This window comes from Xanthomonas sp. NCPPB 1325 (genome assembly GCF_041477645.2).
Taxonomy (GTDB): Bacteria; Pseudomonadota; Gammaproteobacteria; order Xanthomonadales; family Xanthomonadaceae; genus Xanthomonas; species Xanthomonas cannabis.
In genome coordinates this window covers 3,609,133-3,666,803 of record NZ_CM192985.1, presented here as the reverse complement: position 1 = coordinate 3,666,803, position 57,671 = coordinate 3,609,133, and the positions used below count along the sequence as shown (strand labels likewise).

Annotated in this window: 43 protein-coding genes and 1 tRNA gene (2 of these 44 only partly in view); 26 read left to right on the top strand and 18 right to left on the bottom strand. The window is 66.0% G+C overall.

The window, feature by feature from the left end; translation table 11 throughout:
- The 3 genes from ACCQ10_RS15625 to ACCQ10_RS15615 all read right to left on the bottom strand — a co-directional run.
- Positions 1-1,228, bottom strand: partial view of a TonB-dependent receptor plug domain-containing protein gene (locus ACCQ10_RS15625; protein ID WP_039405639.1) — the 5' portion only. It extends 1,160 nt beyond the left edge of the window; only the first 1,228 of its 2,388 coding nucleotides appear in the window; it begins with the start codon at positions 1,226-1,228; its stop codon lies beyond the left edge, outside the window.
- Positions 1,229-1,502: 274 nt separating this feature from the next.
- A complete protein-coding gene (locus ACCQ10_RS15620; RefSeq protein ID WP_372361199.1) occupies positions 1,503-1,928 on the bottom strand; it encodes a VOC family protein in 426 nt (141 codons plus the stop codon).
- A 399-nt stretch (positions 1,929-2,327) separates the two neighbouring features.
- Entirely contained in the window at positions 2,328-4,709 is a 2,382-nt protein-coding gene (locus tag ACCQ10_RS15615; protein ID WP_372361198.1) for a TonB-dependent receptor plug domain-containing protein, read from the bottom strand.
- Positions 4,710-4,890: 181 nt separating this feature from the next.
- On the opposite strand from ACCQ10_RS15615, the gene ACCQ10_RS15610 reads away from it, so the two are divergent.
- The gene (locus ACCQ10_RS15610) at positions 4,891-6,810 is read left to right on the top strand and encodes an ABC-F family ATP-binding cassette domain-containing protein (RefSeq protein WP_372361197.1); all 1,920 of its coding nucleotides are present in this window, start codon (positions 4,891-4,893) and stop codon (positions 6,808-6,810) included.
- A gap of 457 nt (positions 6,811-7,267) precedes the next feature.
- Here ACCQ10_RS15610 and ampR read toward each other — a convergent pair whose 3' ends face one another.
- Entirely contained in the window at positions 7,268-8,140 is an 873-nt protein-coding gene (ampR, locus tag ACCQ10_RS15605) for a LysR family transcriptional regulator AmpR (protein WP_104579890.1), read from the bottom strand.
- A gap of 100 nt (positions 8,141-8,240) precedes the next feature.
- Here ampR and bla point away from each other — a divergent pair, with 100 nt between their 5' ends.
- On the top strand, positions 8,241-9,134 hold the full coding sequence (gene bla / locus ACCQ10_RS15600) for a class A beta-lactamase (RefSeq protein ID WP_372361196.1): 894 nt from the start codon (positions 8,241-8,243) through the stop codon (positions 9,132-9,134).
- A gap of 135 nt (positions 9,135-9,269) precedes the next feature.
- On the opposite strand, the gene ACCQ10_RS15595 is transcribed toward bla, so the two are convergent.
- From ACCQ10_RS15595 to ACCQ10_RS15585, 3 genes are all read right to left on the bottom strand, one after another.
- Entirely contained in the window at positions 9,270-11,438 is a 2,169-nt protein-coding gene (locus ACCQ10_RS15595) for a phosphocholine-specific phospholipase C (protein ID WP_372361195.1), read from the bottom strand.
- A 335-nt stretch (positions 11,439-11,773) separates the two neighbouring features.
- Positions 11,774-14,188, bottom strand: a complete 2,415-nt coding sequence (locus ACCQ10_RS15590) for a TonB-dependent receptor domain-containing protein (RefSeq protein WP_372361194.1) — start codon at positions 14,186-14,188, stop codon at positions 11,774-11,776.
- A 1,030-nt stretch (positions 14,189-15,218) separates the two neighbouring features.
- A complete protein-coding gene (locus tag ACCQ10_RS15585) occupies positions 15,219-16,463 on the bottom strand; it encodes an MFS transporter (protein WP_372361193.1) in 1,245 nt (414 codons plus the stop codon).
- A gap of 422 nt (positions 16,464-16,885) precedes the next feature.
- Here ACCQ10_RS15585 and ACCQ10_RS15580 point away from each other — a divergent pair, with 422 nt between their 5' ends.
- Complete coding sequence (locus tag ACCQ10_RS15580) at positions 16,886-17,197, top strand: FmdB family zinc ribbon protein (RefSeq protein ID WP_184439299.1); 312 nt, start codon at positions 16,886-16,888, stop codon at positions 17,195-17,197.
- A gap of 115 nt (positions 17,198-17,312) precedes the next feature.
- Here the strand turns inward: ACCQ10_RS15580 and ACCQ10_RS15575 are convergent, their stop codons facing one another.
- Positions 17,313-18,077 carry a DUF3011 domain-containing protein gene (locus ACCQ10_RS15575; RefSeq protein ID WP_372361192.1) on the bottom strand — a complete coding sequence of 255 codons (765 nt, stop codon included), beginning with the start codon at positions 18,075-18,077 and terminating at the stop codon, positions 17,313-17,315.
- Between the two features lie 157 nt (positions 18,078-18,234).
- Between ACCQ10_RS15575 and aspS the strand changes: the two genes are divergently transcribed.
- The 18 genes from aspS to ACCQ10_RS15485 all read left to right on the top strand — a co-directional run bounded on the left by aspS (position 18,235) and on the right by ACCQ10_RS15485 (position 34,751).
- Positions 18,235-20,001, top strand: coding sequence for an aspartate--tRNA ligase (gene aspS, locus ACCQ10_RS15570; RefSeq protein WP_372361191.1), 1,767 nt, complete (start codon positions 18,235-18,237; stop codon positions 19,999-20,001).
- 193 nt (positions 20,002-20,194) lie between these two features.
- Positions 20,195-20,722: a GNAT family N-acetyltransferase gene (locus tag ACCQ10_RS15565; RefSeq protein ID WP_047695294.1), complete on the top strand. Its 528-nt coding sequence runs from the start codon at positions 20,195-20,197 to the stop codon at positions 20,720-20,722.
- 63 nt (positions 20,723-20,785) lie between these two features.
- The gene (locus tag ACCQ10_RS15560) at positions 20,786-21,463 is read left to right on the top strand and encodes an alpha/beta fold hydrolase (protein ID WP_372361190.1); all 678 of its coding nucleotides are present in this window, start codon (positions 20,786-20,788) and stop codon (positions 21,461-21,463) included.
- An 89-nt stretch (positions 21,464-21,552) separates the two neighbouring features.
- Entirely contained in the window at positions 21,553-22,287 is a 735-nt protein-coding gene (locus tag ACCQ10_RS15555) for a YebC/PmpR family DNA-binding transcriptional regulator (RefSeq protein WP_372361189.1), read from the top strand.
- Between the two features lie 157 nt (positions 22,288-22,444).
- Positions 22,445-22,963 (top strand): crossover junction endodeoxyribonuclease RuvC, encoded by a 519-nt coding sequence (gene ruvC, locus ACCQ10_RS15550; RefSeq protein WP_184439301.1) that lies wholly within the window; start codon positions 22,445-22,447, stop codon positions 22,961-22,963.
- Positions 22,964-23,096: 133 nt separating this feature from the next.
- Complete coding sequence (gene ruvA / locus ACCQ10_RS15545) at positions 23,097-23,681, top strand: Holliday junction branch migration protein RuvA (protein WP_372361188.1); 585 nt, start codon at positions 23,097-23,099, stop codon at positions 23,679-23,681.
- 53 nt (positions 23,682-23,734) lie between these two features.
- A complete protein-coding gene (locus ACCQ10_RS15540) occupies positions 23,735-25,642 on the top strand; it encodes a potassium transporter Kup (protein WP_372361187.1) in 1,908 nt (635 codons plus the stop codon).
- Between the two features lie 163 nt (positions 25,643-25,805).
- Positions 25,806-26,846, top strand: a complete 1,041-nt coding sequence (ruvB, locus tag ACCQ10_RS15535) for a Holliday junction branch migration DNA helicase RuvB (protein ID WP_228314319.1) — start codon at positions 25,806-25,808, stop codon at positions 26,844-26,846.
- Between the two features lie 52 nt (positions 26,847-26,898).
- Complete coding sequence (gene ybgC, locus ACCQ10_RS15530) at positions 26,899-27,357, top strand: tol-pal system-associated acyl-CoA thioesterase (protein WP_372361186.1); 459 nt, start codon at positions 26,899-26,901, stop codon at positions 27,355-27,357.
- Between the two features lie 11 nt (positions 27,358-27,368).
- Positions 27,369-28,148, top strand: a complete 780-nt coding sequence (gene tolQ, locus ACCQ10_RS15525; RefSeq protein ID WP_039415390.1) for a protein TolQ — start codon at positions 27,369-27,371, stop codon at positions 28,146-28,148.
- A gap of 178 nt (positions 28,149-28,326) precedes the next feature.
- Positions 28,327-28,776 (top strand): protein TolR, encoded by a 450-nt coding sequence (gene tolR, locus ACCQ10_RS15520; RefSeq protein ID WP_039415386.1) that lies wholly within the window; start codon positions 28,327-28,329, stop codon positions 28,774-28,776.
- Positions 28,766-29,806: a cell envelope integrity protein TolA gene (tolA, locus tag ACCQ10_RS15515; protein WP_372361185.1), complete on the top strand. Its 1,041-nt coding sequence runs from the start codon at positions 28,766-28,768 to the stop codon at positions 29,804-29,806. The genes tolR and tolA overlap by 11 nt, the downstream gene beginning before the upstream one ends.
- A 269-nt stretch (positions 29,807-30,075) precedes the next feature.
- Positions 30,076-31,395 carry a Tol-Pal system beta propeller repeat protein TolB gene (tolB, locus tag ACCQ10_RS15510; RefSeq protein WP_047695287.1) on the top strand — a complete coding sequence of 440 codons (1,320 nt, stop codon included), beginning with the start codon at positions 30,076-30,078 and terminating at the stop codon, positions 31,393-31,395.
- A gap of 57 nt (positions 31,396-31,452) precedes the next feature.
- A complete protein-coding gene (gene pal, locus ACCQ10_RS15505) occupies positions 31,453-31,971 on the top strand; it encodes a peptidoglycan-associated lipoprotein Pal (RefSeq protein WP_039415542.1) in 519 nt (172 codons plus the stop codon).
- A gap of 6 nt (positions 31,972-31,977) precedes the next feature.
- Positions 31,978-32,796, top strand: coding sequence for a tol-pal system protein YbgF (ybgF, locus tag ACCQ10_RS15500; protein WP_039563636.1), 819 nt, complete (start codon positions 31,978-31,980; stop codon positions 32,794-32,796).
- A 42-nt stretch (positions 32,797-32,838) separates the two neighbouring features.
- Entirely contained in the window at positions 32,839-33,522 is a 684-nt protein-coding gene (gene queE / locus ACCQ10_RS15495; RefSeq protein ID WP_372361184.1) for a 7-carboxy-7-deazaguanine synthase QueE, read from the top strand.
- Between the two features lie 432 nt (positions 33,523-33,954).
- A complete protein-coding gene (queC, locus tag ACCQ10_RS15490; protein WP_166751987.1) occupies positions 33,955-34,629 on the top strand; it encodes a 7-cyano-7-deazaguanine synthase QueC in 675 nt (224 codons plus the stop codon).
- A gap of 46 nt (positions 34,630-34,675) precedes the next feature.
- Positions 34,676-34,751 (top strand) — tRNA-Lys (locus ACCQ10_RS15485).
- A 286-nt stretch (positions 34,752-35,037) separates the two neighbouring features.
- Here the strand turns inward: ACCQ10_RS15485 and ACCQ10_RS15480 are convergent.
- Complete coding sequence (locus ACCQ10_RS15480; RefSeq protein ID WP_372361183.1) at positions 35,038-35,931, bottom strand: NAD(P)/FAD-dependent oxidoreductase; 894 nt, start codon at positions 35,929-35,931, stop codon at positions 35,038-35,040.
- Positions 35,932-36,185: 254 nt separating this feature from the next.
- Here ACCQ10_RS15480 and ACCQ10_RS15475 point away from each other — a divergent pair, with 254 nt between their 5' ends.
- From ACCQ10_RS15475 to ACCQ10_RS15465, 3 genes are all read left to right on the top strand, one after another.
- Positions 36,186-36,875: a TetR/AcrR family transcriptional regulator gene (locus ACCQ10_RS15475; protein ID WP_372361182.1), complete on the top strand. Its 690-nt coding sequence runs from the start codon at positions 36,186-36,188 to the stop codon at positions 36,873-36,875.
- 1,348 nt (positions 36,876-38,223) lie between these two features.
- Positions 38,224-39,231: a sensor histidine kinase gene (locus ACCQ10_RS15470; RefSeq protein ID WP_372361181.1), complete on the top strand. Its 1,008-nt coding sequence runs from the start codon at positions 38,224-38,226 to the stop codon at positions 39,229-39,231.
- Positions 39,228-39,590 carry a response regulator gene (locus ACCQ10_RS15465; RefSeq protein ID WP_039410960.1) on the top strand — a complete coding sequence of 121 codons (363 nt, stop codon included), beginning with the start codon at positions 39,228-39,230 and terminating at the stop codon, positions 39,588-39,590. Before ACCQ10_RS15470 ends, ACCQ10_RS15465 begins: the two co-directional genes overlap by 4 nt.
- Positions 39,591-39,833: 243 nt before the next feature.
- On the opposite strand, the gene ACCQ10_RS15460 is transcribed toward ACCQ10_RS15465, so the two are convergent.
- Together ACCQ10_RS15460 and ACCQ10_RS15455 are read right to left on the bottom strand one after the other, a co-directional pair.
- Entirely contained in the window at positions 39,834-42,002 is a 2,169-nt protein-coding gene (locus ACCQ10_RS15460; protein WP_372361180.1) for a methyl-accepting chemotaxis protein, read from the bottom strand.
- Between the two features lie 469 nt (positions 42,003-42,471).
- Positions 42,472-42,678 carry a hypothetical protein gene (locus ACCQ10_RS15455; RefSeq protein WP_039410964.1) on the bottom strand — a complete coding sequence of 69 codons (207 nt, stop codon included), beginning with the start codon at positions 42,676-42,678 and terminating at the stop codon, positions 42,472-42,474.
- Positions 42,679-42,875: 197 nt separating this feature from the next.
- Here ACCQ10_RS15455 and ACCQ10_RS15450 point away from each other — a divergent pair, with 197 nt between their 5' ends.
- Positions 42,876-43,586: an rRNA pseudouridine synthase gene (locus tag ACCQ10_RS15450; RefSeq protein WP_372361179.1), complete on the top strand. Its 711-nt coding sequence runs from the start codon at positions 42,876-42,878 to the stop codon at positions 43,584-43,586.
- Between the two features lie 1,274 nt (positions 43,587-44,860).
- Here the strand turns inward: ACCQ10_RS15450 and ACCQ10_RS15445 are convergent.
- The 4 genes from ACCQ10_RS15445 to ACCQ10_RS15430 all read right to left on the bottom strand — a co-directional run bounded on the left by ACCQ10_RS15445 (position 44,861) and on the right by ACCQ10_RS15430 (position 48,575).
- Positions 44,861-45,265, bottom strand: a complete 405-nt coding sequence (locus ACCQ10_RS15445) for a response regulator (protein WP_039410969.1) — start codon at positions 45,263-45,265, stop codon at positions 44,861-44,863.
- Between the two features lie 78 nt (positions 45,266-45,343).
- Entirely contained in the window at positions 45,344-45,826 is a 483-nt protein-coding gene (locus ACCQ10_RS15440; protein WP_372361178.1) for a hypothetical protein, read from the bottom strand.
- Between the two features lie 140 nt (positions 45,827-45,966).
- The gene (recQ, locus tag ACCQ10_RS15435; RefSeq protein ID WP_372361177.1) at positions 45,967-47,763 is read right to left on the bottom strand and encodes a DNA helicase RecQ; all 1,797 of its coding nucleotides are present in this window, start codon (positions 47,761-47,763) and stop codon (positions 45,967-45,969) included.
- Positions 47,764-48,026: 263 nt separating this feature from the next.
- Positions 48,027-48,575 carry a Dps family protein gene (locus tag ACCQ10_RS15430; RefSeq protein ID WP_039410975.1) on the bottom strand — a complete coding sequence of 183 codons (549 nt, stop codon included), beginning with the start codon at positions 48,573-48,575 and terminating at the stop codon, positions 48,027-48,029.
- Positions 48,576-48,678: 103 nt separating this feature from the next.
- Between ACCQ10_RS15430 and hrpA the strand changes: the two genes are divergently transcribed.
- On the top strand, positions 48,679-52,794 hold the full coding sequence (gene hrpA / locus ACCQ10_RS15425; protein WP_372361176.1) for an ATP-dependent RNA helicase HrpA: 4,116 nt from the start codon (positions 48,679-48,681) through the stop codon (positions 52,792-52,794).
- A gap of 262 nt (positions 52,795-53,056) precedes the next feature.
- Here the strand turns inward: hrpA and ACCQ10_RS15420 are convergent, their stop codons facing one another.
- The 3 genes from ACCQ10_RS15420 to ACCQ10_RS15410 form a co-directional block, all read right to left on the bottom strand.
- On the bottom strand, positions 53,057-55,693 hold the full coding sequence (locus tag ACCQ10_RS15420) for a TonB-dependent receptor (protein WP_372361175.1): 2,637 nt from the start codon (positions 55,691-55,693) through the stop codon (positions 53,057-53,059).
- Positions 55,694-55,793: 100 nt separating this feature from the next.
- The gene (locus ACCQ10_RS15415; RefSeq protein WP_372361174.1) at positions 55,794-56,825 is read right to left on the bottom strand and encodes a glucokinase family protein; all 1,032 of its coding nucleotides are present in this window, start codon (positions 56,823-56,825) and stop codon (positions 55,794-55,796) included.
- Between the two features lie 461 nt (positions 56,826-57,286).
- Positions 57,287-57,671, bottom strand: the 3' portion of a protein-coding gene (locus ACCQ10_RS15410; RefSeq protein ID WP_372361173.1) for a PhoPQ-activated pathogenicity-related family protein. It continues 1,106 nt past the right edge of the window; 385 of the gene's 1,491 nt are visible here — the last part of the coding sequence; its start codon lies beyond the right edge, outside the window — the gene reads right to left on this strand; its stop codon occupies positions 57,287-57,289.

Genomic DNA, 57,671 nt, shown 5'->3' with positions numbered 1-57,671 from the left:
CCGATGACGCCGCATCGCCCGGCGACTGGTTGAACTTCTCGCCGCGCCATTCCGCACCGAACGCCAGCGTGACCGGGTAGGCCAGGCCCCAATCGAGCGTCTTGGTGAAGTCGGCGTTGAGCACGTTCTGCGTCACTTCCAGCGTACCGGCGTGGAAGTCGGTGGGGCTGGCCAGACCCAAGCTGTTGTTCAAGCTGTTGCGCACATCGAAGGTGAGATTGTTCTGGCCGTAGTTGTAGCTCAGATCGATGTTCAAGCCGCCTTCGGTGGAGGTCTTCAATCCGCCCACCCACGACACGTCCTTGCTGACGTTGTAGATCTGCGGCAGGAAGCCGTCCGGATAGATTTCCGGGCGGTTGCGGTTGTCGCCGGCGAAACGGAAATAGCCGTTGGACAGCACTTCGCGCCGGCTGACCATGCCGAACGAATAGAAGGTGAGGTAATCGGTAGGGCTGTATTCGCCGTTGAACGAGATGGCGCCCTGATCGATCTCGGGGTCGCCGTAGCGCTGCTCCACGCGGCCGCCGAACGGCAGCGCGCGGTTGGTCTGGTCCGAATGCCCGGCCTGCGCGGCCAGGTGCACCTTGCCGGTGCCGGCGAAGCTGAAGCCGGCATCGCCGGACAGCTGGTACTGCTCGCCGTCGCCGGCGCTGTACTTGCCGTAGCGGCCATTGACGCTGCCGCCTTCGCCGCTGCCCTTGAGCACGACATTGATCACGCCGGCAATCGCGTCCGACCCGTATTGCGCCGACGCGCCATCGCGCAGCACTTCGATGCGCTCCACGGCGGCGATCGGAATGGTGTTGAGGTCGGCCGGCGATGACCCGCGGCCCTGGGTGTCGTTGAGGTTGATCAGCGCAGTGCTGTGATAGCGCTTGCCGTTGACCAGCACCAGGACCTGATCCGGCGACAGGCCGCGCAGCTGCGCCGGGCGCACTGCGTCAGAACCGTCGGAGATGGCCGGGCGCGGGAAATTGAGCGAGGGGATCGCGCGTGACAGCGCGGTTGCCAACTCGGTGGTGCCGGTCGATTCCAGTGCCTGTGGCGAGATGATGTCGATCGGCGATGCCGATTCGGCCACGGTGCGGTCGGCCACACGGGTGCCGGTCACGATCAGCGTGTCGAGGGTTTTCTGCGCAGGAGCCTGTGACTGCGCGGCTGCGGTTGAAGCGGAAAACGACAAGGCGACAACGACAGCGACTGCGAGTGGACTGGACTTGCAATTCATGCGGTGACAACTCCGAGTGGGGAACGGATGCAGCGCAGTGGGCCCCCTCCCAGGCCGCGTCCGTGGCGGCAGCTGCGGTGCGTTCCCAACCATTAACCACGTGTAACCGCGTGTCAAATTTTGGTTACGTTGCGCGTGCAACCGTCATCGGAAATATGCGTATGAAAACGGTGCCAGCTTGCACCACGGTGATGCATCGCTTGCACCGGACCTACTGCCCCGCGGGTTTGCTTGCACCATCATGGACATCGATAACAGATATGAAAGTTCTGCATCAGAACGTGATTTGCACCATCTCGGCACTGCGTTGCGCAGGCCCTTGGAAGACTGCTTCGATGTTGTTGCCATCGGGGTCGAGCGCAAACGCCGCGTAATAGCGCGGGTGATAGGGGCGCACGCCCGGCGCACCGTTGTCGCGACCGCCGTGGGCGAGTGCGGCCTGATGGAAGGCGTGCACCATGGCGATGTCGCGGGCCTGGAAGGCCAGATGATGGCGGCCGGTCAGGACGCCTTGTGCGACGGTGTGCCGGTCGGAAACGAACAGTTCGTCGGCCCAGAAGAACCCATCGCCCTCGCCGCCGATCGGGACGCCGAGCGCATCGAGTACGGCCTGATAGAAACGTCGGCTTGCCGGCAGGTCCTGCACCACCAGATGCAGGTGATCGATCAAGCGACCGCGACACACGTTCGATGCGTCCATCTGCATGCTCCGGCAATGACAGGAACACCGCTCATACCACGGCGCAGGCACAGGCGCCGTCATCGTCCCGGCTGGTATGCGGACGGCGCAGCGAGGTGCCGCGTGCTAACGGAAGCGCCGTGTGCACGTCTGCTCGTGCGATGCAGCCCTCAGCCGGCGCCCGTAGCCGCTGACGCGTGCGTCGCAATCGCCTGAACGCACACGCCCCGGACAGGGCCGGGGCGTGTGGTCGAACGACAACGGCGAAGCTGCAGCGCTGACGCCAGCAAATGCGTCAGTCTGCCCGCATCGCAAGGCGTGGTTGGCGTTGCCAGACCCGCTGCGCCACGCGCGGTGCAGGGGCCGTCGTTGCCGCACCTCGCGACGACAGCGGCGCTTGCCGCTGCCTGTGCGCATCGCTTACCAACGGTAGTTGATGCGCCCGTACACGTACGCACCGTTGAAGCCGAACGGCGACAGGTTGCTGTACGGAAACTGCCCGCTGGTGGAGTTGGCGAAGTTGTTCTCGTCCGGGTATTCGTCCAGCAGGTTGTCCGCGCCCAGCGTCAGCGTCCAGCGGTCGACCTTGTAGCTGGCCGAGGCATCCAGCACCCACTTGGCACCGAAGGTCTGGTCGTTGATCGCCGCAGCCGGGCGGGTGCTGTACTTGCCATAGCGCGTCGCGCCCAGCGCCAGCGTCCAGTGCTCGGAGTTCCAGCTGCCGTTGATCAGGAACTTGTCGCGCGGGAAGCCTTCTTCGATACGGCCACGCTCGGTGCGGTCGATACGCTCCAGGCTCAGCCCGTTGGCCGACAACGCCGCCGGGTTGGCCGCCACGCTGCGCACCTCGGTTTCCGAGTAGTTGTAACCGGCGGTCAGGTCCACGCTGCTGGCTGCAAGCTGCCAGCGATAGCTGCCCACCACGTCCACGCCGCGCGTGCGCGTATCCACCGCGTTGGTGAAGTAACGCCCGCCGTTGATGCCGAAGATGCCCTGCGCTTCCAGCAGGCTGCGCACGCCGGCACCGGTGAGGTTGGACGACAGTACGATGCGGTCGTCCACATCGATCTGGTACGCATCCACGGTGAGGTAGAGCGCATCGGTGGGCTGCAGCACCAGGCCCAGGCTGTAGGACAGCGAGGTCTCGGCATCCAGCGGCTCGGCACCGAAGGCGCGCGCCACGTTACTGTCGGCCGGGAAGGTGCGGATCTCGAACGGATTCGGGTTGCCGGCCAGGAAGGTGGTGCTGGTGGACTGGAAATACTGCTGCGCCAGCGACGGTGCACGGAAGCCCGACGACACCGTGCCGCGCAACGCGATCTTGTCCGTGAACGCATAGCGGCCCGACAACTTGCCCGAGGCCTGGCTGCCGAAGTCGTCGTAGTCCTCGTAGCGGCCGGCCAGGCCCGCAGAGAACTTGTCGGTGAAATCGGCTTCGATATCGGCATACAGCGCATAGCTGTTGCGCGAGTACTGGCCCGACACACTCGGCGCGAACCCGCCAAAGCCCTGCGCGCCACCGGCCAACGTGCCCGCCTGGAAATACGAGCCCACTTCGCCCGGCGACTGGTTCCACTTTTCGTTGCGGTATTCGGCACCGAAGGCCACCGTCACCGGATAGGCCAGGCCCCAGTCGAAGCCGCGCTTTATGTCCAGGTTGACGATGTTCTGCGTGGTCTCCAGCGCGCCGTCGTAGAACGACGTGGGCGAGGTCGGCCCCAGGCTCACGTTGAGCGTGTTGCGGGTGTGGAAATCGATGCGGTTGTAGCCGTAGTTGTAGCTGGCATCCCAGTCCCAACCGCCGGCGGTGGAGCCGCGCACGCCGGCGACCAGCGAGCGGTCCTTGGCGTAGCTCTGGATCTCCGGCAAAAAGCCCTGCGGATAGATCGATAGCAGGTTCTGCGAGCTGCCCGGCGCGCGGAAGAACGCGAACGAGGTGATGTCGCGGTTGCTGGCGGTGGCAAACGCATAGCCGGTGATGCTGTCGCTGAACTGGTACTCGGTGTTGAGCGAGGCGGCCTGGGCATTGACGTCCGGGTCGCCGATCTTGAACGCCTTCTGGCCCACGGCCGGCTGCGAGACGCTGGGCGCGCCCGCATAACCGCGTGCACGGTCGGTCGGGTCCTGCTGGTTGAGCTGGGCCGCCACATGCAGCCAGCCGCGGTCGCCGCCATACGCCACGCCGGTGTCGCCGGACAGCTCGTAGTTGTTGCCGTCGCCAGCCGAATACTGGCCGAAGCCGGCCTGCAGGCTGCCGCCTTTCTCCGCTCCCTTGAGCACGATGTTGACCACGCCGGCGATGGCGTCGGAGCCGTACTGCGCCGAGGCGCCGTCGCGCAGCACTTCCACCCGCGCGATCGCCGCCACCGGGATGGTGTTCAGATCCACCGCCGCGGCGCCGCGGCCGATGGTGCCGTTGAGGTTGAGCAGCGAGGAGGTGTGGCGGCGCTTGCCGTTGACCAGCACCAGCACCTGGTCCGGCGACAGGCCGCGCAGCTGCGCAGGGCGGATTGCGCTGGTGCCATCGCTCAGCGCCGGGCGCGGGAAGTTCAGCGAGGGCAGGGCACGCGCCAGCGCGGTGGCCAGCTCCGGGGTGCCGGTGGCCTGCAGCGACTCGGCGCTGATGATGTCGATCGGCGACTGCGATTCGGCCACGGTGCGGTCGGACACGCGGGTGCCGGTGACGATCACCGTGTCCAGGGTGTTGGCGGTTGCCGGGGCGGCGGCGTCCTGCGCCAGGGCCGGCGCGGCAAGCAGTGCAGCGACCACGGCGGTCGCAAGCGAGGAGAGGGGGATGGTCATGACAACTCCAAAAACTGTGGGGCCGTGTGCGGCCGCTAAAGGCTAGGCAGGGGGTGGTCGCGAGCGGGCGAAGACGGCGGCGGCCTACCTGAAGGCGCTAATTATTCGTTAACGCTAGAATGGCGTCGCAGGAATGCTGCTCATCTGCTCATTCCTTTTCGTTCTATCGGACTGTTCATCAATGATTTCCCTGCGCAACTTCTCCATGCGACGCGGCGAGCGTCTGCTGTTGTCCAACGTCGACCTGACCATGCATGCCGGCTACCGCGTCGGCGTGGTGGGCCGGAACGGCACCGGTAAGTCGAGCCTGTTCGCCGCGGTGAAGGGCGAGCTGGAGGCCGACAGGGGCGACGTGGACCTGCCCGGCAAGGTGCGCACCGCCAGCGTTTCGCAGGAAACCCCGTCGCTGCCCGACCCGGCGCTGTCGTTCGTGCTCGGCGGCGATATCGAGGTGTCCGCGGTGCTGCAGGAAGAGGCCGACGCGACCGCGCGCGAAGACTGGGAAGCGGTGGCCAACGCGCACCAGAAGATGGCCGAGCTTGGCGCGTACGACGCCGAGGCGCGCGCCGGCAAACTGCTGCACGGCCTGGGCTTCCCGGCCGATACGCACCACCGCGCGGTCTCGTCGTTCTCCGGCGGCTGGCGCGTGCGGCTGAATCTGGCGCGCGCGCTGATGATGCCCAGCGACCTGCTGCTGCTCGACGAACCGACCAACCACCTGGACATGGACGCGGTGCTATGGCTGGAGCAATGGCTGCTCAAGTACCCGGGCACCTTGTTGCTGATTTCGCATGACCGCGAGTTCCTCGACAACGTCGCCACCCACACCCTGCACCTGCACGGCGGCACCGCCAAGCTGTATGTCGGCGGCTATACCGATTTCGAACGCCAGCGCATCGAACACCTGCGCCAGCAGCAGATCGCCCACGACAAGGAACAGGCAGAACGCGCGCATCTGCAGAGCTTCATCGACCGCTTCAAGGCGCAGGCCAGCAAGGCCACCCAGGCGCAGAGCCGCATGAAGCGTTTGGCCAAGATGGCCGGTACCGAAGCGGTGCGCGCCGAGCGCGAGTTCCGCATCCAGTTCGCGCAGCCCAATCGGCTGCCGTTTTCGTTGATCCGCTTGAATCATGTGCAGGCCGGCTATCCGGCTCCGACCTCCCTTCCCCCGCGTGCGGGGGAAGGGGCCCGAAGGGCGGATGGGGGCGAGGCTGCCACGGTCATCCTGCACGACGTCGGCTTCGGCCTGGAGGCGGGCGACCGCATCGGGTTGCTGGGGCCCAATGGCGCGGGTAAGTCGACGCTGGTCAAGACCTTGGTGGGTGAGTTGGCGCCGTTGGCGGGGGAGCGCAGCGCGCATCCGGACCTGCGTATCGGTTACTTCGCCCAGCACACGGTGGAGTCGCTGCATGAAGGCCAGTCGCCGATGGATCACTTCCGCGACCTGTCGCCGGATGGTTCCAACCAGGCGTTCCGCGATTTCCTGGGTAAATGGAATTTCGCCGGCGACCGCGCGTTCGAGGTGGTGGATGGTTTCTCCGGCGGCGAGCGCGCGCGTCTGGCGCTGGCGCTGATCGCCTGGCAGCAGCCCAACGTGCTGTTGCTGGACGAACCGACCAACCACTTGGACCTGGAAATGCGCGAGGCGCTGGCAGAAGCGTTGAGCGACTTCGAAGGCGCCATCGTGATGGTCTCGCACGACCGCCATCTGATCGGCCTGGTCTGCGACAGTTTCTGGCGCGTGGCCGATGGCGTGGTCGAGCCATTCGCCGGCGATCTGGACGAATACGCCGCCTGGCTGCGTAGCCGCCCGGCGGCGCAGGGCACCAAGCAGAAGATGGCCGAAGTGGCACCGACCCCGCCACCGCCGACCAAGCCGTTGCCGCCGAAGAAGGCCGTCAACCCGCACAAGCTGGCCAGCGCCGAAAAGCGCGTCGGCGAGCTGGAGGCGGCGCTGGCCGCGCTGGATCGTGAGCTTGCTAACCCGGGCAACTATGCCGACAGCGACAAGATGGCGGTGCTGGGGCGCGACCGCGAAACAACCGCCCAGCAGCTGGCCGCCGCCGAAGCGGCGTGGATGGAGCTGATCGACGGCGCGTAAGGCGGGACGAGATGATGCTGCTGCGTGTTGATCGTGCTGATCGATCGCGCTTGCCGTAGGTGGTTTTCAGCGGTGCACGGCTTTGATGTTCTGCATCATGCGTCGACGGAGCAGTGTCTGGACCGAGCATGTGTGCTGCTCATCGGGTGTGTCTGGAGCTCGGATGGGTAGGGCAGTCGCCGCAGAATGCGTTGCGTTGCGTTGCGCTCGCACCCTCATCTGGCGCTACGCGCCACCTTCTCCCCATGAAGGAGGACAATGTCCCGGCGGGAGAAGGGCGCAAGCCGTAGCTCTGGTGATGAAAAGCCCCGCTCCCTGCGGGAGAGGGGTTGGGGTGAGGGTACGGCGGAACACAGCCATCTTGATGGAGGGGCCAGATAAGGTGCGGCCCAGCCATCGCATGCGGGCAAGGCTGTGTTGCGCATACGCACGCAGTCAACACACCACGCATCCAACGTCACCCCAGCCTTTGCTCCACCAGCAACCACGCAAGCAACCTCCTCCCAGCCTCACTCTCAGGCCGCGAACGTAGCCGCGTCAGCCAGTAGCGTCCCGCATCGATCGTGATCGGGAACGGGCAGACCAGGCGCCCGGCATCCAGGTCCTGGCGAAACATCGGCAATGGCAACAACGCCACACCGGCGCCGGCCGCCGCGGCGCTGGCCAGCGTCAACGACGAATCGAACATCGCCCCACGTGCGGGCACGCTCGCTGCTCCCGCGGCACGAAACCACTGCGGCCACTCATCCAGCCGATACGAGCGCAGTAACGGCGCCCGCGCCAGATCGGCCGGCGTGTGCAGGCCGCGCGCCATGCTAGGCGCGCATACCGGCGCAAACGGTGCCTCCATCAGCGCATGCGCGATCTGGCCCTGCCAGTCGCCATCGCCGAAACGGATCGCCAGATCCAGCCCTTCGCCGGCCAGATCGACCCGGTTGTTGTGGGTGGACAGGCGCAATTCGATATCCGGATGCGCGGCATGAAAGGTCGGCAATCGCGGCAGCAGCCAGCCGGTGGCGAAGGTGCCCACCACGCCCACGCTGAGCACCTCGCGATAGCGCCCATCGGCGAAGCGCTCCAGGGTGGCGGCGATGCGGTCGAAGGCCTCGCCCAGCACCGGCGCCAGCGCCGCGCCCTCGTCGGTCAGCGCCACCCCGCGTGGCAGGCGGTGGAACAGGCTGGTGCCCAGCTGTTGCTCCAGCGCCTTGATCTGGTGGCTGAGCGCGGCCTGGCTCACACACAGCTCGTTTGCCGCACGGGTCAGATTTTGATGGCGTGCGGCGGCTTCGAACGCGCGCAGGGCATTGAGTGGGAGGCGGGGGCGGGGCATCGGAAGAGATTAGTTCAATTCATGCCTGGGATCGAAACATCGCGATGGTCGGCTGCGCCATGCGCATCGATACTGCGGGCTCCCTCAAGGAGGCAGACGCATGTTGAATCGGCGAGAGTTCTTGTACGCAACTGGCGCGGGCATGCTGTTTGCGGCGTCCAGGCCCGCACTGGCGCTCAGTCCGGCGGTGAATATGGATGACATGCTGCGGGCACAATGGGCGGACATCGAACGTGGCACCGGTGGTCGCCTGGGCATCAGTCTGCTCGGCAGCGCCCCCGGCTGGCGCCTCGGGCAGCGCGAGAACGAGCGCTTTCCGATGTGCAGTACCTTCAAATTTGTATTGGCTGCCGCGGTGCTGCAGCGTGTGGATCAGGGAAAGCTCACGCTGGCGCAACCGGTCAAGATCCGTACCGCGGACATGCTTGAGCATGCTCCGGTCACCGAGCGGCATGTCGGCGGCACGCTGAGTGTCGGCGAACTGTGCCGTGCCACGATGATCCACAGCGACAACCCGGCCGCCAACCTGTTGTTCCCGCTGGTCGGCGACCCGGCCGGATTGACCGCTTTCCTGCGCAGCATCGGCGATGCCAAGACCCGCAGCGACCGCTACGAGCCGGAGATGAACGGGTTCGCCCCCGGCGAGCCGCGCGACACCACCACGCCTGCTGCGATGGCGTCCACGCTGCGCACGCTACTGCTTGGCGATGCGCTGCAGCCTGCCTCGCGCAAGCAGTTGACCGACTGGATGATCGACAACCGCACCGGCGACGATTGCCTGCGCGCGGGGCTCACGGCCGACTGGAAGATCGGCGACAAGACCGGTAGCAACGGCACCGATACCCGCAACGACATCGCCATCCTCTGGCCGCCGAAGGGCCAGCCGCCGCTGCTGCTGACGACATACTTGAACGGAGCCAAGGTCGACGCTGCTGCACGCGATGCGGCGCTGAAGGCAGTCGCGGTCGCGGTGCGGGAATGGTTTGCAAGGTGAGCCTGCCGACGCGACACGTGGCGATGGCGGCGCATGTCGATTCGGCAGGCATAATTGCGGCGAGGGAGGTTGCGACGTTCCTCCACGCAGCAGCGGTGATGCGGAGCGATGGTTGCCGCTGGCCAGCGGCAACATTCAACCTGGCACGGCCACTCGGCCCAGCGCATCGATCGCGACAGCTCTTTCCTGCTGCAACCGCGCCGGTCCACCCATGGCGGGATCGCTGACGCTGTCGGCGCCGGTTTCGATGCGACCTGCCAGGCGCTGGGCCGCGCCGTCGTGGTGCACCCACAGGTCGTACCAGCCGCCGGTTGCTGCCGCTTTCCAACGGCGCTGCTTGGTTGCGCCGGGCGCAATGCTGAGGCGTTCGTGCGGCTGCGCGGCTGCATACGCGCCTGGTTGTAGCTCCACCTGCACGGCAGCGCTGCCGCCATTGCGCAGCGATAGCAACACGGATGTGGCGTCGTCCGGATCTTGGCTGATCTCGGTCATCAGCAACGGGGCGCTCAGGTCGCCGCGATAGTGGCGATGGAATCCGTTGGGGCCGATCAGCCACAGATCGTAGCGGCCATCGTAGGTGCTCCAGTCGCCTTCCAGGATGGCGCCGGTGCCCACCGTGTTGCGGCGCGGCACCGCCGCCAGGTCGTAGCGGTCGTAGACCTGCAGTACCACCGTTGCACCGCTGTTGCCCATGCGTAGCCGCACCTCGCCGCGCTCTTGTGCATGTGCCAGTTGCACGCTCGGGCGATACGGCACGGCGCGCGAGCGGCGCACGCCGAACGCTTGCACAGGCACCTGCAAGGTGGCCGGGAGCGGCGGCAGCGTGTGCTCGCGCAGGGCCGCTGCACGCGCTGCGGCATCGCTCACATCGGGCAGCGCCGCGGCGAATGGGCGTGCATCGGCGTTGCGGAAGTCGAACGCGTTGGTCAGATCGCCACACACCGCACGCCGCCACGGCGTGATCCCCGCTGCGGGCACGCCGAAGCGGCGTTCCAGCAAACGCAGCACCGAGGTGTGGTCGTACACCTGCGAGTCCACCCAGCCACCACGGCTCCATGGCGAGATCACATACATCGGCACGCGCGGCCCCAGCCCGTACGGGCGCCCGCGCAGCTCGGGCAGATCCACCTTCTGTTCGCCTGGCGCCGGGTGACGGTGGTAGTCGTCGTCGGTGGCGATGCTGGATGCGCCGGCAAATCCACCGGCGGTGCGCGCATCCGGCGACGGCGGTGCGGGCGGCGGCATATGGTCGAAAAAGCCGTCGTTCTCATCGAACATAAGCAGCAAGGCCGTGCGGCTCCATACCGCCGGATCGGCGGTGAGTGCATCCAGCACGCCTGCGGTGTAGGCCGCGCCTTGGGCGGGGCTGGACGGATCGGGGTGCTCGCTGCCGGCCGCATCGGCGATGACAAAGCTTACCGACGGCAGCCGGCCGTCCAACACGTCTGCGCGTAGCTGCTGCACACCACGCGTGCTGATGCCACGCGCACGCAACTGCGCGTCGTGACCAGGGCTGTTGCGGTACGCCTGCCGGAACGCGTCGAAGCCGGCCAGCGGGTTGTCGGTGAAGTTGTCGGCCATGTCCTGGTAGATCTGCCAGGACACACCCGCGCGCTGCAGCTGTTCGACATAGGTGGCCCAGCGATACGGCTCGGCAAAGCCGCCCAGTTCCGGAAAGTTGTCGTGCGAATTGCCGATCACCGGGCCGCCTGCGCGCGCCTGCGGATCGTTGCCGCCGGTCCACAGGAACACGCGGTTGGAATTGGTGCCGGTCTGGATCGAAGCGTGGTACGCATCGCAAATGGTGAAGGCATCGGCAAGCGCGTACTGGAAGGGAATATCCGCGCGCCCGTAATAGCCCAGCGCATGGTCGTGCTTGGCGGCGGCCCAATGTCCGAGCCGGCCATGGTCCCAGGCCTGTTGTGCATCCGGCCAGCTATGCGGTGTGCCCTTGACACGCATGAAGCCGAACTGCGCGGCGGTATCCAGTGCAAACGGCGTCAGCCATTGCTTGCCGTCCTCGCTGGGTTGCAGCCACACCGTCCGCGAAGACGCACCCGGCAACGGCGGGGCCGGAATCGGAAAGCGATCGCCGAACCCGCGCACGCCGGGCAGCGCACCGAAGTAATGATCGAACGCGCGGTTTTCCTGCATCAGGATCACCACGTGCTGCAGGTCGTTGAGCGTGCCGCTGCGACGGTCCGGTGCGATGGCGGCCGCCCGCGCGATGCTGGGAGGCAGTAGCGCGGCAGCGGCTCCGGCAAGCCCGGCCTGCAGAACGCGGCGGCGGGGAAGATCGATCATCGTGTCACCTGATTGGCTGAACCCTCACGAGTCCCTTCCACCGCCTGCGGGGGAAGGTGCCCGAACGGCGGATGGGGCACGGTCGGCAAGCAGCGAGTTGCAGGCGTAGGCGCGGGCTTTCTGGACCCCTGGTGTCTATGCCCCGCCGGCCCCGCCCTCATCCGGCGCTACGCGCCACCTTCTCCCGCCAGCGGGAGAAGGGAAGCGCTGCCTTCCACCGCCTGCGGGGGAAGGTGCCCGCAGGGCGGATGGGGGCGCAGTACCCGCACCTAAAAATCTCTGACTAGCGTAAGTCAGTAGCAGCGCCCGTGCACCACGCACCGGTCGATCCGCCGTTACAGATCCAGCGTCAGCGTCAAACCGACCGTGCGCGGCGCCGCGATGAACGCGCTGTCGCTGCCGTCTACGCCTTCCAGGAAGCGTTTGTCGGTGAGGTTGCTGACATTGAGTGCCAGCAGCAGGCCGGTGAGCTGCGACGATAGCTGCGACAGCTCCACCCCCAGGTTCGCATTGAAGGTCGTCACACCATCGAGCGCGGCGCGGTTGGACGCGTCCAGATAGCGCTTGCCCAGGTAGCGTCCGGACACGCCGAATCGCCAGGCCTGGCCGCGCCAGTCCGCCGACATCACCAAGGTGTTGCGCGGCTGGCCGATCACCTGCGCACCGGGGGTGATCTCCAATGCGGTATCGCGCGCGGCATCGCCGCTGCCCAGATAATCGGCCTTGTTGTAGGTGTAGGCACCGTTGATGCGCCAACCGTTGTCCCAGCCGTAGCCCAGCGCTGCTTCCACGCCGCGTGCATGCACGCCGCCGAAGTTTTCGTACACGCCATCGGTTTCGCCCAGGTAGTCGATGCCGCTGACGAAGTTGGCCGGCACATACACGATGCGGTTGTCGAAACGGATGTCGTACAAGGTCACGCTGCCGGTCAGCGGCCAGCGGCTGATGCGCAGGCCAAGTTCGACGTTGTCGGCAGTTTCCGGTTTGACCCGGCTCAGTGCGATCGGGTCGGTTTCGCCCAGCACCCCGGAGGGGATGGCGGCAAAATTCTGCGAGTAACCGGCAAAGGCTTCCAGGCCCTGCAGCGGCGTGGTCCAGGTCAGGCCGGCGGACAGCAGCGGGTCCGAATGCGCATCCGATTCCACATGCTGCGCCTCGCCAATGCGGCGGTCGCGGCTCTGGTCCAGGAAGAACTGCTTCACGCCCACGCGCCAGGCAAACGCGCCGTAACGCATCACATCTTCCACGTAGTACATCTGTTCGTCGGTCTGGTAGTTGTCCTTGAACTGCACCCAGTACGGCTGGTGATCGAAGCTGATGTTGGTGCCGACATTGAGCAGGCGGTGCCAGTCGCGGGTGACGCTGCGCTCAAAGCGCTCCAGCCAGGCACCGGCGCGCACGGTGTTGTCGATGGCGCCGAGATCGGCACGCCATTCCACATCGGCCATCGCGCCGGCGCGGCGGTTGTCGTAGTGGCTGTGGCGGTACGACTGCACCGGTACCGAGCCGGCCGGGTAGCAGGCTGGATTGGATTCGGCCGGCACCGCATCGCTACCCGCGCAACCGGCCAGCATCGTCGCGGCCGCGCCGCCGGGGGTGAGGTAATACAGCTTGCCCAGGTCGCTGCCGGCATACACGGTGTTGCCACCGCGCGCTTCGGATTCCGCTGCGCCGGCGCCGTCGTTGGTGACGTCCACCAGATACGGCGGAATCCAGTCGCCGCGGCCTTGCATGCGGTGCGCGTAGCCGGTCAATGTGGTCTTGAAGCCGTTGCCGCCATCGAAGGCGCCGCGCAGGTAACCGAAGGTGTTCTTGCGTGATGCGCGCGAGCCGGAGCGGTAGTTCTGGTCCAGATACGGAATGCCGGTGAGCGTGCCGGTCAACAGATCGTGCTCGGGGTCGCGTGCGAACTGTTCGGGTGTCACGCTGGTGTATTCGGATTCGTCGGCATCGTCGTAGGACGCGTAGCCGCTGAGCGTCCACTTGTTCAATGCGCTGACGAATTTGCCGGCCAGGTGATCGCGGCTGGTGTGGCCGCTACCGTCGATCCAGTCGTCGTTACGCGCCGACGAGCCGCTGATCCAGCCACGCGTGGTGCCGCCGAGCAGCCCGGTGTCGTAACGGGCGTAATACTTGCGCGCCTGGTTGTCGCCGATGCCGCCGATCACCCGCACACGCTGGGTGTCCAGCGGTTCGCCGGTGAGGTAATTCAAGGTGCCGCCCAACGCTTCGTTGGAGCGCGATGCGATGTCGGCGGTGCCCTGGCTCACTTCCACCGTTTCCAGATCCGGCATGTCGATGAAGCGATTGGCCTTGGAGCCGCCGCCATAGGCCGAGCCGCCATTGGGCACGCCGTCGATGGTGGTGCCGATCTGCTGGGTATCGCGATTGCTGACGAAGCCACGCATGCTGATCTGGGTGCCCCAATCCGACGAGCCGAATGCATCGGCCTCGGTCACCACCACGCCAGGCAGTTCGTTGAGCGCATCGTTGACGCTGCCCAGCACGAACTGGCGGTCCAGCATTTCCTTGCTGACGGAGGTCTTGGAATACGTCATCGCCTGGCCCACCACCTGCACCTGATCCAACGTGGACACTTGCTCGCCAGTGCCGGTCGGTGCGTCGCTGGCAACCCGGCCTGACGTTGCGCCGTCAGGAGCTTGCTGCGCATAAGCGGGCACGGCGAGTGGAACCAGCAGTAACGCAAGCGTGGCCGGCTGGCGCACGCGCGAGGAGGACGTCGAATCCATTGCAATCCAGCAAGCGGGGGGTGTTCAAAGACTGCCGCGCTTGCGTTGCGTGATGATGACCGCGCTAGGGATGGGGCTGCGATCACGCATAGCGGTGCGTCGAGTCGCAGCGACAGGATGATGTCTAGTGGACGCTGGTGTTCCCAGCCTTCCGGTGAGATCTCCGATACGAGACGACGTCATCTGTCGTCGGAGGTCTGTTCAAAGCCGAGCCGGCAAGCGGTGAGGACACCATGCCAAACCGTTAGCTGGGGGGTTGTTGAAAAGCGAAAATGTCGCGACGCTGGCCGCTCTGAAAACTCTGCGTACCGACCAACTCGACTGGTCCTTGCCCGCCCGCCGTCGCGGGACCCTTGGCGGCATGGATGCCGCCACGGAGCTACATGGACGTACTTGCAGCGTGTCCTGCGACGGTGGGCGGGCAAGGGCCCTGCAGCAACGGCGCAGATGATCCGCTTTCCGCCTGATCTACCAGTAGTGAGCAATCAGGTAGCGACGACTGCGTCGTGCGTATCGCGATCACTTGGCGATCTTCAAGCTTCACGTCTGGTCGAGGGCGCGGTGCACTCACCGCTCGCGGGACACGCCGCAAGTACGTCCTTGTAGGCTCGGTAGCGGCATCCATGCCGCCACACGGTCCCGCAATCGGCGAGGGCACCACGCCAGATAGTTGGTTGGTGGTTTTGTTGAAAAGCAAAGGTCACCGCATCACCAGCCTGCTCGTCGCTGGTTCATATCCATGCGCACCGACCGTCTCGACTGGTCCTTGCCCGCCCACCGTCGCGGGACCTCGAGCGGCATGGATGCCGCGCCAGCGCCTGCATGGACGTACTTGCGGCGTGTCCTGCGATGGTGGGCGGGGCAAGAGCCCTGCGATCAAGCAGCAGATCGAGTGCTCCACCGCTGATACCCACCAGGTCGTCTACCAACTGCTCTGCCTTGCGGGCACCTCTCGCGCTGGTGAGCAGGCAAAGTCATACAGCAAAGGACAGCTCACTCGCACTGCAGATAACGACAGCGAAGAGCTGTGTCAGCCGCCCTTGATGTGCGGTGATGCTTCGGCCTGCTGCGTTTCCGGCATCAGCTCCAGCGCCGATGGTGTGGTACGCAGCATCGGGCGGAAGGAGATGGGATGGGTGCGGCGGCGGGTGAAGCGCAGCAGCCGCGACAGCGTGAATCCGGCCAGCGCCAGCAGCATCACCGCGAAATACACCGGCAAGGCCGCCGGGCCGAACTTCTGCATTGCACCGCCGGCCAGCGCCGGGCCGATCGCCGCACCCACACCGTGTACCAGCAACAGACTGCTGCAACCGGACAGCAGGTCCTCGCGCGGCAGGTAATCGAGCATGTGCGCAACCGCAAACGGGTACAGCGAAAACGCCAACCCGCCGTAAACGAAAAACAGCACGAACAACACGGTGGTCTGCGTCTGCACCATCGGCATGGCGGCAGCGATGGCGATACCGGCGGCCAGTACGCTCACCGTGACCAGGCCGATGCGCCGGTCATGCCCGTCGCTGATGCGCCCGATCGGCCACTGCAGCACCGCACCGCCCACGATGGCAGCGAGCATGAACATCGCCACGCCGTCGGCATCCAGCGCGATGCGGCTGGCGTACACCGGCAACAGACCCCAGAACGCACCCATCGCCAGTCCGGAAAGGCCGGCACCAACCGTCGCCACCGGCGCCAAGGCGTACAGTGTTTTCAGTCGCAGGCGCGAGACATGCGGTACCTCGGGCGGGATCAGCCGCGTGGTCATCACCGGCATTACCGCCGCGCAGATCAGGATCGCCGTCAGCGTAAACATCGCCGGTGCACCTGCATCGCCGATGCTGAGCAGGATCTGGCCCAGCGCCAGCGCCGATAGGTTGATCGCCATGTACACCGAAAATACCCGGCTGCGCCGACGCGCATCCGGCTCGGCGTTGAGCCAGCTTTCGATCACGGTGTACAGGCCGACCAGCGCCGCGCCGGTGACCAGGCGCAACACGCCCCAGCCCCAGGGATCGAGCCAGATCGGATGCAGCAGCACCGCAATCGCCGCAAGCGATGCGTAGAACGCGAATGCACGGATATGTCCGATGCGGCGGATCAACGGCGGCGCGAAGAAGGTGCCGAGGAAGAAACCGGCGAAGTAGCCGGACATGATCAGGCCCAGCGCACGCGCATCGAAGCCGGCCTGGCCACCGCGCACGGCGAGCAAGGTGCCAAGCAGCCCACTGCCGGTCAGCAGCAGGGCAACGCCGAGCAATAAGGCAGTCAGCCGCAGCATGGATGCGGCCCTCGTGGGGGGAAAGGCGCGTCGATCACGTGTTCGAGTGTAGCAGCCCGGGCAATGCGGCTCAGTCCGGATCTCGCCGCGCGCAGCCTGCAGCGACGGTCGCCCGCACCGGCGCAGGTCCACGAACTGCATCGCATGTGGGTGCGGATGGGCGACCCGCGCACGCGATGCCTGTGTTGCCACGGAGCAGTCGGACCGGATGATCGCGTGGCGGCTCGTACTTGCCGGCGTGCCTGTCTCAAGCGGCTGGCCACTGCGGCATCGCACCGCGTCGCCGGCGTCTCCGCGCATCACGCAGTGCGACGTGCCAACGCATCAGGCCCCATCTTCGAGCGCACCGGTTGGTCATTGCGCCGACGCACCCGCATCCGTCTAGAATCTGCGCCCCTGCATCGTCTTCCTCATCTTCTGCCATGCCCATCTACGCGTTCCAGTGCACCACCTGTGGCCATTCGTTTGACCGCCTGCAGAAGATGGCCGACCCCGATCCGCAAAGCTGCCCGGCCTGCGCCGCGGCCACGATCAAGCGCCAGGTCACCGCGCCGTCGTTCCGGTTGTCCGGCAGCGGCTGGTACGAGACCGATTTCAAGTCGGCTGGCGAAAAGAAGAAGAACCTCACGGACAGCAGCGCAGGCGGAGAGGCCAAGCCGGCCGCGGCCAGCGACAGCAAGCCAGCGGCTGCGCCGGCCGCAGCAGCGGCGAAGCCGGCATCCGGCGCGGCGTGACCGCGACGCCTGCCAGGCGGCGACGCCTGCACGACTTGCGCGACGAAAACGACACAGGCCGGTCCACGCCGGACCGACCTGTGGATTCCCGCCTGCAACGGCCCCCGTTCAACCCTCAGCGGGCATCGAACCGCGCGCGGCAGCCATCGTTGACCCAGACCGTCGAGCGGCGCGAGTCGTAGCCCCAGGTGCGGCCTTCCTCGCAGCGCGTGTCCGACAGCTGCCGGGTCAGCATCGGGCGGCCGGCGTCCGCGTCCCAGTTGCAGGTGCGCAGGCGGCGGTCGTCGCTGTTGCAGGTCACCGAGTAATCGCCGCGAGGGCCGCCGCCGCGGTCATCCCGATCCCAGCCGCCGCCACGGGCCTGCGCAAAATCGGCCCGGCAGCCGTCGTCCACCCAGATGCGGCCTTGTTCCTGATGCCAGTTGCGTCCCTCCACGCAGGGGGTGCCGGAGAGCTGGCGCACGATCATTGCGCGCCGCCAACCGGTATTGCAGACCGCCTGGCGCTGGTCGCGGCTCTCGCAGCGCACCGTGCCGGCTGCGGCGTTGCCGGGGCGATCGTCGCCGCCATTCCAGCCACCACCGCCCCAGCCGCCGCGGGCCTCGGCAAAGCGGCCGCGACAGCCGTTGTCCACCCAGATCCGGCCGCGGTCGCTGCCCCAGTTGCGCCCTTCGATGCAGCGCGTGCCGGAAATGTTTTCCACCAGCGCCGCGCGGCCACGGAACGGGGTGTCGCATTCGCGGCGGCGGTTGTCGTTGCTGGAACAGGTGACGGTCTGGCCGTTCCAGCCACGGTCCTGCGCGGCGGCGGGACGGCTGGCCAGCGCGCCACCGAAGGCGAGGAGGCTGAAGCCGGAGATCAGCAGGGCGGTGCGCAGCATCGTGGCGTCCTTGGTGCGGGAGGGGCGTGGCGCCTATTCAGCCGGGCGCCGACTTAAGCGCCGGTGACCGCCGCCGCATTTGCTCCTGCCGCCCGCCGGCCCCAGAATATCCGGCTTTCCGGCGCTGTCCTGCGTCGGGTTTTCAGCGGAGCTTTCGATGCGTACCCACTTCTGCGGCCTGGTCGACGAGACCATGATCGGCCAAACCGTCACTCTCGCCGGCTGGACCGACGTGGCCCGCAATCTGGGCGGGGTGTGCTTCATCGACCTGCGCGACCACGAAGGCATCGTGCAGGTGACGGTGGAGCCGGTGGCTGGCGACGACGCCAGCGCAGAGCTGTTCAAGGTGGCCGCCAGCCTCGGCTACGAGGACGTGCTGCAGGTCGAAGGTGTGGTGCGTGCGCGCCATGCGGTCAACGACAAGCTGCGCACCGGCAAGGTGGAAGTGATCGCCACGCGCATCAGCATCCTCAACAAGGCCGCGCCGCTGCCGTTCCACGCTCACGAGAACCCCGGCGAAGACACCCGCCTGAAATACCGCTATCTGGACCTGCGCCGTCCGGAAATGCAGCGCATGCAGCGCACCCGCATCAAGTTGGTGCAGGCGCTGCGCCGGCACCTGGATGCGCGCGATTTTCAGGACATCGAAACCCCGATCCTGACCAAGGCCACCCCGGAAGGCGCGCGCGACTTCCTTGTGCCGGCGCGCATGCATCCGGGCGAGTTCTACGCATTGCCGCAGAGCCCGCAGCTGTTCAAGCAGATCCTGATGGTGGCCGGCTTCGACCGCTACTACCAGATCGCACGCTGCTTCCGCGACGAAGCGCTGCGCGCCGATCGCCAGCTGGAATTCACCCAGCTCGACATGGAGTTCGCCTTCGTGCGCGAACGCGACGTGCAGGATTTCGTCGAGGACATGATCCGCGCCATCTTCAAGGAAGTGGTGGACGTCGAGCTGGCCGCGCAGTTCCCGCGCATGACCTGGGCCGAGGCGATGCGTCGCTATGGCTCGGACAAGCCGGACCTGCGCATCGATCTGGAATTGGTCGATGTGGCCGAGCTGGTCAAGTCCAGTGAATTCCCGGTGTTCACCGCCGCCGCCAATGATGCCGACGGTCGCGTTGCCGCGCTGCGCATCCCCGGTGGCGCCAGCCTGTCGCGCAAGCAGATCGACGAATATGCCGCGCATGCCGCCAAGTACGGCGCCAAGGGCCTTGCCTACATCAAGCTCTCGGAGACCGGCGAGGTCAGCTCGCCGATCGCCAAGTTCTTCTCCGAAGACGCCTTTGCCGCGCTGCTCAAGCACGTGGGTGCAGGCAATGGCGACATCGTGTTCTTCGGTGCCGGCGGCTACAACACCGTGTCCGATTTCATGGGCGCGCTGCGCCTGAAGGCCGGCAAGGAGTTCAACCTGGTCGCCGATGGTTGGGCGCCGCTGTGGGTCACCGATTTCCCGATGTTCGAATGGGACGAGGAAGCGCAGCGTTACGTCGCCTTGCATCACCCCTTCACCGCGCCGGCGGTGGACGATATCGCCGACCTGCGCGCCAATGCCCGCACCGCGGTGTCGCGCGGCTACGACATGGTGCTCAACGGCAATGAAATCGGCGGCGGCTCCATCCGTATCCACCGCCCGGACATGCAGAGCGCGGTGTTCGAGCTGCTCGGCATCGGCGCCGAAGAAGCGCGCGCCAAGTTCGGCTTCCTGCTGGATGCCCTGAACTACGGCGCACCGCCGCACGGCGGCATCGCCTTCGGTATCGACCGCATCGCTGCGCTGATGGCCGGTACCGAATCCATCCGCGACGTGATCCCGTTCCCCAAGACCACGGGCGCGCAGGATCTGATGACCGACGCCCCGTCGCCGATCGCCGCCGAACAGCTGGCCGAGGTGCACGTGCAGGTGCGCCCCAAGCAGGTCTGACCTGCGCGCAAGCACGGCCACGCCCGCGCGTGGCCGTGTTGACCTGCCAGGCGCCAACGACCTTGGCGAAGTAGTGGCGAGCCATCCGTGCGCCGCGCTCAGGCGCCGCATTTGCCGATTCCCGATTCCCCACTTGCAGCAGCGCCGCCGCATGCGAGAAGCTGCCACGTCCCATCCGGTACGAGAGGCCCGCATGACCCGCATCCGCCGCGCCACACCGGACGATGCCGAAGCGCTGTCGCTGTTGGCCGCACAGACCTTTACCGAAACCTTCGGGCATTTGTATCCAGAAGAAGACCTGCGTGGTTTTCTTGAAGAAACGTATGCGGTCGAGCGCGCGCGCATCGTGCTGGCGCATCCGGACTACGCGATCTGGTTGCTGGAGATGGACAACCTGTTGGTTGGTCATGCCGCCGCCGGCCCCTGCGGGCTGCCGCACGCAGACGTACGCCCAGCCGATGGAGAACTCAAGCGGCTGTATCTGCTGAAGGACTACCAGAACAGCGGTTGGGGCAGCCGGCTGTTCGAAACCGCACTGGAGTGGCTGGAGCGCGACGGCCCGCGCACCCTGTGGATCGGCGTGTGGTCGGAGAACTTCGGCGCGCAGCGGTTCTATGCGCGCTACGGTTTCGAGAAAGTGGGCGAGTACGACTTCCCGGTGGGCAAAGTTGTCGATCGCGAACACATCCTGCGTCGCAGGCCGCTGATTGCGGCCGATTGACGGCATGCCGGCACCGTCCGCACTTGCCCGGCGATTGCGCGCCACCTGCAGGCGGCCGCACTGATGCCCGGCGCGGCCGCTGCATTTCCAGGTGCAGCCAGGCGCGCCTCGCGCAAGCCGGCGACCACCGCCACCGCCGAGGTGCTGCTGGTCCACGGCATCTGGAACACCGCGCACTGGCTGCTGCCGCTGGCCCGGCGGCTGCGGGGCGAGGGATTGGCGCCTGCAGTGTTCGGCTATGCCAGCGTGTTCGGCGGTCCGGCGCAGGCAGTGCCGCAATTGATCGCGCGGCTGCGCGCCAGCCGTGCACAACTGTTGATCTGCCATAGCCTCGGCGGCCTGGTGGCCCTGCAGGCGTTGCAGGACGCGCCCGATCTGCCGGTGCGTCGGGTGGTCTGCCTTGGCTCGCCGCTGCGCGGCAGTGCCGCCGCGCGCAGCCTGGCCCGGCGTGGTGGCGTATGGGCCATGGGCCGCAGCGCCGCGCTGTTGCAGCACGGGTTTACCCGTTGGGACGGGCCGGCCGAGATCGGCCAGGTGGCCGGCTGCGTGCCACGCGGCGTCGGCCGCTGGCTGGCGCCACTGGACGCCGGCTCCGACGGCACCGTTGCGCTGGCCGAGACCCGCCTGCCCGGCCTGCGCGACCATTGCGTGGTGGAGGCCAGCCACAGCGGCTTGTTGCGCTCGCCCGAGGCGGCCCGGCAAGCCCTGGCCTTCCTGCGCTACGGCCACTTTGCGCCTTGAACATCCGCTGGCGCATGTCGGCGCCCCGGTGCGGGCGAGCAATCAGGTAAAATCCGCGCCCTGTCATCCAAGCCAGTCTGGAACCACCCATGGGTAGAGGCCCCTCGATCGAAGGCCGCAAGAACGCCTCCGACGCCAAACGCGGCAAGATGTTCACCAAGATCATCCGCGAGATCAGCGTGGCCGCCCGAGCCGGCGGCGGCGACCCGTCCAATAATCCGCGCCTGCGCACCGCCATGGACAAGGGCCTGTCGGCGAACATGTCCAAGGACGTGATCGAGCGCGCCATCAAGAAGTCCACCGGCGAGCTGGAAGGGGTGGAATACGAAGAAGTGCGCTACGAGGGCTATGCGCCCGGCGGCGTGGCGGTGATCGTGGACTGCCTGACCGACAACCGCGTGCGCACCGTGGCCGACGTGCGCCACGCCTTCAGCAAGTGCGGCGGCAACATGGGCACCGACGGCTCGGTGGCTTTCATGTTCAAGCGCCTGGGCGTGCTGAGCTTTGCCGCCGGCGCCGACGAGGACACCCTCACCGACGCCGCCATCGAGGCCGGCGCCGACGACGTGGTGGTGTACCCGGAAGACGGCGCCATCGACGTGCTGACCGCCCCGGACGCCTTTGCCCAGGTCAAGGACGCCCTGGTCGCTGCCGGGCTGGAACCGGCGCATGCCGAAATCACCTTCCGCGCCGACAACGACATCGCCGTGGACGGCGACACCGCGCTGCAGGTCCGCAAGCTGCTCGACATGCTCGAAGACCTGGACGACGTCCAGGACGTGTATTCGAACGTCGATCAAGCGGCGCTGAGTGGCGGGGGCTGATCTTATGAAGGCCGGGTCCCGGGGCCCGGGGCCCGGGTCGCGCAACGGCAGTTCACTGACGCCGGAGGCTGCACATGCGCATGCCGCACCCAGTCGCGGCGGCCGGGCTGTCATTGCTTCTTCGGGTCCCGGGTCCCGGGTCCCGGGTCCCGGCCCCATCCGCATCCTGGGCATCGATCCCGGCTCGCAGCGCACCGGCATCGGCATCATCGATATCGACGAGGGCGGGCGCAGCCGGCATGTCTACCACGCCCCGCTGGTGTTGCTGGGCGAGGGCGACTTCGCGCAGCGGCTCAAGCGCCTGCTGCACGGGCTGGGCGAGCTGATCGAGACCTACCGGCCGGACGAGGTAGCGATCGAGAAGGTGTTCATGGGCAAGAGCGCCGATTCGGCGCTCAAGCTTGGCCATGCACGTGGCGCGGCGATCTGCGCGGTCGTCATGCGCGACCTGCCGGTGCACGAGTACGCTGCCACCGAAATCAAGCTGGCGCTGGTCGGCAAGGGCGGCGCGGACAAGGTGCAGGTGCAGCACATGGTCGGCATCATGCTCAACCTGAAAGGCAAGCTGCAGCCCGACGCCGCCGACGCACTGGCGGTCGCCATCACTCACGCCCACGTCCGCGCCACCGCGCAACGTCTGGGCGTCAATACCCAACAGGCCTGGAGCCGCAAATGATCATGAAGATGTCGGGAAAGGCCGGGACTCGGGGCCCGGGACCCGGGACCCGAACAGCATCGAGCGACGAAGGCGCGGCAATGATCGCTCTTGCGAGTCCCGGGTCCCGGGTCCCGGGTCCCGGAGCTTTCCAATGATCGGCCGTCTGCGCGGGATCCTGGCCTACAAGCAGCCGCCGTGGCTGGTGATCGACGTGGGCGGGGTGGGTTACGAGCTGGAGGCGCCGATGAGCACCTTCTATGACCTGCCCGACGTCGGTCGCGACGTCATCCTGTTTACCCATTACGCGCAGAAGGAAGACAGCGTGGCGCTGTACGGTTTCCTGCGCGAGGGCGAGCGGCGGCTGTTCCGCGACGTGCAGAAGGTCACCGGCATCGGCGCCAAGATCGCACTGGCGGTGCTGTCCGGCGTCAGCGTGGACGAGTTCGCCCGCCTGATCACCAGCGGCGACATCACCGCACTCACGCGCATCCCCGGCATCGGCAAGAAGACCGCCGAGCGCATGGTGGTGGAGCTGCGCGACCGCGCCGCCGACTTCAGCAGCGGCGCGCCGATTACCGGCCAGCTCGGCCCGGATGCGGTGTCCGAAGCCACGGTGGCCTTGCAGCAGCTGGGTTACAAGCCGGCCGAGGCCACACGCATGGCACGCGAGGCCGGGGCAGAAGGCGACGACGTCGCCACAGTCATTCGCAAGGCCCTGCAGGCCGCGCTGCGGTAAGCAGCCTCGACCTTTCCCATTCTTCACGCCCTTCGGCGATACCCTGCCAACCCATGTCACAGACCTCCACTCCTGCAGCGGGCCACGGCCACGCGCCCGCCAACAGCCATATGGCCTTGGTCATCGGCGCCATCGGCGTCGTGTTCGGCGATATCGGCACCAGCCCGCTGTACACCCTGAAGGAGGCGTTTTCGCCGCACTACGGGCTGAGCAGCGACCACGACACGGTGCTGGGGGTGCTGTCGCTGGCGTTCTGGGCACTGATGATCACGGTGACGCTCAAGTACGTCACCATCATCATGCGCGCCGACAACGAGGGCGAGGGCGGCATCATGGCGTTGATGGCGCTGACCCAGCGCACCCTCAAGCAGGGTTCGCGTTCGGCGTATGTGGTGGGCATCCTCGGCATCTTCGGCGCCTCGCTGTTCTTCGGTGACGGCGTGATCACCCCGGCCATCTCGGTGATGGGCGCGGTGGAAGGCCTGGAAATCGCCGCGCCCAGCCTGCATCCCTTCATCGTGCCGATCACCGTGGTAGTGCTGCTGATCGTGTTCATGGTGCAGCGTTTCGGCACCGAGACCGTGGGCAAGGTGTTCGGCCCGATCACCTGCCTGTGGTTCATGTCGCTGGGCGCGATCGGCGCCTGGAACATCGTCGATGCACCGGAGGTGATGAAGGCCTTCAACCCGTGGTGGGCGATCCGCTTCTTCATCGAGCACGGTTGGCACGGGGTGTTCATCCTGGGCGCGGTGGTGCTGGCGGTGACCGGCGGCGAGGCGCTGTACGCGGACATGGGGCACTTCGGCGCAAAGCCGATCCGCCACGGCTGGTATTTCTTCGTGCTGCCGATGCTGCTGCTCAATTACCTGGGCCAGGGCGCGCTGGTGCTCAATCACCCGTCCGCGCTGAAGAACCCGTTCTTCGAAGCGGTGCCCGGCTGGGCGTTGTACCCGATGATCATCCTGGCCACGCTGGCGGCGGTGATCGCCTCGCAGGCGGTGATCACCGGCGCCTACTCGGTGGCCCGTCAGGCCATGCAGCTGGGTTACATCCCGCGCATGCTGATCAAGCACACCTCGCGCGACACCATCGGCCAGATCTACGTGCCCGGCATCAACTGGCTGCTGATGGTGATGGTGATCGCGCTGGTGCTGATCTTCCGCAGCTCCACCAACCTGGCGGTGGCCTACGGCATCTCGGTGTCGATGACCATGCTGATCGACACCCTGCTGCTGGCCCTGGTCGCCCGCGCGCTGTGGCCGCGCTGGCGCAACTGGGTGCTGCCGCTGTGCGTGGTGTTCTTCATCATCGAACTGGCCTTCGTGATCGCCAACGGCGCCAAGCTGCTGCAGGGTGCCTGGTTCCCGCTGGCGCTGGGCATCGTGGTGTTCACCCTGATGCGTACCTGGCGCCGCGGCCGCGCGCTGCTGCGCGAGGAAATCCGCAAGGACGGTATCCGCATCGACAGCTTCCTGCCGGGCCTGATGCTGGCCCCGCCGGCGCGCGTGCCGGGCATGGCAGTGTTCCTGACTGCCGACCCGATGGTGGTGCCGCACGCACTCATGCATAACCTCAAGCACAACAAGGTGCTGCACGAGCGCAACATCTTCCTCAACGTCGATACCCTGCCGATTCCGTATGCGCCGGTAGACAAGCGCCTGCAGATCGAATCGATCGGCGACGAGTTCTACCGCGTCTACGTGCGCTTCGGCTTCATGGAGACGCCCGACGTGCCGCTGGCATTGATGCGCTCCTGCGACCAGGGCGGTATCCATTTCGATCCGATGGACACCACCTTCTTCGCCAGCCGCGAGACCATCGTGGCCAGCGCCAACCGCGGCATGCCGATCTGGCGCGACAAGCTGTTCGCGCTGATGCATCGCAATGCCGCGCCGGCCACCGGCTTCTTCCGCATCCCGGGCAATCGCCTTGTGGAGCTCGGCGCGCAGGTGGAGATTTAAATGCCGGTACCCGGGACCCGGGGCCGGGGACGGGGACCCGGTAAAAGCGGGCTGCAGTCTTCTACAATTGCCGGATCATGATTTCTTTCCTGCCCTCCGCTGCCCCGCCTGCAATCGCACGCCATGCGCTTGCCGGGTCCCCGGTCCCCGGTCCCGGGTCCCGCTGATGGACCAGCGCATCATCGCCAGCAGCTCCACCCGCGAGGACGAAGCCGCCGATGCGAGCATCCGTCCCAAGCGCCTGGCCGACTATCTCGGCCAGCAGCCGGTGCGCGAACAGATGGAGATCTACATCCAGGCGGCCAAGGCGCGCGGCGAGGCCATGGACCATGTGCTGATCTTCGGCCCGCCCGGGCTCGGCAAGACCACGCTCAGCCATGTGATCGCCAATGAGCTGGGCGTGAGCCTGCGGGTGACATCCGGCCCGGTGATCGAGAAGGCCGGCGATCTTGCTGCGCTGCTGACCAACCTGCAGCCGCACGATGTGTTGTTCATCGACGAGATCCATCGCCTGTCGCCGGTGGTGGAAGAAGTGCTGTACCCGGCGATGGAAGATTTCCAGATCGACATCATGATCGGCGACGGCCCGGCTGCGCGCTCGATCAAGATCGACCTGCCGCCGTTTACCCTGATCGGCGCCACCACGCGTGCCGGCCTGCTGACCGCGCCGCTGCGCGACCGCTTCGGCATCGTGCAGCGCCTGGAGTTTTATTCGCCCCAGGAGCTGACCCGCATCGTGATCCGCTCGGCCGCGATCCTGGGCATCGACTGCACACCCGAGGGCGCCGCCGAAATCGCGCGCCGCGCCCGCGGCACCCCGCGGATCGCCAACCGCCTGCTGCGCCGGGTGCGCGACTACGCCCAGGTCAAGGCGGCCGGCCACATCGATCTGCCGGTGGCGCAGGCCGCCATGCAGATGCTGAAAGTGGACCCGGAAGGCTTCGATGAGCTCGACCGCCGCATGCTGCGCACCATCGTCGAGCATTTCGATGGCGGCCCGGTGGGCGTGGAATCGCTGGCCGCCTCGCTCTCGGAAGAGCGCGGCACGCTGGAAGACGTGATCGAGCCCTACCTGATCCAGCAGGGCTTCCTGATCCGCACCGCGCGCGGCCGCATGGTCACCACCAAGGCTTACCTGCATCTGGGCCTGAAGCCGCCACGCGACCGCGCCGCAGGCATCGGCGAACCGGGAGACCTGTTTTGATGGCGCTCCATTGGTCGCCCGCCCGGGCCGTCCCGACCGACATTCCGTGCCCATGACCACCGAATCACGATTCCCGACTCCCCAATCCCCGCCTGTATTCAGTTGGCCGACACGCGTCTACTGGGAAGATACCGACGCCGGCGGGGTGGTCTACCACGCGCGCTACGTCGCCTTCCTGGAACGTGCGCGCACCGAGTGGATGCGCGCGGCCGGTTACGGGCAGGACCTGATGCGCCAGGACCACGGTCTGGTGTTTGCGGTCCGCTCGATGCAACTGGATTTCCTCAAGCCGGCCCGGCTCGACGACGCGCTGTCAGTGTCGGTGGTGTTGTTGAAATGCAGACGGGCCAGCCTGCAGTTTGCGCAGTCGGTCCGCCGCGAAGGCGAAGTGCTGCTGACGGCCGAGGTGCGGATTGCCGCACTCGCTGCCAGCGACTTCCGCCCGCGCGGCATGGACGATGCGGTATACGACGTGTTGAAAGCTCTAGAAACCACAGAATCCGATTACTGAGGAACGAACGGATGTCGATTGCATTGCTCCTGGCCCTGCAGGACACGGTAGTGGAAGCACTACCGCAGGACGTCACCGCGGCCGCGGCGCAAACCGCCACGGCGGCGCACAACAGCAGCATCAACTACGTGGATCTGATCCTGCGGGCCAGTATCCCGGTGAAGATCATCGTGCTGTTGCTGTTGATCGGCTCGTTCATCAGCTGGGTCATCATTTTTCGCAAGGCGCGCGCGTTCAAGCAGGCCAACCGCGAGGCCGACGAATTTGAAAACCGCTTCTGGTCCGGCGCCGATCTGGCCAAGCTGTACGCGTCGGCGACCGACCGCAACCGCACTGTCGGCGGCCTGGAATCGATGTTCGAGAGCGGCTTCCGCGAGTTCTCGCGGTTGCGCGACCGCCGCCGCCTGGACGCACGCGTGCAGCTGGAAGGCGCACAGCGCGCCATGCGCACCGCCTTCACCCGTGAGGTCGACCAGCTCGAGCGCAATCTCGAACTGCTGGCCAACATCGGTTCCACCGCGCCCTACGTCGGCCTGGTCGGCACCGTGTTCGGCATCATGGTGACCATGCACGACATGGTCAGCAGCGGCGAGCAGGCCGGTATCGCAGCGGTGGCACCGGGCATCTCCGAAGCCCTGTTCGCCACCGCCATCGGCCTGTTCGTGGCGATCCCGGCCGTGTGGGCCTACAACCGCTTCACCACGCGCGTGGAACGGCTGTCGGTGCGCTACGAGACCTTCGCCGACGAGTTCAGCTCCATCCTGCAGCGCCAGGCCGGCGCGGACGAGTAATGCGTGCGCCTTGCAAGCCCGTGACGGTTCGCGCATCCGGCCATGGGCGCCGCGCCGCAGTGGGTGGAGCCCGCCGCGCGCAAGCCGGCGCACGGACGTGCGCATCGGCCTGCACAGGCGAGCCACTCGCGACAGATCGCACATGCATGTGCGAGGGATTAATTAGGAACGTTTCGCGATGATCTCCGGTATTTCCCGCCGTAAGAAGCGCAAGCTCAAATCCGACATCAACGTCGTGCCGTACATCGACGTGATGCTGGTGTTGCTGATCATCTTCATGGTGACCGCACCGCTGTTGACCCTGAGTACCGATGTCAGCCTGCCGAGCTCGCGCGCCAAAGCGCTGGAGAGCAAGCAGGACCCGATCGTGGTGGTGGTCGCCGCCGATGGCCAGCTGGCATTGCAGCTGCCCAAGGGCAAGCCGCAGGCGATGGACGTCGCTGCCCTGCAGGCGCAGCTGGCCGCCATCGTGGCGCAGGACAAGGACGCGCGCGTGGTCGTGGCCGGCGATCGCGCCGCGCCGTACCAGAAGATCATGGACGCCATCGACGTGCTCAAGCAGGCCAAGGTCGAGAAGGTCGGCCTGATCTCCGACTCCGGCGGCACTGCAGGCAGCGATGCACGCTGACGCACTCCCGACCCAAGGCACGCGTGAGGATGGCTGGCTGCGACCGGTCATGCTGGCCCTGGTCGTGCACATCCTGGTCGCGCTGGTGTTCATTGCCGGCTGGCTGTGGTCGCCCGAACGCTCGGTCGAGCCGGCCGCGGGCGACCCCAGCATGGAAGCTTCGCTGGATGTCTCCGCCGCGGAGGCGCGCGTCGCGCGCCAGGCGCTGAAGGCCACGCCGGTGGAAGCGCCGCCTCCGCCGGCACCATTGCCCGAGCCCGCGCCGGAAGACACCGTGCCGCCACCGCAGCCGATCCCCGAGCCACGCCCGCAGGATGCGCCCACGCCGCAGCAGGCGCAGGCGCAGGAACGCGTGGCCCAGCCGGACAAGGTGGATCAGGAGAAGGTCGACGCCTTGGCCATTTCCGCCGAGAAGGCCAAGCAGGAGCAGGAAGCCAAGCGGCGCCAGGAGCAGATCGACCTGACCGAGCGCAAGCGCCAGGAAGAGGCCGAGCAGAAATTGCGCCTGGCCAAGCAGCAGGAAGAGGCCGACGCCAAGAAGAAGCAGGCCGCCGCGCAGCAGGCGGCCGCCGATGCCGAGCGCGAAAAGAAGATTGCCGACATCCGCCGGCAGCGCGAGCAGGCCACCAAGGAAGCGGCACTGGCCGAACAGAAGCTGCGCCAGGTGGCTGCCGCGCGCGCCCAGCAGGCGTCCGCGGCCGCGGCGTCCAGCGCGCAGCCGACCGCGGGGCAGGGCGGCACCAGTACCGATCTGTCGGCCAAGTACGCCGCGGCGATCCAGCAGAAGGTGCTGGCGCAGTGGGTGCGCCCGCCGTCGGTGCCGCCGGGTCAGAAGTGCACCATCAACATCCGCCAGTTGCCCGGTGGCAGCGTGATGGAGGCCAAGGTCGCGCCGGGCTGCCCGTATGACGAGGCCGGCCAGCGTTCGATCGAAGCCGCGGTATTGAGTGCGCAGCCGCTGCCGTACCGTGGTTTCGAATCGGTGTTCCAGCGCAATCTGACCTTCGTGTTCACCGCGCAGGACCAGTAACCGGCGTCGGTGGTAACTGGCCGGGCCGCGGCTGCCTGCGCGCGCTGCAGCCCGGCGGCGACGGCAGGGCCATCGGAGCCGGTGTATGCGTGACGGCCGCCGCCAGGCAGTGGCGCAGTCGCTGCGCACCGGCGATTGGCCGGCAGTGCCATCCAATTCGCTACATGATCAATCGCTCCATTTTCACGTTGTCTCGTTCACGATTGCGAGTATGTTCACTCGCTGATTGGTATCCCTTGCCCACTTTTCCTGCCCGATCCGAGCCGTCCATGAAAAAACCGCTGCGTTGGCTAGCTGCCCTGACCGCCCTGTTGTTGCCGCTGAGCGCGCTCGCGCAGCAGCAGGGTCTTACCATCGACATCGTGGGCGGTAGCGCCTCGGCCACGCCGATCGCGGTCATCCCCATGCCGTATCAGGGCTCCGGCGCTGCGCCGCAGACCGACGTGTCCGCCGTGGTCGGTGCCGACCTGGATCGCTCCGGCCAGTTCCGCACCTTGCCGGCTGCCCAGATCGTCGAAAAGCCGACCCGCGGGACCGAGGTGCAGTTCCCGACCTGGCGCACCCTCAAGCAGAACTACATCGTCGTCGGCCGCGTGATGGACGCAGGCGAGGGCGCGTATCGCGTCGAATACGAACTGTTCGACGTGGCCAAGGGCGAGCGCCTGCTCGGCCTGGCGATGACCGCGCGCGCCAACGCGATGCGCGATGTTTCGCACCAGATGGCCGATGCGATCTACGAAAAGATCACCGGCGTGCGCGGCGCGTTCTGGACCCGCATCGCCTACGTCACCGCCAGCGGCAAGGGTGGCGCCATGCGCTATGCGCTGATGGTGGCCGATTCGGACGGCTACAACCCGCAGACCATCGTGCGCTCGGCCGAACCGCTGCTGTCGCCGAACTGGAGCCCGGACGGCAAGAAGCTTGCGTACGTGAGCTTCGAGCGCGGCAATTCGTCGATCTATCTGCAGGACATCGCCACCGGTGCCCGTGAGCTGGTGTCCAGCTTCCGCGGCATCAACGGCGCGCCGGCGTTCTCACCCGACGGCCGTCGCCTGGCGCTGGCCCTGTCGCGCAGTGGCAACCCTGAGATCTATGTGATGGATCTGGGCAGCAAGCAGCTGACTCAGCTGACCAATCACTTCGGCATCGACACCGAACCGACCTGGGCGCCGGATGGCGGCAGCATCTATTTCACCTCCGATCGCGGCGGTCGCCCGCAGATCTACCAGGTGGCCGCCAGCGGCGGCAGCGCCAACCGCGTGACCTTCCAGGGCAACTACAACGCGACTGCCAGCGTGTCGTTCGACGGCAAGAAGATCGCCGTGGCGCAGGGCAGCGGCAACAGCTACCGCATTGCCATGATGGACCGCAGCCTGGGTTCGCCCAGCTGGAGCACGCTCTCACCGGGGTCGCTGGACGAGTCGCCGAGCTTTGCGCCGAACGCCAGCATGGTGTTGTATGCGGCACGTGAGGGTGGTCGTGGCGTCCTTTATGCGGTGTCCGCCGACGCTCGGGTCCGCCAGCGCCTGGTTCTGGCCGACGGTGATGTGAGAGAACCTGCTTGGGGGCCTTACCGAACCGCGCATTAATGTTAATATTTCGCTGCGTTAAACCACTCATTGGCCCAGAGCCTCCATAGGTATCCCATGAACAAGTCCACCCGCGTCTTGCTTGTCTCCCTGCTGTCCGTTGCCGTGCTGGCTGGTTGCTCGAAGAAGGTGAAGGAAACTCCGCCTGCTCCGACCGACACCACCGCTGGTTCCTCCGTTCCGACCGGCCCGGCCACCTCTGGCCTGTACGGTCCGGGCGACCTGGATACCGATGCCTGCCTGCGTCAGCGCGTTGTGTACTTCGATCTGGATCAGGACTCCCTGAAGCCGGAATTCCAGGCCATCATGGCGTGCCACGCCAAGTACCTGCGTGACCGTCCCTCCTCGCGCATCACCCTGCAGGGCAATGCCGACGAGCGCGGTTCGCGCGAGTACAACATGGGCCTGGGCGAGCGCCGCGGCAATGCCGTGTCCTCCGCACTGCAGGCTGCCGGTGGTTCGGCCAGCCAGCTGACCGTCGTCAGCTACGGCGAAGAGCGTCCGGTCTGCACCGAAACCAGCGAAAGCTGCTGGTCGCAGAACCGTCGCGTCGAAATCGTGTACACGGCTCAGTAAGAAGCGATGCGCTTTCGAGTGACATCCCTGTTCGTCGCGGCGGCCCTTGTGGTCGCCGCGCCGGCTCACGCCCAGCGAGCAAGTCTCGCTGATCGTGTGGCGGTGCTCGAGCAGCAGCAGGCCAACAGTCAGGCCAACAACGATTTGCTCAATCAACTGCAGCAGGCGCGTTCCGACCTGCAGGCGTTGCGTGCGACCGTTGAACAGCTGCAGCACGACAACGAGCAACTCAAGCAGCAGTCCAAGGACCAGTATCTGGACCTGGACGGACGTCTGAACCGGCTGGAAGGTGCAGGTGGCGCAACGCCCCCACTGCCTCCTGCCACCGGCAGCGTCACCCCAGCCCCGGCTCCGGCCGCGCGGCCTGCAACGGCGGCTACCTCCGAGAAGCCGCCGAGCGTGCATGGCGACCCAGGCACCCTGGCCGTCAGTAATGACGAGCGCACGGCCTATAACGTGGCGTTCGATGCACTGAAGAACGGCAAGTACGACGATGCGTCGCAGCTGTTCCTGAGCTTCCTGGAGCTCTATCCCAATGGCGTCTACACCCCCAATGCCTTGTACTGGCTGGGTGAAAGTTACTACGCCACCCGCAATTTCCAGCTGGCCGAGGCGCAGTTTCGCGATCTCGTCAGCCGCTATCCCACGCATGACAAGGCCGCCGGCGGTCTGTTGAAGCTCGGCCTGTCGCAATATGGCGAAGGCAAGAACAACGAAGCCCAGCAGACCCTGCAACAGGTCGTCGCGCAGTATCCCGGTTCCGATGCCGCGCGCGTCGCGCAGGAACGTCTGCAATCCATCCGTCTCGGCCAGCAGCTGCGCTGAGCCCACGCGTCGTTGCCGGTTGGCGCGGCGCATACCTTGCCCATGAACGCCGCCGCCGTCCCCAGCGAGATCGTCCAATCGCCATTGCCGCGATTGAAGATCACCGAAATCTTCCTGTCCCTGCAGGGCGAAGCCAAGACGGCTGGCTGGCCGACCGTGTTCGTACGCCTGACCGGCTGTCCGTTGCGCTGCCAGTATTGCGACACGGCCTACGCCTTCCATGGCGGGCAGTGGCATGACATCGACGCGATCATTGCCGACGTTGCAAGCCACGGCGTTCGCCACGTCTGCGTCACCGGCGGCGAGCCGCTGGCGCAGAAGCGCTGCCTGGTGCTGCTGCAGAAGCTCTGCGATGCCGGCTTTGATGTCTCGCTGGAAACCTCCGGTGCGCTGGATGTGTCCGAGGTCGATGCACGCGTTTCCCGGGTGGTGGACATCAAGACGCCGGCATCCGGTGAGGCGCATCGCAACCGCTGGGACAACCTGGCCTTACTGACGGCGCGCGACCAGATCAAGTTCGTGATCTGCAGCCGCGCCGACTACGACTGGTCGCGCGAGATCGTGGCGGCCCATGCGCTGGATCGCCGCTGCACGGTGTGGTTTTCGCCCAGCAAGAGCGAGGTGACGCCACGCCAGCTGGCCGACTGGATCGTGGCCGATCGGGTGCCGGTGCGCTTCCAGATGCAGTTGCACAAGATTCTCTGGAACGACGAGCCGGGGCGCTGATGCCCGATCACGCAGCGAGGGTCGGGAGCATCGGTTCCTGACCCTCACCGTTCACATGGCTCTTGGGTCCGGATGATCGAGTCCGCATGACCGTCGCGGATCATGGCGTGTGCAGGTCTGGCCTTTGCGGGATGGGGCGGACAGCATCTACTGCATCGTCGCGGCGCTTGCTGGATCGGCGCGTCCTTTACCGAGCCTTCTGGCAGCTGGCCATGGCGTTGCCTCTCGATGCCGCTGCACTCCTGCGTGGGCGCGGGATCGCGTGGTAAGCGTTGTCGCTACCAGTCGGTTCGATGCGTCTGGATGGTCGCGACGGGATGGGGCCGCGTCATCGACCAGACGGTCAAACCTCGTCGGCGCCATCGGCTGCGTTAACCCATCGCGGACCGAGCCTGCTAGCCTTCCCTTTCTGTTGTCATCGTCTGATTGGTCATGAAAAAAGCTGTCGTGTTGTTGTCCGGAGGCATGGATTCTGCCGCCGTCATTGCGCTCGCGCAGGAGCAGGGCTTTGCCGTCTACGCGCTGAGCGTGCGCTACGGTCAGCGCCATACCTCCGAGCTGGATGCGGCCGCGCGGGTGGCGGCGGCGCAGGGCGTGGCGGCGCACAAGGTGGTCGATGTGGACCTGCGCAGCATCGGCGGCTCGGCGCTGACCGACGACATCGAGGTGCCCGATGCAGGCGGCGAGGGGATTCCGGTCACCTACGTGCCCGCACGCAACACCATCATGCTGTCGCTGGCGCTTGGCTGGGCCGAAGTGGTGGGTGCCAACGACCTGTTCTGCGGCGTCAATGCCGTGGACTACTCCGGCTATCCGGACTGCCGGCCCGAGTTCGTCCGCGCCTTCGAAGTGCTCGCCAATCTGGCCACCAAGGCCGGTGTGGAAGGTGCAGGCTTGCGCGTCCACGCCCCGCTGCAGTTCCTCAGCAAGGCCGACATCGTGCGCGAAGGCGTGCGCCTGGGCGTGGATTTCGGGCTGACCGTGTCCTGCTACCGCGCCGATGCCGACGGACATGCCTGCGGCCACTGCGACGCCTGCCGCCTGCGCGCGGCCGGCTTCGCCGATGCGGGAGTTCAGGATCCCACGCACTACGCGATTTCGTCTTGACGCCGGTGTAGGGTAGAATGCGCACCCCGACGCACAGTCGGGCAATGGGCCGTTAGCTCAGTCGGTAGAGCAGAAGACTTTTAATCTTTTGGTCGATGGTTCGAATCCATCACGGCCCACCATTCGAATCACCAGCTTGAAAGGCGCCTTGGGCGCCTTTTTGTGCCCCGCGAAATCTTGCCGCAAGGGCTCCGCGACGAAGCGAGTGGAGCAACGCCATGGCCACTCGTTGCGCCGGGGTCGCTCCGCCACTGGCACACGTTGCGAAGGCCGATGCGTCATCGACGTTCCCGATCAAGCTGCACCGCAGTTTGATCCTTGTTTTTGTACGAGAAACTGAAAGCCGCGTCGCCCTGCGCGACTGCAGGAAGCGTGTTGCGTGGATGGCGCACGTGCCAGGGCTCGGGCTTACACCAGCATCGACTGCTGGGCAGAGATGCCCGCTGTCGCGCCATGCGCGACTGCCAGGGTGACCGAGGCCATTGCGGGATTTGCAAGATCGCCCGCGGCGTAGATGCCGGGCGTGCTGGTTTCGCGGCGCTCGTCGACCTTGATGGCGATGCCTAGCGGGGTCGTGAGCGTGTCCAGCCCGAGTGGCTCATGCAGGCTCGCGGACGGCGTGTTGCGCGGATGCGCGAACAGGATGTCGACCGGGACGACAGCGCCGGTATCGACGTTGACGGCAGCGTTGTGGCCCCCCTGATGAGCGATCTCGGTGATTCGGCCATCGACGACGGGTCGCTTGCGGCGCGCCAGGTCCGCCCGGACCTCGCCTGGAATGTCGTGACCATCGGCGAAGACCGTCAGCGTGTCAGTCCAGTCGCGGTACAGGCGGACATGATTCAGCGACTGCGGACCGGACCAGATGAGGCCCCAATGCCTGTCGGCGACCTCATAGCCATCGCAATAGGGGCAGGGCACGATGGACTTGCCCCAGCCTTCAGCAAAGCCCGGAATATCCGGCATCTGATCGGCGACGCCATAGCTCAGGATCAGGCGGCGCGCGGTGAGACGGCCTTCCTCACCAACACGCACGGAGAAATCGTCGATGGCGCCGGAGATGCTGTCGGCCCGGGCATTGACCAGCCTGATCGTGGGATAGCGCTCCAGCTGTTTGCGTGCTTCCGCCAGGATGTCCGACGGCGGCTTGTGATCGTGGCCGAGCAGGCCATGCGAGTGGCCGGCGAAGCGGTTGCGCTGCATGCCGGTATCCAACACCGTGACCGCCCGGCGGGCACGACCCAGTTGCAGCGCGGCGGCGAGACCGGCGAAGCTGCCGCCGATGATGATGACGTCATCCATAGAGAGTTCCGTGTTGCAGCGGGAGGGAAGTGAGTTGGCACATGATCGTTGGCTGCTGCTTGCCCAGACGGCGATGGCAAGACCTGGTGATCCGGGCAGAGACGTCCGCCGATACCCTACGAGGTCGCCTTTGATGCCGCACGACGGTTCAGTAGCGAATTCGAGGCCAGCATCGATCCACCGCAAGACGTCCAGATTTAAGAAACTGCGTGGTATCCTAATTACGGAATTCGGATACTGTCAAGGACTCAATTGTGGCGAACAACAGCGCTCAGCCCCGGCGTGGCCGACCCGCCAACGCGGCGCTCGGCCAGACGATTGCCGACGCGGCGTTCGACCTCTTCATGGAATTGGGTTTCGAAGCGGCGACCTTGGACAAGGTGGCCCAGCGCGCGAAGATCTCCAAGCTCAGCATCTATCGGCACTTCGAGAACAAGGAAGCGCTGTTCAGCGCAGCCATCGCCGCCCGCTGCCATCAGCTCGTACCTCAGGGGCTGTTTGAATGCACCGACGGCTCAGCCGAGGATCAGCTCGTGGCGGCGGGATCATTGTTGCTTCGCACATTGATGCGCGCGGACGTGCGCGGTGTCGAGGCCATGGTCATGGCGGACAAGACCAATCAACGGGAATTGAGCAAGCTGCATTACGCCGCGGGCGCCGGCCATGTCATCGCCAGCATCGAGACGCTGTTGCGGCAGCTGCACGCGAAGGCGGCCCTGCACGTGCCCGATCCTGCCCGGTCCGCCCGCTTGTTTGCGGCGCTCATCAAAGGATCCGATCTTTTGATGATCGCGCGTTTCGATGAGGCAAGGGCGCAGGACGCTACCGAAATCCACAGCTATTGTCAGTCGGCCGTGGCCATGTTTATCGCCGCGCATGGTGGCAACGGCGATACGCGCGACCAGCCTGCCGCCGTGCGAATGTGCAGTGATCCTGTCGGGTAGAGCATCGTGCCGCCGATGGATGCATGGCGCTTCATCATGAGACGGAAAACGCTGGCCACGGTCGTGGCATGCGTGACGCCCGACGGCGATTGCGGATCGGGCCGTGCTTGCAGGTCATGTGATTCGATGCCCGCGGCCCCACGCGCTGACACTCACTGGACGGGTGCGCGGCGGCCGCTGCGCTGTGCTGCGTCTGCAGGCACAGCACAAGCGCCGGGGGCGATTGCATCACCAGGGCATGCATCAGCTCGACGGGCAGGGCCACCGACTGCCGAGCGATCAACCCCTGCAGATCCACTTTCCGGTGACCTGGAACGTTCTTGCATTGATCGCGCGGCTGTCGACCCGGCCCAGCTGCACCGATGTGGTCTGCGGAAAGGACGCACGGCATTGCGCTGCGCCTTCTGCCCATTGTTGATGGAAGACTTCGGATCTGCTCGGCCCGCCGGTTTTGAATGACCTCATCTGATCGGTACGGGAAACGGCATGCAACGATGTCGCAGAGGCCGCGGTGGCCAACGTAGCGGACATCAGGACGCCGAACAGCATGGCGTTCTGAAAGAAGTTTCTGGACGAACACGCGCATGTTTTCATCTGGGCGACCCTGCTGAGTGGGTGGAGACACTGAATCCGGGCGCGAGGCTACGGCGCGGACAAGTCGCTCATATGACGATAGCTTTGCCTTGGATAATGGGTTATTCGGGCATTCAGAGCACGGCTGCTTTGGCGTCGGCAGAGGCGATAAAACTGCGGATTAGGCGGTCGCTGGCCAAGCCCGATCGACATCTCACGCTGAAGGCTGCATGCCGGCGATGCGATTATCTGGCGCAACGATGTAGCGAGAAACGGCGCGTCGCTGATTCGCACATCGCAACACCCTATCTGTCGCGAGGATGTGTTTGAGGCAGAAAAAAACAGGCTAGCACCGATAATTGCATTCGATGAAGCAGGCGGATGCGGTTGGTAAGTCGTCAGGTTGAGTGACTAACCGGAGCCCTCCCGGCGTGGATCGGGTCACGTCGATGAACCGGCGCCGCGTTGGCTCCCTATGCTGGGTCAAACGTGTGCATGCCGCGTATCTGGCGTCCATGGCTGAGCGAGGTTGCGCGCACGGTGCGACAAGGCGTCATGCCGCTACAGAGTGTCGTGCACAGATGCCGCGTAGCATGGACCAAACCCATTTGTTGAGTCCGCTTCATTCGGAGCGAACCGCATTGGTATAAGTATAAAAGCATATTAGTCAGGATAAGGCCTGGCGCGTTGGCCAATTCTGATGCCGATATAGGCATGATCGTGCGTTCACGGCAATCGCATTATTGTGCCGTCCAACTTCAGGACCACGACGTAAATGGCCGAGCATCAGGAAGACGCCGCAAAGTCTCGTATCTACGAGGCCTTGTTGCAGGCAACGCCGGATCTTTTATATGTGTTCGACACCCAGCACCGTTTCGTCTACGCCAATCAGGCATTGTTGACGATGTGGGGCATGCGCTGGGAAGAGGCATGTGGAAAGACCTGCCTGGAGATCGGGTATGAGCCCTGGCATGCCGCGATGCACGACGAAGAAATCGAGCGCGTCATCGCAACCGGCCAGCCGCTGCGTGGCGAAGTGCCATTTCCGCATGCGGTCAAGGGATTGCGGATTTACGATTACATTTTTACGCCGGTCTTCGGGCCCGATGGCGAGGTGGAGGCCATTGCCGGCGCCACGCGCGACATCACCGAACACAAACAGCACGAGCAACACCTGCAGCTGTTGATAAACGAGCTCAATCATCGGGTCAAGAATTCGCTGGTGATGGTGCAGTCGCTGGCGCGGCAGTCATTCAACAATGCCGACAGCCTGGCCGATGCGCAGGAGAAGATCGATGCGCGCCTGCTGGCGCTGTCGCGTGCGCACGATACGCTGACGCGGGAAAACTGGGTCAGCGCCGATATCCTGGAGCTCACCCGCGATGCGGCGACGCTCTACGAATCGCGCGACAGCCAGCGCTTCACCCTGCAGGGCGAGTCCTGCCGTCTCGATCCGCGGCGCGCACTGGCCTTGTCGATGGCGCTGCACGAGCTGTGCACCAACGCGCTGAAGTACGGTGCGCTGTCCTCGTCCGATGGTGCGGTGCGGATCGTGTGGGAGCGCCACGTCCGTGATGGACAGGCGCTGCTTGAGCTGGTCTGGCAGGAGTCCGGCGGGCCGCTCGTGCAACCGCCGACGCGCAAGGGCTTCGGCTCGCGGCTGTTGGAGCGCGGCTTGAAGCATGATCTCAAGGGCGAAGTGGAGCTGTCGTTCGACCGTGCCGGCGTGTGCTTCCGCGTATCGATCCCATTGCCGGTCGAGCTTGCCGAGGTGCAGCCGTGACCATGCGCGTGTTGCTGGTCGAAGACGAATCGCTGGTTGCGATGCTGCTGGAAGATTGTCTGGCCGAGCTGGGCTACGAAGTCGCAGCGACCGTCGGTGACGTCGATACGGCACTGGCGGTCGTGCAGCAAGGCCACCTGGATCTGGCGGTGCTGGACGTCAACCTGGGCGGAACGCTGTCGTTTCCCATCGCAGAAGAACTGGATGCGCGCGGCGTGCCGTATATCTTCGTGACCGGCTATGCGCAGAGCGGAATCCCGGAGAAATTCCGGCACCGGCATGGGCTGCAGAAGCCGTTCCAGTTCCGTGACCTGCAACAGGCGTTGTCGCTGCTGGAGCAGGGCGTCAAAGTCGGGTGATCGCCGTGCACGCACGTCAAGACCGTGCGCGCACTGGCCCGGTAGAGAATCAGAGCGACTCAGGCGCCGGCGCGTGAGCCCGTTCCCAGCGCGCGCATCACCGCTGGCAGCTGCGTCTGCCCCCGATCATGCGCTGAGTGCAGATGGAAAGGCGCTTGGACACCGGTGTGTTGTCGACGCCCGCAGCTGGCAGCGATGTCGGCCAGCGCCGACATCGCTGCAAGCCAACGTAGCGCCGCGGCGCTAGGCGCTGCGGACCCTGCTCAACAGCTGCGCGACCGGTGTGGCTGCGCGCGGGTCGGCTTGCCGTATTGCGGCTGTTTCGATCCGGAAGATGGCCACCGCATCGGTGAGCTGGACGGCCTGTTCTTCCATGGCGCGTGCGGCGGCAGTGGCTTCTTCCACCAGCGCCGCATTTTGCTGCGTGGTTTCGTCCATGTGGGTGATGGTCTGGTTGACCTGCTCGATGCCGGCAGACTGTTCCTGCGAGGCTGCGGAAATTTCGCCCATGATGTCGGTCACGCGTTGCACGCTTGCGACCACATCGCCCATGGTCTTGCCGGCGCTGTGCACCAGCGCCGAGCCTTCGGCCACGCGCTGCACCGAATCGTCGATCAGGTCCTTGATCTGCTTGGCCGCGCCGGAGGAGCGCTGCGCCAGCGTGCGGACTTCCGATGCCACCACCGCAAAGCCGCGGCCTTGCTCACCCGCACGTGCGGCTTCCACCGCAGCGTTCAACGCCAGGATGTTGGTCTGGAACGCGATGCCGTCGATGACGGAGATGATGTCGGAAATCTTCTTGGACGAGGCTTCGATGCCGCTCATGGTCTCGACGACCTTGCCTACCACATCGCCGCCCTGTGAGGCCACGCGTGCGGCGCCGATGGCCAGCTGGTTGGCCTGGCGCGCGCTCTCGGCGTTCTGTCTGACCGTGGAGGTCAGCTCTTCCATCGAGGCAGCGGTTTCTTCGAGGTTTGCGGCCTGCTGTTCGGTGCGTTGCGAAAGATCCTGATTGCCCGCCGCGATCTCGCTGGCCGCCGCATTGATCGACACCGCCGATTGCTGGATGTTGCCGACGATCTGCGCCAGCTGGCTGGCGGTGGCATTGGCATCGTCACGCATCTGCGCGAAGACGCCGCGGAATTCGCCGCTCATGCGTGCAGTGAGGTCGCCGGCGGCGATTGCCTGCAGCAGCGACGACAAGGACTGCAGGTTGCCGTCTGCGGTGGACATCAGGTGGTTGAGGCTTTCGACCATGATGCGGAAGTCGAACTGGAAACGCTCGACATCGCCGCGTGCGCTGAAGTCGCCATTGGCCGCGGCCTGCGCCAGATGCTTGATCTCGTGATTCATGGCCGACAGGTTGAGTTTGACCTGCGACATGGTGTCGCTGAACACGGCTTTTTCGCCTGGCAAGGGCTGCATGTCTTCGGACAGCTCGCCCACCGCGTAGCGGCCCATGATGCGTGCCAGGTCGGTCTGCACGGCGACGTGCGAGGCCACCAACAGGTTGGTGTCGTTGGCCATGCGGCCGTAGTCGCCTGGAAATGCGCTGGCGTCGATGCGGAAGCTGATCTGGCCGGCGTCATGGCGCCTGGCCATGTCGGTCTGTGCGGTGATCAGGTTGCGCAGCTGCAGCTGCATCTTGTCCATCGCCTGCAGCAGACGGCCGGTTTCATCGTTGGCGGTGGTGTGGACGTCGTTGTGCAGGTTGCCGGCGGCGATGGCTTCGGCAGTGCGGGTGGCCTGGCTCAGTGGCCTGGTGAGGCTGCGGGTGATCAGCCATGCCAGCAAGGTGCTGATGACCAGCGCCGCGATGCCGCCGCTTGCCAGGATGACCTTGCCACGATGCATCGATGCGACTGCCACTGCATAGGCGTCCTTGCTGAGGCGTCGTTCCAGCGCGGCATTGGCACCAATGGCCGCCTGCTGTTCGTTCATTGCGGTGGCGGCAGCGCCCTGCAACAGCGCCTGTGCCTGCTGATTCTGGTCGTGAATGCCGTAGTCCAGGATCTGGTTGTTGAATTTGACCGAGACGTCGCGCTTGTCCTGCACCAGCTTGAGCGCATCCTTTTCCCGAGCGTTGCTGGGCATGGCCGCCAACGCATCGTGGGCCTGGCGGTAGCGCGTGCGATTGTCTTCGATCATCTGCATGGCGCGGCGATTGGCCGCCTCGCCGGAGACCATCACGATGTCGCGCAGACCGATCGCCACATTGGTATTGGCATCGAGCATGTCGGAAGAAAGTCGGATCCGCTCCATGTTGTTGTTGACGATGGTGTCCAGCTCATAGCGGGCGTTGGACATGGTGATCAGGCCGGCGGCCACGAGCAGGCCAGAGAGCAGGATCAGGATGCCGAAGGCCGCGCCCAGGCGACGGCCGACGTTGAGGCGTTGCAGATAATCGTTCATTTCCACATCCAGTTAGTGCAGCTTCGCCTGGCGGATGCGGGGTGCGTCCGCTCTGGCGTCTTGCCCAGCTAGCGGCAGAATCTGGACGAGCTAAAGCTTCCGTTCTGAAAATAGTTAGAGCGGATTCACCCCGCGCAAGACATTCCCCGACAGCTGTCCAGCTGGCCCTGACAGCGCCTGATCCGGCAGGCGCGTTCGATGTGTTTGCATGGGCCGTAGCGTGCCAACTGCAGAACGATGGACAGCTTGCTGCTGCCCCAGAACAGAGCTTTTTGTTGCACCCACGGGCGACAACAGCATCAGACGGCGCCGCATTGCACAACGCGCGTCAGGACAGCGGGCGAACGCATTTCACCGAGCAGCGTGCGGCCCTGCTGCGACAGGACGAAACCTCCTCTCCATGCAGCGCGATGCTGGCGCTGATCTGCAGCGCCCGCCGGCGCGCGCGATGCGGTGTGGTGCCGGCAGGTCAGCCTTCCAGCGCCTTCAACACGTCGGCGTGGAGCTGCTGTGCACCGGCTTCGCTGTTGAAACGTGCAAAGACCTCTTCGCCGGAGATCAGGCCGACCCGCACCGAGTGGCAGTACGAGCCGAAGTTCTCGCCTGCGTTGAACGGATCGCTGATGACGGAAATATGGTTGAGGCGGACCCGGGTGGTGCCGAACTGGATGAACATCTGCGATCTCCTGTGTGAGCGCCGAGTTTCCCATTTTGGCGTGCATGGAAGAAGCATGCACCGGCATGCGCGCCAGGCAGGCAGGGGCGGTACGCGAGCGGCGTTCGCCATTGCCATGGCGGGCGCTGCAGACCGTTGCCTCACGCATCCGCAGAGCCAGCACGTACACTGCCGTGCCCTGATGCTGAGCTCGCCCGATGTCCGCTCCGATCCGTCTCGACAAATGCGTGGCTGCGCGCTACGGCTGCTCGCGTGGCGAGGCGCAGCAGTACATCGAAGGCGGCTGGGTCAGTGTGGATGGCGTGGTGGTCGAAGAGCCGCAGGCGTTGGCGACGGCGGAGCAGGTGACTTTGGCCGCCGACGCTGTGCTGGCACCGGCGGAGCCTGCCACCTTGTTGCTGCACAAGCCGGCCGGCATGCCCGCCGACGCCGCGGTGGCCTTGGCGAGCCCGCAGTCGCGTAGCGAGCTGGACCACTCTGCGACGCGCGTACTCAGGCGCCACTTCCTGCGCCTCACTACGCCGTTGCCGCTGGAGGACGAGGCAAGCGGCCTGCTGGTGCTGACTCAGGACGGCCGCGTGCTGCGCAGGTTGAGTGCCGATGCCAGCGCGATCGAGCAGGAATTCCTGGTGGAAGTGCGTGGCGCCTTGCGTCCCTACGGCATGGCCAGGCTGGCGCAGGGGTTGGTCTATCAGCAACGGACCCTGCCGCCGTGCAAGGTGAGCTGGCAGAACGAAGAGCGGCTGCGCTTTGCCATCAAGCACGTGCAGCCCGGCCAGCTGCGTTTCATGTGCGGCGAGGTGGGGCTGGAGGTGGTGAGCATCCGCCGCCTGCGCGTGGGGCGTGTTTCGTTGGGCAAGCTGGCCATCGGCCAGTGGCGCTATCTGCCTGCAGGCGAGCGCTTTTGAGCAAGCGCGGCGGAGGTTGCATCCGGTCTGCGCAGACGGCGTCGACGCTGTTCGCTGCCTCGGCCGTGTTGCCGGCTTCAACAGGCTGGCCGTGCCGGCAGACAAGTTGTCGCCGCTAACCGCGACGCTGCTGCCGTGCTGGAAGTGGCCAGACCAAGGCCGACTCCCGCCGATTAATGCCTGACCGGCCGCGCGTTGCATGCACGGCGGCATGCGTTGCGGGCCGGTGTCCGAACGCTTACTTCTTGTTGCGCTTTTTCTTGGCGCGGGTCACCAGCCAGAACACGACGGCGATGATGCCGATCACCAGGATGACGAAAGCCGGTGATAGAAACGAATTGTCGCCCATGAGGATCTCCTGAAAGTCGTCTGCAGCGAAGCACTGCACTGGCGTTAGCCTAGCGAGCGGCCTGCTTGATAGCGTGAAATACGCTGCAGGTGCAGATCGACGCGCTGCGTTGGCGCGACGTAGTGGCAAGGCTGGACGCACTCCAGCGAGGCCATCCGCCCATGGGTGACGGAGCGGTGCGTGCAATCACGCATGCGGGATGACCCGCTGCCTGCGTCGCGTACGGCGCGTCGGCACCCATCGTCCGCAGCTGCTCAGATCCGCTCGGATCGCCTGCGTGAGGCGTCGCTGCGCTGCACACGGCGCGACAGGTCGGCGGATCGATGCGATCGGCCTGTCCGACAGGCGATCGAGAGATGAGTCGAGGGAGCAGCATGCTCGCCGCATCACGCGCGCGCTAGCGACAGCGTCCGCACGCTGCCTGCATTGGCTGGCATGGGGACTGAAAGTGCAACGCTCACGTGGCGACAGACATGCGTTGCCTGGCGTCGGCGCAAGAAAGACGACATGGCGCTGGCACTGCCATGGCAGTGTCCCGGCAGGGGCGTGCTCGGCGCCTCGCGAGTTGAGCGGCCCAACAGGCCTCGCGTCCGGTCGCTGCAGTTTAAATGCGAGCTGCGTCACGTAAATCGGGAAGGCGCCGACAGCCTATCGGGGCGATCCCTACGATGGACTTCCCTCGCCACGTCGGCCCTGGGTGCGACCATTGCGGGTCATTGCAGGATCGAAGTGCAGCAGAGTCCGTAGCAATCGATCTGGACAGTGCCGCGCCATGGCAGGACGCAGTGAAGCTGTCATCGGCGAGCTGCAGTGGCCCACGCAGCCTTGGCACAGCGTTTCGTGCTCAATCCGGTCGCCGCCGCATCGCGCGACGTTGAGGCGTCATGCCGGAAGCGCGGGCCGCGGTCCGGCCGGGCCCGACGCGTCAGGCGCTTGGCGTCGCCAGCACGCGGCGCTTGGCCATCACGCTTCGGATCGCGGTCAACAATTGCTCGGGGGTGTAGGGCTTTTCGAGAAAGGCTACGCCGTCGGGCAGGATCTCTTCGACATATTCCACTGCCAGGCCGGACGTCAGCAGCACCGGCAGGTTGTACGGTGCATGCGCCGTCTTCAGCGCCAGATCCACACCGGTCAGGCCACCGGGAAAATGGATGTCCGAGAACAGCACGTCTACGCGCGGGTCGCTTTCGATCAGGGTCAGCGCTTCCTCGACCGAGCCGGCACTGCGGCAGGTAAAGCCATAGCTTTCCAGGACAAGGCAGCTGAGTTGTCGGGTGCCGTCGCCGTCCTCGACAACGAATACAACCGGCCGTTCCTTGTTCTGTGACATGAGCACGTCTCGTAAGGCAGACCACATTCTCAGCGATGCGGCAGTGAACCCCTCGTCAACGCAGACGGAGCCGTATGGTTACCAGCCAAACGGGCCCGGACCATAGCCGCCGGGGGCGTAACGTGGGCCGAAGACCAGGCCTTCGCCGCGCCCGACGCTGATGCTGACGCCGATCTGGTGCGCCTTGCCGTCATCGTCGTAATAGGTCTTGCAGGAATTCAGATTGGCGGCCTGCCAGTTGCTGTTGCCGCCGCGACTGGAGTAGCCCATGCCGGTCTCCACAGCGCCATGCAGCTTGCCCTGGCATTGCTCGGCGCGTTCGGCGGCGATCGATGCCGCACTCGGGCGCGCCAGGGCAGGCCGTGGCCCGCTCTTGTCGCCGTAGTAGGTGCCCGGCGGGTCGGTGCTGTATTCCGGGTCGGACCGATACTGCACCGGGGCTTGCGGAACGCTCAGGTCGAGCGAGCGCGCACTGGCGGGCTCGGCGCTGCCGTCGCCAGTCTGGGCGAGCGCGCTGCCGGCAGCAAACAGAATGGCCAGGAGAAGCAGGCTGCGTTTCATCGGGTGGACTCTCATCAAGAGGGACTGACAGCGCGTGCTGGATCGCCTTGTGAAACTAGCAATGGCCGATTGAATGCGCGCTGTCGATTCCGTGGATTTTTTGCGCCGGCGCCGCCACCGTAATGACGCGCGCTGTTGCATCAACCCTGCTCGCGCACGATTTCTATCAGTTGCGCGCCATAACGCGCCAGTTTGCCGCCGCCGATACCGCCGACGCGCGACAGTGCGTCGATGCTGGTAGGCCGTTGTTCGGCGATATTGCGCAGGGTGCTGTCGTGGAAGATCACGAAGGCCGGCACGTTCTGCTCCTTGGCCAGTTCTGCGCGCAGGCCGCGCAGGGCATTGAACAGCACCAGGTCCTGCGGTTGCACCGGCAGTCCGGTGCGCTGCGCGCTGCGCTCGCGCCCGGCGGCCGGGTTCTCGCGCCGCATCATCACCTGACGCTCGCCCTTGAGCACCTGACGGCTGGCATCGGTCAGGCGCAGGCCGCCATGGCCTTCGCTGTCGACCTCCAGCAGGCTGGCCGCCACCAGTTGGCGGAACACGCCGCGCCAGGTGCGTTCGTCCAGATCGCGGCCAATGCCATACGTGCTCAGCTGGTCATGGCCGAGCTGCTTGATACGCTCGTTCTCGCTGCCGCGCAGGATGTCGATCAGATGGCCCACGCCGAAGCGCTGGCCGCTGCGATACACGCAGCTGAGCGCCTTCTGTGAGGCAACGGTGGCGTCCCAGGCGGCGGCCGGGGTCAGGCAGTTGTCGCAGTTGCCGCAGGGCTTGGGGTAGGTCTCGCCGAAGCCGGCCAGCAGCACCTGGCGGCGGCACTGCATGGATTCGCAATAGCCGAGCAGGTGGTCGAGCTTGGCGCGCTCCAGGCGCTTGCGCTCCTCGGCCGCTTCGCCCTGTTCGATCATCTGCTTGAGCAGCACCACATCGCCCAGGCCGTAGCAGAGCCAGGCCTCGGCCGGGTCGCCGTCGCGGCCGGCGCGGCCGGTTTCCTGGTAGTAGCCTTCCAGCGACTTGGGCAGGTCCACGTGCGCCACGAAGCGCACGTCCGGCTTGTCGATGCCCATGCCGAACGCGATCGTGGCGGCCATGATGATGCCGTCCTCGCGCAGGAAACGGCGCTGGTTTTCGGCACGGACCTCGGCCGGCAGGCCGGCGTGGTAGGGCAGGGCATTGAAGCCCTGCGCGCACAGCTGCTGGGCGGTCTCTTCGACCTTGCGCCGCGACATCGCGTAGACAATGCCGGCCGAGCCACGATGGCGGTTGAGGAATTCCTGCAGCTGTTTGCGCGCGTTGTCCTTCTGCACCACGGTGTAGCGGATGTTGGGGCGGTCGAAGGAGCTGACGAAGTGGCGCGCCTCGACCAGATCCAGGCGCTCGGCGATTTCGCGCTGGGTCGGCGGGTCGGCGGTGGCGGTCAGCGCCATGCGCGGGATATGCGGCCAGCGCTCGTGCAGCACGGTGAGCTGGCGGTATTCGGGGCGGAAATCGTGTCCCCACTGCGATACGCAGTGCGCTTCGTCGATGGCGAACAGCGCGATGCGGCTGCGTTCCAGCAAGGACAGGAAGCGCTGGGTCAGCAGGCGCTCGGGTGCGACGTAGAGCAGGTCCAGATCGCCGGACAACAAGGCACGCTCCACCCGCTGCGCGTTTTCTGCATCCAGCGTGGAGTTGAGGAACTCGGCGCGCACGCCGAGCTGGCGCAGGGCTTCGACCTGATCCTGCATCAGCGCGATCAGCGGCGAGACCACGATGCCGATGCCATCGCGCAGCAGTGCCGGCACCTGGTAGCACAGCGACTTGCCGCCGCCGGTGGGCATCAGCACCAGGGCGTCGTTGCCGGCAGCGACGTGTTCGACAATGGCCTGCTGCGGGCCGCGGAAGTCGTCGTAACCGAAGACGCGGCTGAGCAGTTCGTGAGCGGGGGAAGACATCCGCTTAGGATACCGTGCGGGTCAAGCCCTGGTGGCTGTCATGCCTGCAGTGTTGCGGACTGGCGGGTCGGGGAACGCCGCGATGCGATGGTGTGCGCCCAACACTGTCTGGAAGAGGCGTCCGGCGTTGCGTTGTTCTGGTGGCACAGGAGAGTTCAGGTAGGCGTTGCCTCTGAAACGACCCTGGCTCCCGCCGTACCCTCACCCCAACCCCTCTCCCGGCGGGAGAGGGGCTCAAACCCGAAGGGCGAAGCCCCAAGGGTTTACTGCAGCAGCGAGCGCAGCATCCAGGCGTACTTTTCGTGGGTCTGCAGGCGCTGGGTCAGCAGGTCCACGGTCGGATCGTCGCCGGCGTCGTCGGCGGTGCCCAGCACCTTGCGGGCGGTGCGGCAGACCGCTTCATTGCCGCTGACCAGCTGGCGCACCATTTCGCGCCAGTCGGCGCTGTCGCTCAGGCCCGGTTCTTCCGGGATCGAGGTCAACGCGACGAATTCGCGATACGAGCCCGGCGCGTTGTAGCCCAGGGCGCGGATGCGCTCGGCCACTTCGTCCAGCGCGCCCCACTGCTCGGTGTACTGGGTCTCGAACATGGTGTGCAGCGAGTTGAACATCGACCCGGTGACATTCCAGTGGAAGTTGTGGGTCTTCAGATACAGGGTGAAGGCGTCAGCCATGTAGCGGGCCAGACCGTCGGAGATCTGCTTGCGATCGGTGTCCTTGATCCCGATATCGATATGCGGCGCCGAGGCGGCTGCAACCGGCAGGGCATCGTTGACGATGACGGGCTTGTTGGCGTTCTTTTTCTTGGACATGGAATGGTCCCTCTGAGGATTGGTGTCTGACAGAACAGTTATGGCGTCACAATAGACAGGCTAAAGGATCAAACGTCATTCAATCTTTCACATTTTCCGATCAATGAGCGCTATCGATACCGACCTTGCCAATACCTTGCGCGAGCGCCGCCGTGCCGTGGATGGCGCGATGAGCCGCGACCGTGGCCGTTTGCTGGGCCTATGGTCGCGCTGGCAGGGCAGGCCCGGCAATGTGCAGGTGCGCGAGGCGTTCGAGCAAGCCCTGGCGGCATCGCAGGCGCAGCGCCAGGCGCGCGCCGAGCAACTGCCCGCCATCACGCTGGACGAGCAGCTGCCGATTGCGCGCGAGGCCGAACGCATCATTGCGCTGATCCGCGACCACCAGGTGGTGGTCATTGCCGGCGAGACCGGCTCGGGCAAGACCACCCAGTTGCCCAAGCTGTGTCTGGCGGCCGGGCGCGGCGCGGCCGGCATGATCGGCTGTACCCAGCCGCGCCGGATTGCCGCGCGTGCGGTGGCGGCACGCGTGGCCGACGAGTTGAAGACCCCATTGGGCACCACGGTGGGCTTCCAGGTGCGCTTCACCGACCGGGTGAGCGAGCAGTCGCGCATCAAGTTCATGACCGACGGCATCCTGCTGGCTGAAATCGCCAGCGACCGTTGGCTGTCGTCCTACGACACCATCATCGTGGACGAGGCGCACGAGCGCAGCCTCAACATCGATTTCCTGCTGGGCTATCTCAAGCAATTGCTGAGCAAGCGCCCCGATCTGAAGCTGATCGTCACCTCGGCCACCATCGATACCGAGCGCTTCGCCCAGCACTTCAACAATGCGCCGGTGATCAGCGTGGAAGGGCGCACCTTCCCGGTGGAAGTGCGCTACCGCCCGTTGGAGGGCGAGGCCGGCGGCGAGGAGGACGACGGCAACGGGCGTGACGGCGAACGCACCGTCAACGATGCGATCGTGGCGGCCATCGATGAAATCACCCGCATCGACCCGCGTGGCGATGTGCTGATGTTCCTGCCGGGCGAGCGCGAGATCCGCGATGCGCATCATTCCCTGGAGCGGCGCAAATACCGCGACACCGAAGTGGTGCCGCTGTATGCGCGGTTGTCGGCGGCCGACCAGGACCGTGTCTTCAACCCCGGCCCGCGCCGACGCCTGGTGCTGGCCACCAACGTGGCCGAGACCTCGTTGACGGTGCCGCGCATCCGCTACGTGGTGGACCCGGGGTTTGCGCGGGTCAAACGCTACAGCCCGCGCCAGAAGCTGGACCGCCTGCACATCGAGCCGATCTCGCAGGCCAGCGCCAACCAGCGCATGGGCCGCTGCGGACGCATCGCCGAGGGCATCTGCTACCGGCTGTATGCCGAAGCCGACTTTGCTGCGCGCCCGGCGTTCACCGACCCTGAGATCCGGCGTTCGTCGTTGTCGGGCGTGATCCTGCGCATGTTGCAGCTGGGGCTGGGGCGGATCGAAGACTTTCCGTTTCTGGAAGCGCCGGACGAACGTGCGGTGGCCGATGGCTGGCAGCAGCTGCTGGAGCTGGGTGCGATCGATGCCGAACGCCGTCTGACCGCCATCGGCCGGCAGATGGCGCGCCTGCCGGTGGACGTCAAGCTGGCGCGCATGCTGGTGGCCGCGCAGCAGCATGGGTGCCTGCGCGAGATGATCATCATCGCCTCCTTCCTGGGCATCCAGGACCCGCGCGAGCGCCCGCCCGAAGCACGCGAGGCCGCCGACAACGCGCATGCGCTGTTTGCCGATGCGCGTTCGGAATTCGTCGGCATCCTGCGCCTGTGGGAAGCGTACCGGCAGGTGCACGAAGATCTCACCCAATCCAAGTTGCGCGACTGGTGCGGCCGGCATTTCCTCGGCTTCTTGCGCATGCGCGAGTGGCGCGAGCTGCATCGTCAGTTGCGGCTGCTGTGCGGGGAGCTCGGCTGGAGCGAAGAGCCGGCCACCGCGGTGCTGGCGCCGCTGCTGGCCGGTGCCAGTGCGCCGGCACGCGACGACGGCCACAACGCCAACCGGCCCACGCGCGGGCAACTGCATCGCGCCGCGCGCCTGGCGCGCGAAGGCAAGCCCGATCCCAGCGCGCCGGCGCTGCAGCGCACGCCCGCGGCGGCAGGCCGGCAGGCCGACGCGGCCGAGGTGTCGGCACGCACCAGCGAGCGCGAACGCGCGGCCGCCTATCAATCGCTGCATCGCGCGCTACTGGCCGGCCTGCCCACGCAGATCGGCCACCGCACCGAAAAGGGCGACTTTCTGGCGGCGCGGCAGCGGCGGTTCGTGCCATTCCCCGGCTCGGCCCTGGCGCGCAAGCCGCCACCGTGGATCCTGGCGGCCACGCTGCTGGACACCCAAAAGGTCTGGGGCATGACCAACGCGGCGATCGAGCCGGACTGGGCCATCGCCGAACTGGGGCACCTGCTGGCGCGCAAGCACTTCGATGCGCATTGGTCGCGCGCCCAGGGGCAGGTGGTCGCTTCCGAGCAGATCAGCCTGTTCGGCCTGGTGCTGGCACCGAAGAAGCCGGTGCACTACGGCAAGATCGACCCGGCCGGCGCACACGAGTTGTTCGTGCGCCAGGGCCTGGTGACCGGCGAGATCAATACGCGCGCGGCCTTCGTCGCCGACAACCTCAAGGTGCTGGAGCAGGCACGCGAAGAAGAAGCAAAGCTGCGGCGTGCCGGCATCATGGCCGACGAAGGCTGGCAGGCGCGCTGGTATCTGGATCGCATCCCGGCCGAACTGCATTCGGCCAGCGGGCTGGATGCGTGGTGGAAGACCCTGCCGCCGGACAAGCGCCGCAGCCTGCATTGGAGCTTGAACGACCTGCTGCCGGGCGAAGGCAGCGAGGCGGACCGCTTTCCGAAGTATTTCCCGCTTGGCGATGCGCGGCTGCCGTTGCACTACCGCTTCGAGCCGGGTGCCGTCGATGACGGCGTCACCCTGGAGGTGCCACTGCACCTGCTCAACGCGCTGGACCCGGCGCGCCTGTCGTGGCTGGCACCGGGCTTTGTGGCCGACAAGGCGTCGGCGCTGATCCGCAGCCTGCCCAAGGCGTTGCGGCGCAATTTCGTGCCGGCGCCGGACTTCGGGCGTGCGTTCTACGAGGCCTACAGCCTGCCCTCGGCCGACGATATCCGCGGCGAGCTGGCGCGGTTTTTGTCCAAGGCCACCGGTGTACAGGTGGCGGCGCTGGATTTCGATGAGGAGTCGCTGGACACGCATCTGCTGATGAACCTGCGCCTGCGCGACGATGACGGGAAGGTGCTCGCCGAATCGCGCGATCTGGACGGGCTGCGCGCGCGCTTCGGCGAGCGCGCCGGCCAGGCATTTGCCGCGCGGGCCGGGCGTGCGCTGGCCGCCGAAGGTCTGCGCGATTTTCCGGCCGCCGCGATCCCCGAGCAGGTGGCCGGCGAGGCCGGTGTGCCGGCCTATCCGGCGTTGGTGGATCAGGGCGACAACGCGGCGCTACGCATCTTCGCCGACCGCAACGAGGCGGCGCGCGCGCATCCGCGCGGGGTGCGGCGTCTGCTGGAGATCGCGCTCGCCGACAAGATCAAGCAAGCGCGCAAGCAATTGCCGGTGTCGCCCAAGACCGGCTTGCTGTACGCAGCCATCGAATCGCAGGAGCGCCTGCGTGGCGATCTGGTCGATGCCGCGCTCAATGCGGTGCTGGCCGAGGGGCTGGCTGCGATTCGCGACCCGGCTGCATTTGCGCAACGTCGCGACGATGCCACCAAGCGGCTGTTCGGCGAGGCGATGGCGCGGCTGACCCTGGCCGAAAGCATCCTGGGGGCAGTCGCCGAGCTCAAACCCTTGCTGGAAGCGCCGTTGATGGGCTGGGCACGCGGCAATCTGGACGACATGGAGCAGCAGTTGCGTGCGCTGGTGCATGCCGGGTTCTTGCGCGACACGCCGGCCGAGGCGCTGGCCAACTATCCGCGTTACCTCAGGGCGATGATCCTGCGTACCGAGCGGGCCAAGCGCGACCCGGCGCGCGACCAGGCGCGCATGCTCGAACTCAAACCCTTCGTGGATGCGCTGGATGACGCGGCCGCGCGCGGCCTGCAGCAGCGCGAGGAATGGCAATCGCTGCGTTGGGATCTGGAAGAGCTGCGTGTGTCGGTGTTTGCGCAGGAACTGGGCGCCAAGTCGGGCGTGTCTGCGAAGAAGTTGTCGCAGCGCGTCGCGTCGCTGCGGAGCTGAGCGGCATTTGATTTGTGGCAGCGCGTTGCCGTCGTCGGGTGCGCACGCCGAATCAGGAACGCACCCCCGGCAGGCCGGCCGCTCCGATCGCATCGGGCGGCCGGCGCGGCGTGCAGTTCACACGGCCGAAGCGTCTTGGCGTGGTGTCGGCGGCAATGGCTTATGCGCGCACACAAGACACGCAGCAAACGCGCGCCGGCTGCCAACCCATCAAGCAACGCCCGCACCGACCCATGGCCGGTGCGGCCGTTGCTTGCCCGTTTCAGAACTTCACATGCAGGCTGGCCATGTAACGGCGCCCACTCCTGTAACGGCCGGCCAGGTGATCCTTGTCGCCCAGATACTGCAGGTATTCTTCATCCAGCAGGTTCTGCGCATCCACCTGCAGCGACCAGTTGGGGCTGAAGGCATAGCCGATGCTTGCCCCCAATTCGGCATAGTCGTCCACGCTGGCCGGTGCCGCGCCGGCGACATAGCCGCCGGCCAGATAGCTGTCGCGCCAGTTGTAGGTCAGCCGCGCATTGAGCGGGCCTTTTTCGTAGTACGGACTGAACGCCACGCTGTTGCGCGATTGGTAGGGCAGGGCGTCGCCGGTGTTGTTTTCGCCGTTGGCGTAGGTGTAGTTGGCGGTCAGGCCGAAGCCACTGTCGCCGAACGGTTGCTGGAAGGAGATGTTGAAGCCCTTGACCTTGCCGTCGCCGGCATTGCGCGGCCGCTGGATGCTGTAGTCGCAATAGCCGTCGGCGGTACAGCCGTTGCTGCCGAGCAATTGCGCCCAGCTTTGCGGCGCGGTGTCGCGGAGCGCGTTGTACTGGCGCTCCACGCTGGCGCTGGTGTCGATGTAGTTGTCGATCTTCTTGTAGAACACCGACCAGGCCACCACCGATTGCTGCGCGAAGTAGTACTCGGCCGACAGGTTGAAATTCCACGATTCGTAGGGCGACAACTCCGCGTTGCCGCCGCTGCCGGTCAAGGTGGTGTCGTTGAGGAAGGTGTTGTTGACCATCTGGTTGTAGGGCGCCCAGGCGATCACCTTGGAGGCCGCAAAGCGGAACACCCAATCGTCGGCAGCGTCGTACGACAGCGTCAGCGAAGGCAGCAGAAAGTCTTCCTTGCGGGTGCGGGTCTGCCACAGGCTGTCGGCGTTGGCCAGCGAGGGCGTGCCGCTGTAGACGAAACCGCTGCCCTCGGTCTTGGAATCCACATAGCGCACGCCCAGGTTGCCGCGCACACCGCCGCCGGAAAAATTCAGCTGCGCATAGGCTGCGTTGTTGGTCTGCTCCAGCGCCCAGCTGTTGTTGAGATAGCTGGCCGGATCGGGCGCGCCGTAATCGACCGGGCTGTTGCGGATCCAGTTCAGCACATTGTTGCGGCCCGCCTGCACATGCCGGCCATGATCGGGATAGAAATCCTGCAGATCGGTCAGCCCGATGGTGCCCACATCGGCCAGGGTGCCCGGGGTCACACCGCCATAGACATTGAGCTCGAAGCGCTCTTCATGCTTGCCATGGCGCACGCCCAGCAGCAATTGGTTGAACACGCTGTCGAACTGCAGGTTGAGGTCCAGCTGGCCGTAAGTGTCCTTGCTCTCAGTGGAGAAGATGCCGTTGTTGCCGAACCAGCCGCCGGCCGAGCCCCAGCTGGCCGGGTTGCGCGCCGCCGCAGGGTCGTCGAAGCGGATGCCACGGCGGGTGTCCCAGCTGAAGCCGCCGTTGTAGAACGGTTCGATGAAGTATTGCGACAGATCGGTGTTCTCCGATTTGCTCTGGCCCACCTGTCCGTTCAAGCCCCAACCGTCGCCGCGGAACGCGCCGCGCAGGTCCAGGCCCTTGGTGGTGACTTCCGATTCGCGCACGTTGTTGTCGTAGATCACCGTGCCGCCAAGCGGATCGGCATTGGCGCTGGAGTGGCCGCTGGTCACCACGCCATTGCGCACGCTGCCCAGCTGGTCCACCGCCGCCACCGTGCCGGCGTTCCAGGTGAGAAAGCTGTACATCGACTGGTTGTAGTTGTCGAAATTCTCGTTGATGTAAAGGCCGCTCAGGTTGAACTCCAGCGCATCGCTGGGCTTGAGTTGCAGGTTGACCACGGCACTGTCGCGCTCACGGTCCTGCTGGAACCAGGCGGCATTGATCGAGTTGGGTACGTCCGCATCGGCCGGCACCGTGCCTGCTGCATTGGCGAAGGTACTGGCTGGCGCGTAGCCGAAGACTTCCATGCCACGGCGGTCGACGCGCTCTTGGTAATGCTGCGCGGAGACCGCGATACCGAAGGTGTCTGCAGCGTTCTTCCAGCTGTAAAGCAGCGCCGCGTTGGGTTTGCCCGCGCTGGCCTGGTCGCTGTAGCTGTAGCCGATGGAACCGGCAATCTCGTTGGCCTCCAGGTCCAGCGGCTGGCGCGTATGCATCAGGACCGTGCCGCCCAGGCTGCCTTCGGTCAGTCGCGCCTCGGAGGATTTGAGGATTTCCGCGCGGCCCAGGATTTGCGGTGCCAGCAAGGTGTAGTCGAAGCCGCGGCTGGGCTGTTCGCCGTAGAGCCAGATCGCCTGCGCCACCGGGTGGCCGTCCAGGAACGACAGGTTGAGGCTGGGATCGGTGCCGTCGATGCTTACGCGTTCGCCTTGTCCGAAGCGGCGATCCAGGGTGACGCCAGGAATCTGCGACAGCGCTTCGGCCACGTTGGTGCTCGGGAACTTGCCGATGTCCTCGGCAGTGATGGCCTCGGAAATGCCGCTGTTGTTGCGTTTGGTGTCGAGCGATTTTTCCAGGCTGGCACGGATGCCGACCACCTGGACCGCATCCAGGTCGGTGGCGTGCTGGCCATCGCTCTGCTGGGCATGCGCACTGAATGCCAACGACAACGCAATCGCACTGGACAGCAGGGTGGTGCTGTATTTCATGATGTCTCTCCTCATCACGCACAGGGATGGACGGCGGGCGGCTGCTCGCCGGATGCGGGGTGTTGCCGCCGCGCGTTCTGAACAACGCGCGACAGATCGCCTACGACACGTCAGCGTGGTGCTGCAGGTACCAACTGGCCGCACCGAGCACGCCCAGTTGCCCGTGCTCGACCAGCTTGACCGGGATGCGTTCGAGCACCTCGCGCATGTTGCCCTTGGCCAGGAAGCGCGCACGGAACTGGCTGGTGGTCAGGAAGTGCCCGATCGTCGGCAGGATGCCGCCGGCCAGATAGACGCCGCCCGCGCCATAGGCCAGCGCCATGTCGCCGACGGCATGCCCGAGCAGCGCGCAGAACACCTGCAGGCATTCGCCGGCCAGCGCGTCGTCTTCGTGCAAGGCGGCCTGGGTGATGGCGGCAGGCAACTGATGACGTGGCGCGGCGCCATGGAGTTGGCAGACAGCGGTGTAGAGCCGGAGCAGACCGGGGCCGGACAGTACGTGCTCCAGCGGCAGGTAGTGCTGACCGCGCAGCAGGATGCGCAGCAGCTGCAGTTCGTGGTCGTGGGTGCTGGCCAGCGCGACCTGGCCGGCTTCGGTGGCCAGCACCAGCGGTCTGGGTGTGGCATCGATCCACACCGCCGCGCCCAACCCGGTGCCGGGGCCGACCACCAGGATCGGGCCGGTGCTGCGGACATGCCGGGGCGTGGGGCCGCTCAGCTGCAGCACCGCACGCGGCTCCATGTGCGGCGCCGCGTAGGCGACGGCTTCGAAATCGTTGACCAGGTGCACGCTGCGCAGCGCCAACGTGGTGCGCAGGCGCTTGGGCGACATGCTCCACGGCAGGTTGTTGCTGATGAAGGTGTCCTCGTCCAGCGCAACGCCGGCGCTGGCGATGACCACCGCCTCCACACGGCTCACCTGCGGCAGGAACTCGGCAAGGATGGCGTCGAGGCTGGCGTATTCGGCGCAGCGATAGGTGCGGTAGTGCGACAGCTCCACCGCGCCGTCGTCGGCCTGCATCACGTGGGCAAGCCGGACATGCGTGCCGCCGACATCGGCCGCGACGAAGCCGGTGGCAGCGGATACCGCGGGCGAGGCAGAAGCGTGAGCAGAACGCGAGGTCGCAGCCACATGCAGTCCTTTGATCCGTCCGATTGGCCGATGCCATCAGCGCGTCACGGCTGTTTAGGAGTTGGTGACAACGATGTCAATGGTCCAGTCGGGTTGGATCGATCTTGCTGGCGGGCTCAAGTGCCAAATCGGGGCTTGGGAATGGTTCTGTGCGGACTTCGTTGCGCAAGGCGGTCAAGAGTGCCCACTTGGTCAACCGCAGCGGTGGCGCCCGTCGACAGCAAGCCAACCTGGACGTCGCCATCGATGCGCACGCAGCAGGTGAGGCTGCAGTTGGCCGTCGCCGCGACAGCACGCAGGCAGGTGGAATGGCGACCCGCGCAGTGACCGCTACGACATCTCAATGCCGTTCGGAAGCCGCGGGCAGCAGACGCACACGCGGATCAGCACCGCCCAACGCTGCGCTTCGCTGGCGACACCTGCGGCAAACGCTGTCTCCGCCAGGTTGGCGGTGCACGACATCAACGTGTAGCGGCACTGCTCGCCATGCCCGGCAAGGTGCTGCAGGCGGCGTTGTCGGTCGGCGGCGCCTGCTGCGGATACTGCTGTTTGCCGAGGATGTAGGTCTGGCTGGTGGCCACAAAGCCATCGGCATAGGTGGCTTCGACGAAATACGCGCTCCAGCCGGTCTCGGGCACCTGCACCGGCACGGCGATCGTGTGACCGCGCCCCGCAACGAGCGGACTGGCGTGATAGCGGATGCCGCAGGCGTAGCGGAAATCGCGTGCCTGCGGGTTGCTGGCCGTCCACAGTTGCAGCTGCGTCGGTCGCTCGGAAGACCGCAGGCGGATCTGCGGCGCGGCGCCCCTGCGCAAGGTATCGCTCAGCTGCGGAAGCGGGCGCTGT

Excerpts from the sequence above, each read along its gene's own strand:
- ACCQ10_RS15620 (WP_372361199.1), bottom strand. The coding sequence starts at position 1,928 with ATGGACGCATCGAACGTGTGTCGCGGTCGCTTGATCGATCACCTGCAT.
- ACCQ10_RS15615 (WP_372361198.1), bottom strand. The coding sequence starts at position 4,709 with ATGACCATCCCCCTCTCCTCGCTTGCGACCGCCGTGGTCGCTGCACTG.
- ACCQ10_RS15610 (WP_372361197.1), top strand. The coding sequence starts at position 4,891 with ATGATTTCCCTGCGCAACTTCTCCATGCGACGCGGCGAGCGTCTGCTG.
- ampR (WP_104579890.1), bottom strand. The coding sequence starts at position 8,140 with ATGCCCCGCCCCCGCCTCCCACTCAATGCCCTGCGCGCGTTCGAAGCC.
- bla (WP_372361196.1), top strand. The coding sequence starts at position 8,241 with ATGTTGAATCGGCGAGAGTTCTTGTACGCAACTGGCGCGGGCATGCTG.
- ACCQ10_RS15595 (WP_372361195.1), bottom strand. The coding sequence starts at position 11,438 with ATGATCGATCTTCCCCGCCGCCGCGTTCTGCAGGCCGGGCTTGCCGGA.
- ACCQ10_RS15590 (WP_372361194.1), bottom strand. The coding sequence starts at position 14,188 with ATGGATTCGACGTCCTCCTCGCGCGTGCGCCAGCCGGCCACGCTTGCG.
- ACCQ10_RS15585 (WP_372361193.1), bottom strand. The coding sequence starts at position 16,463 with ATGCTGCGGCTGACTGCCTTATTGCTCGGCGTTGCCCTGCTGCTGACC.
- ACCQ10_RS15580 (WP_184439299.1), top strand. The coding sequence starts at position 16,886 with ATGCCCATCTACGCGTTCCAGTGCACCACCTGTGGCCATTCGTTTGAC.
- ACCQ10_RS15575 (WP_372361192.1), bottom strand. The coding sequence starts at position 18,077 with ATGCTGCGCACCGCCCTGCTGATCTCCGGCTTCAGCCTCCTCGCCTTC.
- aspS (WP_372361191.1), top strand. The coding sequence starts at position 18,235 with ATGCGTACCCACTTCTGCGGCCTGGTCGACGAGACCATGATCGGCCAA.
- ACCQ10_RS15565 (WP_047695294.1), top strand. The coding sequence starts at position 20,195 with ATGACCCGCATCCGCCGCGCCACACCGGACGATGCCGAAGCGCTGTCG.
- ACCQ10_RS15560 (WP_372361190.1), top strand. The coding sequence starts at position 20,786 with ATGCCCGGCGCGGCCGCTGCATTTCCAGGTGCAGCCAGGCGCGCCTCG.
- ACCQ10_RS15555 (WP_372361189.1), top strand. The coding sequence starts at position 21,553 with ATGGGTAGAGGCCCCTCGATCGAAGGCCGCAAGAACGCCTCCGACGCC.
- ruvA (WP_372361188.1), top strand. The coding sequence starts at position 23,097 with ATGATCGGCCGTCTGCGCGGGATCCTGGCCTACAAGCAGCCGCCGTGG.
- ACCQ10_RS15540 (WP_372361187.1), top strand. The coding sequence starts at position 23,735 with ATGTCACAGACCTCCACTCCTGCAGCGGGCCACGGCCACGCGCCCGCC.
- ybgC (WP_372361186.1), top strand. The coding sequence starts at position 26,899 with ATGACCACCGAATCACGATTCCCGACTCCCCAATCCCCGCCTGTATTC.
- tolQ (WP_039415390.1), top strand. The coding sequence starts at position 27,369 with ATGTCGATTGCATTGCTCCTGGCCCTGCAGGACACGGTAGTGGAAGCA.
- tolR (WP_039415386.1), top strand. The coding sequence starts at position 28,327 with ATGATCTCCGGTATTTCCCGCCGTAAGAAGCGCAAGCTCAAATCCGAC.
- tolA (WP_372361185.1), top strand. The coding sequence starts at position 28,766 with ATGCACGCTGACGCACTCCCGACCCAAGGCACGCGTGAGGATGGCTGG.
- tolB (WP_047695287.1), top strand. The coding sequence starts at position 30,076 with ATGAAAAAACCGCTGCGTTGGCTAGCTGCCCTGACCGCCCTGTTGTTG.
- pal (WP_039415542.1), top strand. The coding sequence starts at position 31,453 with ATGAACAAGTCCACCCGCGTCTTGCTTGTCTCCCTGCTGTCCGTTGCC.
- ybgF (WP_039563636.1), top strand. The coding sequence starts at position 31,978 with ATGCGCTTTCGAGTGACATCCCTGTTCGTCGCGGCGGCCCTTGTGGTC.
- queE (WP_372361184.1), top strand. The coding sequence starts at position 32,839 with ATGAACGCCGCCGCCGTCCCCAGCGAGATCGTCCAATCGCCATTGCCG.
- queC (WP_166751987.1), top strand. The coding sequence starts at position 33,955 with ATGAAAAAAGCTGTCGTGTTGTTGTCCGGAGGCATGGATTCTGCCGCC.
- ACCQ10_RS15480 (WP_372361183.1), bottom strand. The coding sequence starts at position 35,931 with ATGGATGACGTCATCATCATCGGCGGCAGCTTCGCCGGTCTCGCCGCC.
- ACCQ10_RS15470 (WP_372361181.1), top strand. The coding sequence starts at position 38,224 with ATGGCCGAGCATCAGGAAGACGCCGCAAAGTCTCGTATCTACGAGGCC.
- ACCQ10_RS15460 (WP_372361180.1), bottom strand. The coding sequence starts at position 42,002 with ATGAACGATTATCTGCAACGCCTCAACGTCGGCCGTCGCCTGGGCGCG.
- ACCQ10_RS15455 (WP_039410964.1), bottom strand. The coding sequence starts at position 42,678 with ATGTTCATCCAGTTCGGCACCACCCGGGTCCGCCTCAACCATATTTCC.
- ACCQ10_RS15450 (WP_372361179.1), top strand. The coding sequence starts at position 42,876 with ATGTCCGCTCCGATCCGTCTCGACAAATGCGTGGCTGCGCGCTACGGC.
- ACCQ10_RS15445 (WP_039410969.1), bottom strand. The coding sequence starts at position 45,265 with ATGTCACAGAACAAGGAACGGCCGGTTGTATTCGTTGTCGAGGACGGC.
- ACCQ10_RS15440 (WP_372361178.1), bottom strand. The coding sequence starts at position 45,826 with ATGAAACGCAGCCTGCTTCTCCTGGCCATTCTGTTTGCTGCCGGCAGC.
- recQ (WP_372361177.1), bottom strand. The coding sequence starts at position 47,763 with ATGTCTTCCCCCGCTCACGAACTGCTCAGCCGCGTCTTCGGTTACGAC.
- ACCQ10_RS15430 (WP_039410975.1), bottom strand. The coding sequence starts at position 48,575 with ATGTCCAAGAAAAAGAACGCCAACAAGCCCGTCATCGTCAACGATGCC.
- hrpA (WP_372361176.1), top strand. The coding sequence starts at position 48,679 with ATGAGCGCTATCGATACCGACCTTGCCAATACCTTGCGCGAGCGCCGC.
- ACCQ10_RS15420 (WP_372361175.1), bottom strand. The coding sequence starts at position 55,693 with ATGAAATACAGCACCACCCTGCTGTCCAGTGCGATTGCGTTGTCGTTG.